Here is a 54,821-nt window from a genome sequence, read left to right on the forward strand (position 1 = left end):
AGCCGTGGCGGCGGTGATGCGCAAGCTGCTCACAGCCGTGTGGGCCTTGGTGCGCAACCCCGCACGCTACGACGGCAGCAAGCTGTTCGCGGTTGTGCAGGGTTGACTGCGAACAGAGTGTCTACAAGGTGGGTGGGGGTCGTGGTGGGCGGGGGTTGATCGGATGCGGCGGCGCACCCACCCTCGGGATTCCTTCCGCCACGGCGCCCCGCGATGACGTCCAACCCGCTGCTCGATTTCTCCGGCCTGCCGCGCTTCGACGCGATCCGTCCCGAACACGTCGCGCCCGCGGTGGGCGCGCTGCTGGAGCAGGCCGAAGCGGCGGTGCGCGCCGCCGAGACGGTCGAGCCGCCGACCTGGGACAGTTTCGTCGTGCCGCTGGACGAGGCCACCAGCCGCCTGTCGCGGGCCTGGGGCCAGGTGGCGCACCTGGAGGCGGTGGCGAGCACGCCGGAGCTGCGCGAGGCCTACAACGCCGCGCTGCCGAAGGTCACCCGGTTCTGGACCGCGCTGGGGCAGAACCGCGCCCTGTTCGCCCAGTACCGACGCCTGGCCGACGCGCCGGAGTTCGCCGGCTACAGCCAGGCCCGCCGCAGGGCGGTGGAGAACGCGCTGCGCGATTTCCGCCTGGGCGGCGCGGAGCTGGAGGGCGCCGAGCGCGAGCGCTATGCGCAGGTCCGCGAGGAGCTCTCGGCGCTGTCGGCGAAGTTCTCGCAGAACGTGCTCGACGCCACCGACCGCTGGGCGCTGTACGTCGAGGACGAGGCGCGCCTGTCCGGCCTGCCCGCGGACGTCGTCGCCGCCTGCCGCGCCGCCGCCCGGCGCGAAGGGCGCGAGGGCTGGAAGCTCGGGCTGCAGATGCCGGTGTACCTGGCCGTGCAGCAGCTCGCAGACGACCGCGAGCTGCGCGCCACGCTCTACCGCGCCTTCGTCGTGCGCGCCTCCGGGCTCGGCGACGATCCGGCGCTCGACAACGGCCCGCTGATCGACCGCATCCTCGCCCTGCGCGCCGAGCTGGCCGCGCTGCTGGGGTTCCCCAGCTACGCCGCGTACTCGCTGGCGACCAAGATGGCCCAGACCCCGGAGCAGGTGCTGGACTTCCTGCGCGACCTCGCCGCACGGGCGCGGCCGCATGCACGGCGCGACCGGGCCGAACTCGAGGCCTTCGCCCGCGGGCAACTCGGGCTGGACACGCTCGAGGCCTGGGACCTGGCCTACGCCAGCGAGAAGCTGCGCCAGGCGCGCTACAGCTTCTCGGCCCAGGAAGTGAAGCAGTACTTCACCGAGCCGGACGTGCTTGCCGGCCTGTTCGGCCTGGTCCACGACCTGTACGGGATCACGGTCGAACCCGACGCGGGCCCGGTCTGGCACGCGGACGTGCGCCTGTACCGCCTGGTGGACGCGGACGGCGGACTGGTCGGCCAGCTCTACCTCGATCCCTACGCGCGCGAAGGCAAGCGCGGTGGCGCGTGGATGGACGACTGCCGCAACCGGCGCGACCGCGATGGCCGGGTGCAGACCCCGGTGGTGCACCTGGTGTGCAACTTCGGCAAGGGCGTGGACGGCAAGCCGGCCACGCTCACCCACGACGAGGTCACCACCCTGTTCCACGAGATGGGGCATGGCCTGCACCAGCTGCTGACCGAAGTGGGCGAGCCCGGCGTGGCCGGCATCGACGGCGTGGAGTGGGACGCGGTCGAGCTGCCCAGCCAGTTCATGGAGAACTTCTGCTGGGAATGGGAGCGGGTGCGGGCGATGAGCCGGCACGTCGACACCGGCGAGCCGCTGCCGCGCGCGCTGTTCGATCGCATGCTCGCGGCGAAGAACTTCCAGAGCGGCATGTTCACGGTGCGCCAGCTGGAGTTCGGCCTGTTCGACATGGCCCTGCACCACGGCTACGACCCGGGACGCGAGACCGTGCAGCAGGTGCTCGACCGGGTGCGCGCGGAAGTGGCGGTCAACCTGCCGCCGGAGTGGAACCGGTTCCAGCACCAGTTCAGCCACATCTTCGCCGGCGGCTACGCGGCCGGGTACTACAGCTACAAGTGGGCCGAGGTGCTCAGCGCCGACGTTTATGCAGCATTCGAGGAAGCGCCGGGACAGGAGCGCGAGGTGGGCCGGCGCTTCCTGCGCGAGGTCCTGGCCCGCGGCGGCAGCCGTCCGGCCGCGGAGAACTTCCTCGCCTTCCGTGGCCGCGCTCCCAGCATCGACGCCCTGCTGCGCCATACCGGCATGGCGGAAGACCCGGGCCATGACGCCGTCTTGACATCCGGTTAAGCCGGAATCCCCCTAACTGGCGCCGGTTCCAGACCTCCCCCGAGGTGCCATTGCGACGCCGACACCTGATCGTGGCCGGCGCGTCGCTGCCATTGCTGTGCCCGCTGCCCGGCCTGGCGCCGTGGACGCGGGCGATGGCCGGCGATGCCGTGCCCTTCGACGCCTCCACCGTGCCCGCGCTGGCGCGGGAGCTTGCCGCGCGCCCCTTCCGGCCGCCGTCGCGCGAGCTCCCCGCGGCGCTGGACGCCATCGACTACGATGCCTTTCGCGACTACCGCTTCCGCTCCGACCACGCGCTCTGGCGCGACGGCGGCCGCTTCCAGGCGCAGCTGTTCCACCGCGGCTTCATCTTCAAGGAGCGCATCGACCTGCATGAGGTCGAGGGCGGGCGGGCGCGTCCGCTGCCTTACCGCCGCGACCGGTTCGATTTCGGGCCGCAGCCGCCCCCGCCGGACGATCCCGCGCTCGGCCACGCCGGTTTCCGGCTGCACGCGCCGGTCAACCGCGAGGACTACTTCGACGAACTGTGCGTGTTCCTCGGCGCGAGCTACTTCCGCGCCGTCGCGCGCGGCCTGGCCTATGGCCTGTCGGCCCGCGGCCTGGCGCTGGGCAGCGGCGACCCGGGCCCCGAGGAGTTCCCCGTGTTCCGCGCCTTCTGGCTCGAGCGCCCGGCGCCCGACGCCGACACCGCGGTGGTCCACGCCCTGCTCGACAGCGCCAGCGTCGCCGGCGCCTACCGCTTCGCGATCCGCCCGGCCGGCGGGCAGACGCGGATGGACGTGGATGCGCGCCTGTACCCGCGCGTGGCGCTGCGCAATGCCGGCATCGCGCCGCTCACCAGCATGTTCGAGTTCGACCACGGCGACCGCGCCGGCGTCGACGACTTCCGTCCCGCGGTGCACGACTCCGACGGGTTGGCGCTGCTGACCGGCAGCGGCGAGCAGGTCTGGCGCCCGCTGCGCAACCCGCCGGAGATCTCGCACAGCGGTTTCCAGGACAATGACCCGCGCGGCTTCGGCCTGATGCAGCGCAAGCGCGACTTCGCCGACTTCCAGGATGCCGAGGCGCGGTACGAGCGACGCCCCAGTGCCTGGGTGGAGCCGCTGGACCGCTGGGGGCCGGGCGCAGTGCATCTGGTCGAGCTGCCGACCGGCAACGAGTTCGCCGACAACATCGTCGCCTTCTGGCGTCCGCGCGCGCCGCTGGCCGCGGGGCGGGAGCATCGCTTCCGCTACCGCCTGCACTGGTGCGCCGACCATGCCTGGCGGCCCGAACTGGCGCGCGCGGTCGCCACGCGCAGCGGGCTGGGCGACGCCGAGAGCGAGCGCCCGCGCCAGTACGTGGTCGATTTCCAGGGGGGGCGCCTGGACGCGCTGGGCGCCGACGCCGCGCCGCGCGTCGAGGCCAGCGCCTCGGCCGGCGAACTGCGCAACCCGGTGGCCTACCGGCTCGAGGCCAACGGGCGCTGGCGCCTGTCCTTCGAACTGTGGCCGGGCGACGCCCGGGTGGTCGAGCTGCGCGCCCGGCTGCTCGACGCCGCCGGCGCGCCCCTGAGTGAAACCTGGCTGTCGAGGTGGCCGTCGTGAACAGGATCGTCGACATCACCATCGTCCGGCCGGTCGAGGAGGCCGACCATCCGCTGCTACCCTGGATGCCGCCCGAGGCGCCGCTGGAGATGCCCGTGCAGTCGCTGGACGCCGGCCGGCTGGCGCGCGGCCGCCCGTCCAGCTCGCCGGCGACGATCGGCCGCCGCCGCGCGCTGGTGTTCGGCACCACCGCGGGGCTGACCCTGGTCGCCGCCTACCAGCTGTGGTGGCTGCTGCGCGCGGGCGGGATCGCCCTGCTCGAGGCGATCGTGCTGGCGCTGTTCGTGCCGCTGTTCGCCTGGATCGCGTTCTCGTTCGCCACCGCGGTCGCCGGCTTCGTGCAGCTGCTGCGCAGGCGTCCTTCGTCGCTCGACATCCCGGTGGACGGCCCGCTGCCCGCGCTTTCCACCCGCACCGCGCTGCTGGTGCCGGTGTACAACGAGGATCCGCGGCGCACCTTCGCCGGCGTCCAGGCGGTGCTCGAGTCGGTGGTGGCCACCGGCCGCGGCGCGCACTTCGAGTGCTTCATCCTCAGCGACACCCGCGACCCGGACATCGCGGCGGCGGAGAAGGGCGCCTTCCTGGCCCTGCGCGCCCGGCTCGGCGACCGGATCGGCGTGTACTACCGGCGGCGCCAGGACAACCGCGAGCGCAAGGCCGGCAACATCGCCGACTGGGTGCGCCGCTACGGCGGCGCGTTCGCGCACATGCTCATCCTCGACGCCGACAGCCTGATGGAGGGGGCCACCCTGGTGCGCCTGGCCGCGGCGATGGAGCGCCACCCGGACCTGGCACTGGTCCAGACCCTGCCGCTGGTGGTCAACGGCAACACCGTGTTCGCGCGCATGCAGCAGTTCTCGGGCCGCGTCTACGGCCAGGTGATCGCGCACGGCGTGGCCTGGTGGCATGGCGCGGAGGGCAACTACTGGGGCCACAACGCGATCATCCGCACCCGCGCCTTCGCCGCCTGCGCCGGACTGCCGGTGCTGCAGGGGCGGGCCCCGTTTGGCGGCAGCGTGCTCAGCCACGACTTCGTCGAGGCCGCGCTGATGCGCCGTGGTGGCTGGGCGGTGCACATGGCGCCGGCGCTGGCGGGCAGCTACGAAGAGGGCCCGCCGTCGCTGACCGACATGCTGGTGCGCGACCGCCGCTGGTGCCAGGGCAACCTGCAGCACGCGCTGGTGGTGCCCGCGCGCGGGCTGCACTGGGTCAGCCGCAGCCACCTGCTGGTGGGCATCGGCCACTACCTCACCGCGCCGATGTGGGCGATGCTGATGCTCGTGGGCCTGGCGATCCCGCTGCAGGCCAGCGGGCCGTTCGCGCCCGCCGGCGCCGCCTACGCGCCGCTGGCCTACTGGCGCGAGGCCGATCCCAGCCGCTTCCTGTGGCTGTTCGCCCTGACCATGGTGCTGCTGTTCGCCCCCAAGTTGCTGGGCCTGCTGGCGACCCTGCTCGACCGCCGGCTGCGCCGCGCCTGCGGCGGCGGCTGGCGGCTGGCGGCCGGCGCGGTGCTCGAGACCGTGCTGGCGGCACTGATGGCGCCGGTGACGATGTACCTGCAGTCGCGCGGCGTGGCCGAGGTGCTGGCCGGCCGGGACTCGGGCTGGAACCCGCAGCGCCGCGACGACGGCAGCCTGCCGATGTCCGAGCTGCTCTCGCGCTATGGCGGCATGACCCTGTTCGGGCTCGGCGCGGCGATGGCCGCGTACCTGGTCTCGCCCGGGCTGGCGGCGTGGATGTCGCCGGTGATCGCCGGCCTGGTCCTCTCGATCCCGGTGGTGGCGCTGACCTCGTCCCCGGGCGCGGGGGCCTGGCTGCGGCGCAGGGGCATCTTCGCGACCCCCGAGGAGACCGCGCCGCCGGCGATCCTGCGGCGGGCGGCGGAGTTGCGGCGGGGGGAGTGAGGCGGGCGCGCGTTGCCGGCGTGTCCCGGAATCGATCCGCCGGCTCCACCGGCGCGATTGCTCCCCGGCCCTCCCGCAGGCGTGGGAGAGGCACTTGCGCCAAACCACCCCCAGACCCCAGGTCCCGCAACCTGCTCCCTCCCCCGCCTGCGGGGGAGGGCCGGGTGGGGGTCGCGCCAGCCGCGATGTCGTCACCCGCCCCAGGCCGCCAAAAAAAACGGGAAACCGCTGGTTTCCCGTTGAATCCGGCGTCCGCCGGAGGACTGGTGTTGTGGCCCGGGCAGACTAGCCCGTGACGGAATCTGATGCAATACCTTAAATTATCGACGCTAAATGATTGATTTTACTTGTCGTCGAGGATCAGGGCCTCGCGCTTGCGCTGGCGCCTAGCCTCGCGCGGCTCGGACCAGGCATTGTTGAACAGGGCCGGCTCCCAGGAGCCGTAGGTGGGATTGGCCAGCATCCACCAGCGCTCGCCGAACCAGTCGCGGTGCCCCTCCAGCAGCGCCGCGCGCGCCTGCGGCGTATTGGCCACAACCTCGACGAAGTCGCCCAGCTGGTCGCCGAACTGCATCAGCACCCGGTACTGGCGGCCGGCCAGCAGGCGCCGGCAGCGCTTCTCCGATCCCTGCTGCTCGCAGCCGGCGACATGGGTGCCCAGGCCGAGGAAGACCCCGTCGTCCGCGGCCGGGAACCCGGCTGCGCGCAGGTTCGTCAGGGTGGCCTCGCCCAGGTGCGCGGCGCGGTTGGACAGGTAGACCAGGGTCACGCCGCGAGCGTGGGCGGCGCGCGCGAACTCCAGCGCCCCGGGCACCGGCCTGGCTTGGCGCTCCTCGACCCACTGCGCCCAGCTGGCCTCGTCGTACTCGCCGCCGTTGGCCACCAGCCGCGCCTGGTAGGGCGAGTTGTCGAGCACGGTCTCGTCGATGTCCACGATCACCGCGGGCGGCAGGCCGGTCGCGGGGCCGGCCTCCGCGCGTTCTGCCGGCGCCAGCGCATCCCACTCGGGATCGGCGAGCGCCTGGTCGAGCCGGGCGGCGGCGGCGCGGTAGATCGACACCGCGTTGGCCCGGTACTCGGCCGAGCGCTGCACCCACAACACCGCGTTGAGGTTGTCGTCCGCGGCCACGGTCGCGGCCGGCGCGGAAGTCGCGGCGCGCGGCGGGGCGGAAGCGCATCCGGCGAGGGTCAGGGCGGCCAGCAGGACCGCGGAAACGAGTGGCTTGCGCATGGGGCGTGCCTCCTGGCGGGGACGGGTGGGCGAGTGTAGCGGGGTGCCGGTGGCCGGCCGCGGGCGGACGGCTCAGTCCTCGAGCAGCGCGCGGATCGAGGCGAAGCCGGCGCTGGCCCGCTCGGCGCGGCGGGCGGCGTCGGCTTCGGGATCGGCGCCGTCGCGCTGCAGCTCGGCCGCGGGCAACTCGTCGAAGAAGCGGCTCGGGACCAGTCGCACCTTCGTGCCCCAGCGCTGCGCCTCGCGGCTGTAGGACAGCCACAGCTGCTCCTTGGCGCGGGTGATGCCGACGTAGAGCAGGCGGCGCTCCTCGTCGAGCCTGCCCTCGTCGAGGCTGGACTCGTGCGGCAGGGTCGAATCGTCCATGCCGACGATGAACACGTAGCGGAACTCCAGGCCCTTGGCCGCGTGCAGGCTCATCAGCCGCACCTGGTTGCCGGGGTCGCCCTTGTCGGCGTGCGAGAGCAGGGCCAGCTGCGCGGCCAGTTCGCCCGGCCCGGAGATGGTGGCACCCTCGAACCAGTCGGCGAGTTCGTCGAGGTTGCCGCGGCGCAGCCTGAACAGCTCCTCGCTGCGGCACTGCTCGCGCAGCGCGGCGACCAGTCCCGACTTCTCGTTGAGCCTGCGCACCAGTTCGGTCGGCGGCAGCCGCGCGGCGTCGGCGCGCAGGCCACGGACGATGTCGGTGAAGGCGCCCAGCGCGTTGGCCACGCGCGGCTGCAGCTGCTTGAGCAGCGACATCGACTCGGCCGCGCGCGCCAGCGGCAGGCCGGCGTGTTGCGCCATCTCCGCCAGCTTCGCCAGCGAGGTCGCGCCGATGCCGCGCGAAGGCGACTGCACTGCGCGCAGGAACGCCGCGTCGTCCTCGGGATTGGCGATCAGGCGCAGCCAGGCCAGCGCGTCCTTGACCTCGCCGCGGTCGAGGAACGCGGTGCCGCCGGACAGGTGGTAGGGGATGCGCAGCAGCTGCAGCGCCTTCTCCAGCGGCCGCGACTGGTGGTTGCCGCGGAACAGGATGCAGAACTCGCCCCATTCGACCTTTCGCGAGGTGGCGAGGAAGTGGATCTCGCCGGCCACGCGCTCGGCCTCGTGCGCGGCGTCGCGGCATTCCCAGACCCGGATCCGCTCGCCGTCGGGCTGCGCGCTCCACAGGGTCTTGGGATGCTCGTGCGGGTTGTGCGCGATCAGCGCGTTGGCCGCGCGCAGCACGCGGTTGGGACAGCGGTAGTTCTGCTCCAGCTTGACCACGATGAGGTCCGGGTAGTCGCGGGCGAGCTGGGCGAGGTTCTCCGGGTTGGCGCCGCGCCAGGCGTAGATGCTCTGGTCGTCGTCGCCCACGCAGGTGAAGTTGGCCCTCGGCCCGGCGATCGCCTTGAGCAGGCGGTACTGGGCGTCGTTGGTGTCCTGGCACTCGTCCACCAGCAGGTAGCCGATGCGCTCGCGCCACGCGGCCACCGCCTCCTCGCTGCCTTCCAGCAGCTGCACGGGGAGCCGGATCAGGTCGTCGAAGTCGACCGCGTTGAACGCCGCCAACCGCTGCTGGTAGCGCGCGTACAGCGCCGCGGCCTCGTGCTCGCGCGCGCTGCGCGCGGCTTCGGCCGCCTGCTCGGGAGACAGCCCGGCGTTCTTGACGCTGGACACCAGCGACTGCATCGCCTGCACCGCGTCGGGCTTGGCCCCGGGCATCAGGTCGCGCAGCTGCGCGAGCACGTCGTCGCTGTCGAAGATCGAGAAGCCGCGGCGCAGGCCGACGCGGGCGTGCTCGACCTGCAGGATCCTCAGCCCCAGCGCGTGGAAGGTGCACACGGTCAGGCCGTCGGCCGCGTCGCCCTTGATCCGCTTGGCCACGCGCTCGCGCATCTCGCGCGCCGACTTGTTGGTGAAGGTGATCGCCGCGATCCGCCTGGCCGGGTAGCGGCCGCTGCGGATCAGGTGCGCGATCTTCTCCACGATCACCCGGGTCTTGCCGCTGCCCGCGCCGGCGAGCACGAGCATGGGGCCTTCGATGTGGGCGACGGCGGCGGACTGCTGGGGGTTGAGGCCGTGCATCGGGGAACTGCGTGGAGCGGCCGTGCATTCTACCCGCCGGGCGGGGTCCGCCGGCCGCGGCCCGGTCCGAGGTCCGCCCGGCCCGCGGGCCGGCCCGCGCGGACGGTAGAATCGCCCGATGGCCAAGCTGTACTTCTACTACTCGGCGATGAACGCGGGGAAGACCACGACCCTGCTGCAGTCGGCGCACAACTACAGCGAGCGCGGGATGCGGACCCTGATCCTGGTCCCGACACTCGACCACCGCGCCGGCAGCGGCACCGTGGCCTCGCGCATCGGCCTGTCGGCCAGCGCCACGGCGTTCGACCGCGGCGCAGACCTGCACGCGCTGGTCGGGGCGGACATCGCCCGCCACGGCCCGCTGCACTGCGTGCTGATCGACGAGGCCCAGTTCCTGGCCCGCGACCAGGTCTGGCAGCTGGGCGAGGTGGTCGACGCGCTCGGCGTGCCGGTGCTGTGCTACGGCCTGCGCACGGACTTCCGCGGCGAACTGTTCGAGGGCAGCCAGTACCTGCTGGCCTGGGCCGACGAGCTGGTCGAGATCAAGACCATCTGCCACAGCGGCAGCAAGGCCACGATGACCGTGCGCGTGGACGAACACGGGCGTGCGGTCAACGAGGGGCCGCAGGTCGAAATCGGCGGCAACGAGCGCTACGTCTCGGTCAGCCGCGCCCAGTTCAAGCGCATCACCCGCGGCGAGGACCGGGTCGAGCCCGTGCGACCGCCGGGCGGCTGATCGCGCGGCCCATGCAGTCGGCGTGCAGGCCCGCGATCTCGCGCGCCAGCGCGCCGCCTTCCGGCTGCGCCTGCGCCACCAGGGTTTCCAGCGACTGGAAGCTGGCCACGGCCAGGTCGCGTTCGCCAGGCGCGCGGCAGCGCACGTCCGCGGCGTAGGCGCGCGCCAGCCAGCCGGCCTTGCGCAGTTCGACGTTGTCCGGGTCGAGTTCGGCGAGCGCGTCGAGCCGGGTCAGCGCCCCGGGATCGCCGCCCAGGGCCTCGTGCCGGGCCAGCGAGATCTCCGCGCGACGGGTGTGCGAATGGCGCGCGCCATAGGCGCTGCGGGTGAGCGACTGCGCCTGGCGCAGCGTCTCCCGGGCGTCGACATGGCCGAGCGCCGCCTCGACCTCGCCGACCAGGCGCAGGGTGTCGCCCACCAGGCCATGGCGCGGGCCGAATGCCTCGCGCCGCAGCGCCAGCGATTCGCGCAGCAGGGGCAGCGCGTCGGCGTGGCGGCCGAGGCCGTGCAGCAGCATGGCCTGGTTGAACAGGCCGGCTGCCAGCGGCGGGCCGCCGCCCTCGCGCCAGATGTCCACCGCGGCCGACATCTCGCGCAACGCGGTGTCCACGTCGCCCCGCTCCCAGGCCACGATCGCCAGGCTGTTGCGGCTGCGGGCGACGTCGGAATGGCGTTCGCCCAGGCGGGCGGTCATCCAGTCCAGGGTGTCGCGGAACTCCGCCTCGGCCTCGGTGAAGCGGCCCAGGTCGACATGCAGTGCGGCCAGCTGCCGGCGCGCGTCGATGGTGGCGTGGTGGCTGGCCCCGCGCAGCTCCAGCGCCAGGGCCAGCGCCTGGCGGCAGTCGCGCTCGGCGGCCGGCAGGTCGCCGGCCTCGCGCTGCAGCGAGCACAGGTTGCGCAGCAGGTCGATCGCGAGCGGGTGCCGTGCGCCTTCGCTGCCGCGCAGCAGGGTCAGGGCCGAACGGGTGCCGTCGAGGGCGCGCGCGGTGTCGCCGGCGGCCGCGTGCAGCGCGGCCAGGTCGCTGAGGTTCTCGACCATGCCCGGGTTGTCGCCGAGCTGATCGCGGCGCAGGCCGAGCGAACGCACGTACAGCGCGCGCGCGTCCGACAGCCGTCGCGCCGCGGCGTGGCAGCGGCCGAGCTGGGTGTAGAACGCGGACACCGGCAGCGGCAGGCGGCGTTCGTGGTCGCGGGCCAGGCCGGCGAGCGGCTGCATCCGGGCCTCGCAACCGGAGATGTCGCCCTTGAGCCGCAGCACCCGGCCCAGATCGGTGGCCGAGCGCAGGCGCAGGCTGGCGGGCGCGTCGTCGAGCGATTCGATCAGCGCGGCCTGCCGCAGCAGCACCTCCAGTGCCTCGTTGTAGTCGCCCAGGCCGGTGCGCAGCCGCGCGACCACGCCCAGCAGCTCGGCGCGCGCCTCGGGCTGGCGCGCCAGTTCGCTCTCGATCCTGCGCTCGCCGTTCTCGATCAGCTGGCGCACGTCCACCGAGGCGTCCGAGGGCACGTCGCCGGCGGTCTCGAACAGCCCGACCACGAAGTCCTGCATCGCCTGCGCGCGGGCCGACTCCTGCAGCGCCTGGCGTGCCTGCCAGGCCACGATCGCCAGCGCGCTCACCAGCACCACCGCGATCGCCGCGGCGGTGGACAGCGCCCAGCGGTGCCGGCGCACGAACTTGCCGATCCGGTAGGGCAGGCTCTGCGGGCGCGCGTGCACCGGCTTGCCGTCGATCCAGCGCTGCAGGTCCAGCGCCAGCGCCTCGACCGAGGGGTATCGCTGCTCGGGCTTCTTCGACAGCGCCTTGAGCACGATGTTCTCGAGGTCGCCCGCCACCTCGCGCGCGCGGCGCCTGGCGCGGGTGTCGGGCGTGCCGTCTTCCGCGGCCGCGCGCTGCAGCACCAGCGAGGGCCGCTGCGGATCGTGGTTGAGGATCGCGTCCTCCCACTGGGCGTCGGTCGGGCGCTTGAGCTGGTATGGCTTGCGCCCGGCCAGCAGCTCGTACAGCACCACGCCCAGCGAATACACGTCGGTCATGGTGGTGACCGGCTCGCCGCGGATCTGCTCCGGCGCGGCGTAGTGCAGGGTGAAGGTGCGCAGGCCGGTGCGGGTCTGCTCGGGCGCGTGGTCGGGGGTATCGAGCAGCTTGGCGATGCCGAAGTCCAGCAGGCGCACGTCGTCCAGCGGCGTGACCAGGATGTTGGACGGCTTCAGGTCGCGGTGCACGATCAGGTTGGTATGGGCGTGGCTCACCGCCTCGCATACCTGCAGGAACAGCTGCACGCGGGTGGCCACGCCGGGGTCGCGCGCGCGGCACCAGTTGGTGATCGGCTCGCCCTCGACGTACTCGAGCGCGAGGTAGGGCTGGTTGTCGCTGCTGATGCCGGCATCGAGCAGGCGCGCGATGTGCGGGTGTTCGAGCCGCGCCAGGATCTGCCGCTCGCGGGTGAAGCGCAGCCGCAGGCCGGGGTCGGCCAGGCCCGGGCGCAGCAGCTTGAGCGCGACCCGGCGTTCGTACAGGCCGTCTGCGCGGCGCGCCAGCCAGACCTGGCCCATGCCGCCCTCGCCGAGCATGCGCTCGAGTTCGTACGGGCCGACGCTCGCGCCCGGCTGCACGCCGAGCGGAGGCGCGATCAGCGGTTCGGAGAGGAAGTCGTCGCCCTCGGCCTCGAGCGCCAGCAGCTCCTCGAGGTCGTCGGCCAGCTGCGGGTCGTCCTCGCGCAGCGAGGCCAGGCTGCTGGCGCGCGCGGCCTGGTCGAGTTCGAGCAGGGCGTCGAGCAGCGGCGACAGGCGCTGCCAGCGATCCGGATCCATCGCGCTATCCCCCCGCGCGCGGCGCGTCCGGGGTGCCGGTCCGCGGCGGGCGGGCGGCGGCGCGTGGCCCGTGGCCCGTGGACTGGCGTTCGCGTCGGGCGTTCTCCCCCGTCACGCCGTGCGTCCCGTCATGAATCCTGCAGCGACGCCAGCAGGAACATCCTGGCCTTCTGCCAGTCGCGGCGGATGCTGCGGTCGGACCGGCCCAGCAGGGTGGCGATCTCGGCCTCGGACAGGCCGCCGAAATAGCGCAGTTCCACCACCTGCGCGAGCCTGGCGTCGACCGCCGCCAGCCGGTTGAGCGCGACGTCCAGCGCCAGCATGTCCTCGTCCAGGCGCAGGCCGCCCTCGATGTCCTGGGGCAGGTCGGTCACCCGGTGCAGGTCGCCGCCGCGCTTCTGCGCCAGGCGCTGGCGGGCGTAGTCGATCACCACGCTGCGCATCGCCGAGGCGGCATAGGCGAAGAAGTGCGCGCGGTCGTCGAACTGGATTTCCTTGCGCCCGATCAGCTTCAGGTAGGCCTCGTGCACCAGCGCGGTGGCGTCGAGCGTCTGCCCCATCTGACCGGCGAGCTGGCGCCGGGCCATGGTGTGCAGTTCCTGGTACAGGCGGGCGAGGACCTGGTCGAGCGCGCCGCGGTCGCCGCCGCGGGCGGCGTCCAGCCAGAGGGTGATGTCAGCGGGGTCGGCCATGCATTCCTGTACCCGTGCGGTCAGCGTCCGGACTATACCGCGACGGCGCGTGCGCCGTGGACGGGTCAGCGCTGGCAGCGCGCGCACCAGACCGTGGCGCGCTGCCCGATCAGGCCCTGGCGTAGCGGCCGGCCGCAGCGCGGGCAGGGTTCGCCGCCGCGGCCGTAGGCCAGCAGTTCCTGCTCGAAATAGCCCGGCGCCCCGTCGGGGGCGAGGAAGTCGCGCAGCGTGGTGCCGCCCCGGGCGATGGCGTGGGCGAGGATGGCGCGGACCGCGTCGGCCAGTACGCGGTAGCGGTCGCGCGAAACCCGGCCGGCCTGGCGCAGCGGGGAGATGCCGGCCACGTGCAGGGCCTCGGCGGCGTAGATGTTGCCCACCCCGACCACGATCCGCTGGTCCATCAGGAAAGCCTTCACCGGCGCCCGCCGGCCACGGCTGCGGGCGAACAGGTAGTCGCCGTCGAACGCGTCCGACAGCGGCTCGGGGCCGAGGCCCTGCAGCAGCGGGTGGACCTCGCCCGGCGGTTGCCACAGCAGGCAGCCGAAGCGGCGCGGGTCGTTGAAGCGCAGCACCCGCCGCGAGTCGAGCGCGAGGTCGACGTGGTCGTGCGCGCGCGCAGGGGTCGAGGCCGGCAGCACGCGCAGGCTGCCGGACATGCCCAGGTGCAGCAGCGCACTGCCGGCGGCGGTGTCGAGCAGCAGATACTTGGCGCGCCGGCGCACGGCCTGGATCCGCTGGCCGGGAAGCAAGGCGGGGACCTCGGGCGGGATCGGCCAGCGCAGGTCCGGCCGCCGCAGCACCACCGCGCGCACGCGGCGGCCTTCCAGGTGCGGCGCCAGCCCGGCGCGGGTGGTCTCGACCTCGGGCAGTTCAGGCATCGACCGCCTCTTCGGGCACGAAGCGCGGCGACGCGCCGTCCTCGAAGCGCAACGGGGCGCCGTAGGCGCGGCTGAGCAGTTCCGGCACCAGCACCTCGTGGCGCGGCCCGTCGGCCAGGACCCGGCCGCCCTGCAGCAGCACCACGTGGCCGATCTCGGGGATCAGCTCCTCGGCGTGGTGGGTGACCAGCACCAGGGTCACGCCTTCGCGCGCCAGCCGGCGCAGGATCCGCAGCAGGCGGGCGCGCGCCACCACGTCCAGCCCGGCGGCCGGCTCGTCGAGCAGCAGCGCCATCGGCGCGTTCGCCAGCGCACGTGCCAGCAGCACCCGCCGGGCCTCGCCGGTCGACAGGGTTGCGTACTCGCGGTCGGCCAGGTGGTCGGCATCGACCCGTTCCAGGGCGGCGCGGGCCTGTTCCAGCCAGGCCGCGGGCGGCGGGTCGCCGTCCGGCGGCGCCAGGCGGGCCTCGAACGCGCCCAGGACCACGTCGAGCACTCCCAGTCCGGGCAGCCCGAGCAGGTCGTCGTGCATGGCACCGGTCACGATCCCCAGGCGCGAGCGCAGGGTCGCCACGTTCCAGCGCCACTGGCCGAGGATCTTCACCGCCGGGCGCCCGTCGAGATGCGCCATGGGATACAGCTGGCGGGTGATCAGCTGGATGAAGGTGGACTTGCCGCAGCCGTTGGGCCCGAGGATGGCGGTGTGCCGGCCCTGGGGCAGGCACAGGCTCACCCGGTCCAGGGCGGGGCGGCCGCCACGCAGGACGCGGGCCTGGTCGAGTTCGATCAGCGCGGGCGCGCCGGGGTCTTCGCTCATTTCTGTGACATGGGAATGAATCGCGGCCCCCGGCGAGGGCGCGGGGGCTGGCCTTGGCGCGGCCGGGGCCCCATGATGCCCGGGTTCCTTCCCCTTCGACACCGTCATGCCCGCGTCGTTCATCGAGTTCCTCGCCGGAGGCCTGCTGCAGTGGGGCTTCTGGCCGCTTGCGCTGTACTTCCTCGTCGCCACCCAGCTGACCATCTTCTCGGTCACGCTCTACCTGCATCGCAGCCAGGCGCACCGCGGGGTCGACTTCCACCCCGTGGTCAGCCACTTCTTCCGCTTCTGGACCTGGCTGACCACCTCGATGATCACCCGCGAGTGGGTGGCCATCCACCGCAAGCACCACGCCAAGTGCGAGACCGAGGAAGACCCGCACAGCCCGATGCACAAGGGCATCGGCAAGGTGTTCTGGCAGGGCGTGGAGCTGTACCGCGAGGCGCGCCGCATGCGCGGCGACATCGAGCAGTACGGCAAGGGCACGCCCGACGACTGGATCGAGCGCCACCTCTACACCCCGTACGCGACCCTCGGCCCGACCCTGCTGCTGTTCGTCTCGTTCGCCCTGTTCGGCTTCGCCGGGGTGGCGATCTGGGCGATCCAGATGGCCTGGATCCCGTTCTGGGCCGCCGGCGTGGTCAACGGCCTGGGCCACTGGTGGGGCTACCGCAACTTCGAGACCACCGACACCGCGACCAACCTCACCCCGTGGGGCGTGTGGATCGGCGGCGAGGAGCTGCACAACAACCACCACGCCTTCCCGAGCTCGGCCAAGTTCGCCCTGCGCCGCTGGGAATTCGACATCGGCTGGGTGGTGATCCGGGCGCTGGAGAAGGTGAAGCTGGCCAGGGTGCTGCGCGTGGCCCCGGCGCTGGACGTGCGCCCGAACATCCAGGTGCCGGACACCGACACCCTGCGCGCGCTGCTGGCGCACCGCTTCCAGGCCATGACCGACTACCAGCGCAACGTGCTGATGCCGGCCCTGCGCGAGGAGGCCCAGGCGGCCGGCGCGAAGCTGCGCTCGCTGCTGCCCCGGCGCATGCGCAAGGGGCTGGTGGACGACGGCCGCTGGCTGAGCCCGGAGGCGCGCGAGCAGATGCAGCAGTGGATCGCGCAGCGGCCGCGGATCAGCACCCTGGTCGAGTACCGCCGCCGGCTGGCCGCGGTGCTCGAGGCGCGCACCAGCAACGCCGGCGAAGCGCTGCAGAACCTGCAGGCCTGGTGCCGCGAGGCCGAGGCCAGCGGCATCCGCGCGCTGCAGGAGTACTCGGCGCGGCTCAAGGGTTACACCCTGCAGACCGCGCGCGCCTGACCCGTGGCGCCGGCGCCGCGACCGTCCCGGCAAGGTGCGCGTCGCGGCCCGCGGCGGCCCGAAACGCCGGCCGGATGGTGCCGGGCGGGCGCCGCGCTGGTGCTGGCGGTGCTCGTCCCGCCCGCGGCCGCGCAGGTCGCGGCGACCGCCGACTATCTGGCGAAGATGGACACCGACGGCGACGGCCGCGTGTCGCTCGCCGAGTACCAGGCCTGGATGAGCTACGCCTTCGACGGCATGGACCGCGACGGCGACGGCGTGCTGGCGCCGTGGGAGCAGCCTGGCGGGCGGGGCCGCACGATCACCCGCGCCGAACACCTTGCCAGGCTGGCCGACCGTTTCCACCGCCAGGACGCCGACGGCGACGGCTTCCTCGACGCGCGCGAACTCGCGGCGCCCCCGCGCTAGCGCGGCCCGGCGCGCCGCCGGGTCCGCTCAGTCCCGATCCAGGCCCAGCCGCTCGCGCACCTCGCGCGCCACGCGCGCGGTCTCGCGCAGGGGCTCGGCGGGCCCCCGGCCCTCGCCCGGGGCGTGGATGCGCCCGCGCGCGCGCAGCGCGTCGAGGAACCGGCGCAGGCGGCCATCGCAACGGCGCAGGTCGAACACCTCCACCGGCACGCGCGTGGCGCAGGCCTCCGACACCATGTTCACCGAATCGGGCGAGCAGACGATGCGGTCAGCCCAGGCCAGCAGGCCGGGGTAGGGGTTGGGGCCGTCCGCGGGTCCGCGCCAGACCAGGCCCGGTGTGTCCGACAGCGCCGCGCGTACCGCTTCCGCCAGGGCCACCGGCGTGCGCCTGGACACCGTCGCCAGCACGCTGCCCGAGCCACCGGCGGCCTCGCGCGCCAGGGCCGCGCACAGCGCCCGCACGCCGGCCGCGTCGTAGCGGGCGTGGGCGTTGGGGCCCCCCAGCAGGAGCACGGTCCGGGGCCCCGGCCAGCGGCCCAGCGCCGGGAACTCGCGGCGGGCCCGCGCCAGCCAGGCGTCGTCGACGGGGTTCAGGCTGCCCAGCAGGGTGATGATGTTGCCGCCGCGCCGGCCGTCGTGCTCCGGGACCACCAGCAGGTCCCAGTGGCGCCCATCCATGCGCGGATCCAGGACCTGCACCGTGCGCGTGCCGCGGGTGCCGAGCAGCCGGGTGGCCAGCGCCGCCTGCCGGCCGCAGCCGATCGCCAGCCGTGGCGGCCGCGCCAGCAGGCGGGCGAAGCCGTCGCCGAAGCCGGCGACCGCGCCCGGCAGGGCGCGCGGCGCCAGCCAGCGCCAGGGCGCGCGGGGCTCGAGCACGAGGGCATGGAAGCCCGGCGCGAGCGCCCCGGCCAGCGCATCGGCTTGCCGCGCGTTGCCGGCCCGGCCGTCGCTGAGGGACCACGGGTGGGTCGAATCGACCGATTCGACGGCTGATTGTTCCATCAGGAAATGTAATCCGTTGCGGAGATCGAGGCTGAACGCCGCCGGTGGAACTCTACACTGGTCGCCTCCTTTCCCTTTCCCGACCGACGGAGCCATGACCGACACGCTTGCCGACGCCGCACTCGACCAGCTGTTCCGCAGCGCCCGGACCCACAACGCCTTTTCCGGCGAGATCGACGACGCCACCCTGCGCCGCCTCTACGACCTGGTGAAGCTGGGCCCGACCGAGGCCAATTCCTGCCCGGCCCGGTTCGTGTTCGTGCGTTCCCCGGAAGCCAAGGCCAAGCTGGCCCCGGCGCTGTCGGAGGGCAACCGCGACAAGACCCTGGCCGCGCCGGTGACGGTGATCGTCGGCCATGACCTGCGCTTCTACGACAAGCTGCCGGTGCTGTTCCCGCACACCGACGCCAAGTCCTGGTTCGAGGGCTCGCCGGCCGAGCGGCTGGAGCGCGTGGCGCTGCGCGGATCGAGCATGCAGACCGCCTACCTGATCCTGGCCGCGCGCGCCCTGGGCCTGGACACCGGCCCGATGACCGGGTTCGACAACGCCAAGGTCGACGAGGCGTTCTTCCAGGGCACCCCGGTGCGCTCCAACATCCTGGTCAACCTCGGCCGCGGGGACCCGGCCGCGATCTTCCCGCGCTCGCCGCGCCTGCCTTTCGACGAGGCGGCACGGATCGAGTAGTGCCCCACGCGCGGGCACGCCGCCCGCGCTGCAGTACGCTGGTCCCGCCGGGGACGCCCAGGGCGTCCCGTCCTCCAACCGTCCAGAGGCAATCCCATGCACATCCGTACCCGTCTCCTGCTTCCCGTCGTCCTGACCGCGGCCCTGGCCGCCTGCCAGCCCTCGCAGCCGCAAGCCGCGGCGGCCGCCGCGCCGGCGGCCGAACCCGCCGCCGCCGAAGCCGTCCCCGAAGCGGTCGAGGGCGTGTCGGGCACCTACGTGATCGATCCCGCGCACACCACCGTGATCGCGCAGTGGAACCACTTCGGCTTTTCCAACCCGGTGGCCAACTTCGGCGACGTCGAGGGCCGGATCGTCTACGACGCCGACGACGTGACGGCCTCCTCGGTCGAGGTGACCCTGCCGCTGTCGGGCCTGAACTCGTTCGTCGCCGACTTCGACACCCACCTGCGCAGTGCCGACTTCTTCGACGCCGAGCGCTTCCCGGTCGCGACCTTCCGCAGCACCTCGGTCCAGCAGGCCGGGCCAGGCAAGCTCACGGTCACCGGCGACCTGACCATCAAGGACAACACCCATCCGGTGGTTCTGGACGTGACCATGAACCGGTTCGCCGAGCATCCGATGCTCAAGCGTCCGGCCGCCGGCTTCGACGCCACCACCACCATCCGCCGCAGCGACTTCGGCGTGGGTGCGTTCGCGCCGAACGTGAGCGACGAGGTGCACATCCGCATCACCACCGAGGCGGTGGTGGCCGCCGACGAGGCGCCCGCCGCCGGCTGATGCCCGGCCGCCGCCCGGTCCACCGCCGGACGGCGGCCGCCGCTCGGGGGCGCGCACGGTGTGTGCGCCTTCCGGGCTAGAATGTCGTCGCTTTCCATACCCCGTGCCGACATGACCGCCACCCAGACCCAGCCCCTGCCAGCCAACGCCGAGCGCGAGTACCAGGTGCGCCGCGCGGACCTGCCGCTGAGCTGCCCGCTGCCGTCGATGGCGCTGTGGAACTCGCATCCGCGGGTGTACCTGCCGATCGAGTCCGAGGGCGGCCAGGCCGACTGCCCGTACTGCGGGGCGCACTTCGTCCTGGTCGACTGAGCCGGCCGCGGCAGCGCCCGTGCCGCCTCCGCTGACCGTCGTCCAGCTGCTGCCGGCCTTGGAGTCCGGCGGGGTCGAACGCTCCACCCTCGAGATCGCCGAAGCCCTGGTGCAGGCCGGCCACCGCGCGATCGTGGTGTCGGCCGGTGGCCGGCTCGTGCCGCGACTGCGCCACGTTGGCGCCGAACACGTCGAACTCGACATCGGCCGCAAGTCACCGCTGGTCCTGCGCCACGTGCCGGCGCTGCGGCGCCTCCTCCGGCGCGAGCGCGCCGACATCGTGCACGCGCGCTCGCGGCTGCCGGCGTGGGTCGGGTGGCGGGCGCTGCGCGGCATGCCCGCAGGCGCGCGCCCGCGCTTCGTCACCACCGTCCACGGGCTCAACTCGCCCTCGCGCTACAGCGCGATCATGGTCCGCGGCGAGCGCGTGATCTGCGTGTCGCGCACCGTGCGCGACTACGTGCTCCACCACTATCCAGACACCGACGCCGGACGCATCCGGGTGGTCCCGCGCGGCGTGGACCCGGCCCGGTTCCCGCGCGCGCCGCATCCCGACCCGCAAGCGCGCGCGCGGCTGGCCGCGCTGCATCCGGCGCTCGGCGGCACCGGTCCGCTGCTGCTGCTGCCCGGGCGCGGCACCCGGCTCAAGGGCCATGCCGATGCGATCGCCCTGCTGGCGGCGCTGCGGGCCGACGGGCCCGACGCGCGGCTGTGGATGCCGGGCGTACTGCAGGCCGGGCGCGAGGGCTACGCCGACGAGCTGCGCGCCCTGGCGCGCGCGGCCGGGGTCGAGGCGGTGCTGGAACTGGGCCCGGCGACCGACGCCATCGCCGCTGCCTACGCCGGCTGCGACCTGGTGCTGCAGCTCTCGCGCAAACCCGAGGCGTTCGGCCGTACCGTGATCGAGGCGCTGTCGGTGGGGCGCGCCGTGGCCGGATGGGACCACGGCGGCGTCGGCGAACTTCTGCGTGAACTGCAGCCTGCGGGCGCGGTGCCGCCGTTCGACATGGCGCAGCTGGTGCAGGCCGCGCGGGCATTGCTCGCGCAGCCCCCGGCGCTTCCCGATACCATGGACTACACCCTGCGGTCGATGCAGGACGCCACCCTCCATGTCTATGACGAACTCCGCGACGACCGCGACCACACCGCCCGCTGAGGCCCGCACCGGCTGGCGCTGGGCACCGCACTGGGTGCTGGCGTTCGTGGCGCTGTGGCCGGCGCCCGGCTATGCCGAAGCGGTGATGGTGCTGGGCGCGCTGGCGGCGATCACGCACCTGGTCGTCGGCCGCTTCCGCGGCGGCATGCGGTTGCTCAGCATGCAGGCCTGGGCCCTGACCACCGTGCTGTTCTGCGCCTACTGGCTGCCGCAGCTGGTGTCGGCGGTGGACGCGGTCGACCAGGGCCGTGCGCTGCGCGAATCGCTGGTCGACCTGCGCTACCTGCCGTTCCTGTGGCTGGCCGCCTCGGCGGTGGCCAACCCGGCCGGGCGCCGCATCACCTTCGCCGGCCTGGCGGTCATCGTGGCGATCTGGACGGTCGACGCGCTGGTGCAGGTGGTCTCGGGCACCAGTCCGCTGTTCTGGGGCATCGATGCGATCAAGCAGGCGATCAGCGGCCGGCCGATGTGCAGCGCCGAGCAGCACGCCATGGCCGACCGCCTGGGCGGCGTGCTGGGGCCGTGCAACCTGAAGCTGGGCGTGGTCCTGGCCAGCCTGTCTCCATTCCTGCTCTACCTCGCCGGCCGCCGGCTGGGTGCCGGCGGCTGGATCGTGGCGGCCCTGCCGGTCGGGGTGGTGGTGCTGTTCGCGGGATCGCGCGCGTCGTGGATCACCTTCGCCCTCGTGCTGCTGTTCAGCGGCTGGAGCCTGCTGGGCTGGAAGAAGCTGCTGGGAGTGTTCGCCGCCGGCGCGGTGTCGCTGCTGGTGCTCTCGTATGCCTCGCCGCAGGTGCAGCAGCGGGTGGCGCGCACCGCCCAGGCCTGGACCGCGGAAGGCGACGGCGGTGTGGACGCCGCCCTGTCGGGGCGCAAGCGGATCTGGGGCGCGGCGCTGTGCATGGCGCGCGAGCACCCGGTCAACGGGGTGGGCGCGCGCGGCTTCCGCGCCGCGTTCCCGGCCTGCGATCCCGAACCCGGCGAACCCGCGGCCTGGGGCGAGGGGCCGGCCTTCCACGCCCACCAGATCGTGCTCGAGATCCTCAGCGAGACCGGCGGCATCGGCCTGCTGCTGTGGCTGGCCGGCGCGGCCTTGGCCTGGCGCGCCTGGCGCTACGCCGACGCCCAGGCGCGCGCCCGCGCCCGCCCGGCGATGCTGGCGCTGGCGGTCACGGTGTTTCCGTTCAATACCCACCTGGCGTTCTATTCGACCTTCTGGGGCGGGGTGACGCTGCTGCTTGCCGCGCTTTACGCGGGCAGCCTGCTGGCGGGGCGGCAGCCGGCGGCTGCGCCGGCGCGGTAGAAGAGACGCGCGGCCAGGGTCGCCTCGGCGCCGCGGTGAAGGCGGTCGCGGCTGAAGCCGCTCCTATGCGGCGGGGACGTCGTAGGGCGAGGTGCCGTCAGGCTGGCGCTTGAAGCGCCGGTGGATCCACAGGTACTGCTCGGGCGCGGCGCGGACCATGGCCTCGATGCCGGCGATCACGCGCGCGGTGTCGGCGGCGGGGTCCTTCGACGGGAAGTCGTCCAGCGCCGGCCGCAGGGTGAGCGTGTAGCCGCCGTCGGGCCGGCGCCGGTGCTGGTACAGGACCACGGCCGCGCCCGAGAGCCGCACCAGCGAATGGGTCGAGGTCAGGCTGTGCGCGGGCTGGCCGAAGAACGGCACGTACACCGCGTCGCCGCGGCTCGGGTCCTGGTCGGGGGCGTACCACAGCAGCCCGCCCCGCTTGAGGTGCCGCACCGCCCCGCGTACGTCCTGCTTGGGGAACATGGCCGCGGCATAGCGGGCGCGGCCGCGCCGCACCGCCCATTCCATCGCCGGCGAGGCATGTGGACGGTACATGCCGGCCAGCGGCAGGTAGTCGCACATCAGCCGGCCGCAGACTTCCAGGGTGGTGAAGTGGCCGGAGACCACGATCACCCCGCGCCCGTTGGCGCGCGCGGCCTCGATATGTTCCAGGCCCTGGACCTCCAGCCCGCGGCGCAGCGGTTCGATCGGTCCCCACCAGGCACGCGCGAATTCGAACAGGCCGATGCCCAGCGCGGCGAAGTGGTCGCGCAGCAGCGCCTCGCGCGCCGCCGCGTCGAGCTCCGGGAAGCACAGCGCGAGGTTGCGCGCGGCGACCTCGCGCCGCTCGCGCAGGGCCACGCGCAGCAGCGTGCCGACGCCGCGGCCGATCGCGCGCTGCCAGGTCCAGGGCAGGTGCGCGGCCAGCGCCATCAGGCCGATGCCCAGCCACGCGGGCCAGTGGCGCGGTGACAGGGGCGGCGGCGGAAGCTTGGGGTCGGCGGACATGCGCCGATTGTAGTCGCCGCGTGCCGGCCGGCCGGTGCGCGGCCGGCGCGGCGTTGCCGGTATCCTGTCGCCATGTCGAGCGCCGATCCGACCGAACGCCTGCTGCGTGGCCTGTATTCGACGGCGCTGTACCTGCTGGTGCCGGTGACGGTCTACCACCTGATCTGGCGTGGCTTCCGCCAGGAGGCCTACTTCGAGCGCTGGGGCGAACGCTACGCCCGCTACGGCGCGCCGGCCGCGCGCACGCCGATCTGGGTGCACGCCGTGTCGGTGGGCGAGGTCAACGCGGTGGCGCCGCTGGTCGATGCGCTGCTCGCCGCCTACCCGGGCCAGCGGCTGCTGGTCACCACCATCACCCCGACCGGGTCGGCGCGGGTGCGCGCACTGTGGGGCGATCGGGTCAGCCACGTCTACCTGCCCTACGACCTGTCGGGCGCAGTGCGCCGCTTCCTGGCGCATTTCAACCCCCAGGTGGCGCTGGTGGTCGAGACCGAGCTCTGGCCGAACCTGCTGCTGTGCTGCCGCGACGCGGGCATCCCCGCCTACCTGGTCAACGCGCGGCTGTCGGAGAAGTCGCTGCGCGGCTACCGCGTGCTGCGGCCGCTGCTGGCCCGGGTGCTGGCCACGCTGCGCCGGGTGGCGGCGCAGTCGGAGGAGGACGCGCAGCGGTTCCGGGCGCTGGGCGCGCCGGAGCCGGCGGTGGTGGTGACCGGCAACCTCAAGTACGACATCGCGATCGACCGGGAGGCGGTGGGGCGCATGGCCACCGCGTTCGGCGCCCGCGCCGGCCGCCGGCCGGCCTGGATCGCGGCCAGCACCCACTCCGAGGAGGAGGCGGCGGTGCTCGCCATCCACCGCCGGCTGCGCGCGCGCTGGCCCGACCTGCTGCTGCTGTGGGCGCCGCGCCATCCCGAGCGCTTCGTCGGCGTGGCGCAGCAGGCGCTCGACGCCGGCTGGCGGGTAGCCACGCGCCGGCTCACCCGCCTGCCCGACGCGGATGACGCGGTGTTCGTGATCGACACCCTGGGCGAGCTGCAGCAGTTCTACGCCTGCGCCGACGTGGCCTTCGTCGGCGGCAGCCTGCAGGAGGTCGGCGGCCACAACCTGCTGGAACCGGCCGCGGTGGGGGTGCCGGTGGTGACCGGCCCGCACCTGCACAACTTCACCGACATCGCCAACCGCATGCAGGCGGCCGGCGCGCTGGAGGTGGGCGCCGACGCCGACGCGGTGGGCGCGGCGATCGAGGCACTGCTGGAAGACGACGGCCGGCGCGCGGCGATGCGCGACGCCGGCCTGGCCCTGGTGCGCGACGGCCGCGGCGCGGTCCAGCGCACCCTGGCGCTGGTGGCCGCGGACCTGCCGCGGCGTGGCCAGGGAGCCTGAGCGGCGCGTTACTGCCGGACGTCGGCCGGCGCGGTCACGTCCTGGGTGAGCAGGCGGTTGAGGTCCTGCACCGTGCCCGCGTCGAGCGTGCCCGCGGCCTGCTCGAGCAGCAGCCGGTTACGCAGGTAGTTGTAGCGGGCCTCGGCGTACTCCTGGCGCGCGCTGAACAGGTTCTGCTGGTTGATCAGCACGTCGATCACGGTGCGGGTGCCCACTTCCAGGCCCACCTGCGAGGCATCGTACGCGCTCTGCGCCGAGACCAGCGCCAGGCGCCGGGCCTCGACCTCGCTGATGCCCGCCACCAGTGCCTGGTAGGCGTAGCGGGTGTTGCGCTCGACCGCGCGCCGCCCCTGTTCCAGGCGGTCCAGGGCGATGTCGCGGCCGGCGATGGCCTGGCGCACGCGCGACTGGGTCGCGCCGCCGGCGAAGATCGGCACGTTCAGGGTCAGGCCGATGCCGTGGCCCTCGCTGGACACCGCCACCTCGCCCGGCTGCGGCGAGTACCAGCGCGCGCCGTTGCTGTAGGTCACGCCCAGCCCCAGGGTCGGCAGGTGCGCGGCGCGCGCGCCCTGCACGCCGTGCTCGGCGCCCCGCACCGCGTACTGCGAGGCCACCAGGCTGGGATTGGACTCGAGCGCGCGCTGCACCCACGCATCGGCGTCGCCGCCCGGCGGCAACTCGGGCTTGAAGTCCTCCGGCAGCGCGCGCAGCGCGTAGATCGGGGTGCCGGTGATCTCGGCCAGCGCCTGGTAGGCGTCCTGCAGCGCGTTGCGGGCGAGGATGGTGCGGGCACGGGCGGCGTCGTACTGAGCGCGCGCCTCGTGCACGTCGGTGATCGGCGCCAGGCCCACTTCCAGCCGCTTGTCGGCGTAGTCGAACTGCTTCTGGAACGCCGCCTCGGCCGCTTCGGCGGCATTGAGGGTCTCCAGCGCGACCAGCACGTCGAAGTAGGCGTTGGCGGTGCGCGAGATCAGCTCGTCCGATGCCGCTTCCAGGTCGTAGTCCGCGGCGCGGCTGTAGTCGCGCTCGGCCCGCAGGTTGGAGATCGCGCTCAGGTCGATCAGCGACTGGTTGAGCTGTGCGTTGTAGCTGCGCCTGCGGGTGGAGCCGGTAACGCCCGCGGAATGGTCGCGGTCGAGGCTGGCCGAGCCCGAGATCTGCGGCAGCAGCTGCGCGCGCGCCTGCACCGCGCGTTCGCGGGTGCTCAGGCGCTCAGACTCGGCGATCGAGATCTGGGGATCGTTGGCCCGCGCCAGCTCGTAGGTCTGCATCAGGTCTTCGGCGAACGCCGGCGCGCTGGCCAGGGCGAGGGCGAGGGAAAGAACCAGGGGGCGGCGGAGCATCGGGAATCCTTGGCGTATGGGGGCTTGACGGATCAGAACCGGAACTCGGGCGGCGGCGCGGCGCCGAACAGGTACGGCAGTTCGGTTTCGAACAACGACTCGATGCGGTGGTCGTCGACGTCGCTGTGCAGCAGCACCGCTTCCATCGCGGGCACGCGGCCGCGGACCACGAACATCCGGCCACCGGGACGCAGCCAGCCGCTGAAACGTGACGGGATGGCGTCGACCGCGCCGGTGACGCAGATCGCGTCGAAGCTGCGGCCGGGGTCCCAGGCGAACACGTCGCCCACCACCACGTCGACGTTCGCCAGGCCCTGCGCCTGCAGGCGGCCGTGCGCGGCCTCGGCCAGGTCGGCGTGGCGTTCGATGCTGACCACTTCGCGCGCGAGTTCGGCCAGGCACGCGGTCAGGTAGCCGCTGCCGGTGCCGACCTCGAGCACCGATTCGGTGCCTTCCAGCGCCAGCGCCTGCAGCGCGCGCGCCTCGACCACCGGCTTGAGCATCGTCTCGCCGTGGCCCAGCGGCAGTTCCAGGTCAGCGTAGGCCAGCGCGCGGTGGCGGTCGGCGACGAAGGCCTCGCGCGGCATGCGGCCGAGCACCTCGAGCACCCTCGGGTCGAGGACCTCCCAGGGGCGGATCTGTTGCTCGACCATCAGCTCGCGAGCCTTGGCGAAATCGAACGTCATCGTGCTGTCCGGTAAGAAAATGGCAGGGAAGGCGATTCTACTGGCCGGATCGGGTGATTTGTGGCCATGATCGCCACACCGGCCCTCCCGGCTGAGTGCCGGAAGTCACCGCGACCGATGGCGCGGCCCGGCTCACCGGCCGGCCGCGGCCGGCCGGGTGGCGTAGGCGCGCAGGAACATGTCCACGGTGGCCTGGATATGCGCCTCCACGCCGGCAGGGTCGGGACGCTCGCACAGGCCGCAGGCCATGCGCGTATGCAGGTCGCCCTTGAGCAGGGCGAAGAACTGCCGCGCGGCGCGCTGCACGTCGGGCAGGTCCAGTTCTCCGCGTGCGGCCCGGGCCGCCAGGAAGGTGGCGAAGGCGCGCTGGGTGCGTTCGGGCCCGGCCTGCCAGAACATCCGGCACAACCGCTCGCCGCTGCCGGGGCTCATCATCAGCCGGTGGGTGGCCAGCGCCTCGTCGCTGGTGATCAGGGTGAAGAACGCGCGCGCGATCCCGGCCAGCTGGGCCCGCAGCGGCGCCTCGGGGTCGGGCACGAACAGGTCGTCGGGCATCAGCGAGGCGCAGACCACGCGCACCGTTTCCCCGAACAGCGCCTCCTTGTCGCCGAAGTGGCTGTAGACGGTCAGCTTCGACACCCCGGCCTCGGCCGCGATCTGGTCCATGCTCGCGCCCTCGAAGCCGAGGCGGGTGAACATGCGCACCGCAGCGTCGAGGATCGCGGCGCGCTTGGCGAGGTCCTTGGGGCGGCCCGGCCCGGGAGCGGGGCGTTGCGGTTCGGCCGGCTTGGACGGCTTGGCGGACATGGGGTAATAGTAGACTAGGCGGTTCGCTATTTATACTATACGCGCCGGTACACTAATTGGTTGGGCGCACGCCATGGACGCATCCCGCCGCTTCGGCCCGCTGCTGTTCGCCGTCGCCTCGTTCGGCCTGCTGGCCGCCTGCGGCGGCCACGACGCAGCGCCCCCCGGGCCGCGTCCGGTGCTGGTCGAGCGCGCGGGTGCCGCGGACGGCGCCTCGGTCGCCAGCTATCCCGGCGAGGTCCGGGCACGCGAGGAAAGCCCGTTGGCGTTCCGCATCGGCGGCAACCTGGTGCGGCGCCACGTCGATGCCGGCGAGGCCGTGAAGCGCGGCCAGCTGCTGGCCGAACTCGATCCGGGCGACCAGCGCCTCGCCGTGCAAGCCGCACAGGCGCAGCTGTCGGCGGCCAGTGCCGAACTTGAACGGGTGCGCGCCGACCGCGAGCGCTACGCCGCGCTGGTCCGCGACCAGCTGGTGAGCCAGTCGGCGATGGATGCGCAGGAGGCGGCGTGGAAGGCCGCCGAGGAGCGCGTGCGCGCGGCCCGCGCCGAGCTCGAGGTCGCCCGCAACCAGGCCGGCTATTCGCAGCTGCTAGCGCCGCGCGACGGCGTGATCGCCAGCCGCCAGGCCGAGGCCGGCCAGGTCCTGGCCGCGGGCCAGACCGTGTTCACGCTGGCCGCCGACAGCGGGCGCGAGGTGGCGATCGCGCTGCCCGAGTCGCGCGTGGGTGACGTCGCGATCGGCCAGCAGGCCGAAGTCGAGCTGTGGAGCGCGCCGGGCCGCCGGCTGCGCGGCAGCGTGCGCGAGATCGCCGCCGCCGCCGATCCGCAGGCGCGCACCTACGCTGCGCGCGTGGCGCTGCGGCCGGAGGACGCGCAGACGGTGCAGTTGGGCCAGAGTGCGCGCGTGTACCTGGGCAACGGCAACCGCGGCGCGGCCAGCGTGCCGCTGTCGGCGCTGCAGCCGGGCGAAGGCGGTGGCCACGCGGTCTGGGTGGTGGATCCCGCGGGGCCGACCGTCCGCCTCAAGCCGATCGAGGCCGGCCCCCCGGGCGAGGCGCGGGTGCCGGTGCTGTCCGGGCTGGACGCCGACGACTGGGTGGTGGTGGCCGGTGGCCACCTGTTGCGCGAAGGCCAGCCGGTCTCGCCGGTGGACCGCGACAACCGGCCGGTGGCCATGCCGCATCCGGCGGGGCGCTGACCCATGCGCTTCAACCTGTCGGAGTGGGCGCTGCGCAACCGCGGGCTGGTGCTGTACGCGATGATCGTGGTGGCGATCGGCGGCGTGCTGTCCTACCTCGACCTGGCCCGTTCCGAGGATCCGCCGTTCACCTTCAAGGCGATGGTGGTGCGCACGCTGTGGCCGGGCGCCACCGCCGAAGAGGTCTCGCGCCAGGTCACCGAGCGGATCGAGAAGAAGCTGATGGAGACCGGCGAGTACGAGTTCATCCGCTCGTACTCGCGGCCGGGCGAGTCGCAGGTGATCTTCATGGCCCGCGACTCGATGCGCTCGCGCGACGTGCCCGAGCTCTGGTACCAGGTGCGCAAGAAGGTCGGCGACATCCGCGCGACCCTGCCCGAGGGCGTGATCGGCCCGTTCTTCAACGACGAGTTCGGCGACACGTTCGGGAACATCTACGCGCTCACCGGCGAGGGTTTTGACTACGCCGTGCTCAAGGACTACGCCGACCGCCTGCAGCTCGAGCTTCAGCGCATCGACGATGTCGGCAAGGTGGAGCTGATCGGGCTGCAGGACGAGCGGATCTGGATCGAGGTCAGCAACACCCGCCTGGCCACGCTCGGGATCCCGGTCGAGGCCGTGCAGCAGGCGCTGGCGCAGCAGAACGCGGTGGTGCCGGCGGGCTTCTTCGAGACCCCGACCGACCGCGTCCAGCTGCGCGTGGACGGCGCGTTCCGCTCGGTGGAGGACATCCGTGCGTTCCCGATCCACGCCGGTGATCGCACCATCCGCCTGGGCGACATCGCCACCGTCACCCGCGGTTTCTCCGATCCGCCCGCACCGCGCATGCGCTACATGGGCCAGGACGCGATCGGCCTGGGCGTATCGATGCGCGAGGGCGGCGACATCCTGCGCCTGGGCAAGGCCCTGGACGCGGTGTTCGCGCGCCTGCAGCAGACCCTGCCGGTGGGGATGGCGCTGCACCGGGTGAGCGACCAGCCGGCCGCCGTGCGCGACTCGGTGGGCGAGTTTGTGAAGGTGCTGGCCGAGGCGGTGGCGATCGTGCTGCTGGTGAGCTTCTTCTCGCTGGGCTTCCGCACCGGCCTGGTGGTGGCGGTGTCGATCCCGCTGGTGCTGGCGATGACCTTCACGGTCATGGAATGGTTCGACGTCGGCCTGCACAAGATCTCGCTCGGCGCGCTGGTGCTGGCGCTGGGCCTGCTGGTCGACGACGCGATCATCGCGGTCGAGATGATGGCGATCAAGATGGAGCAGGGCTTCGACCGCTTCCGCGCCGCCGGCTTCGCCTGGTCCAACACCGCCTTCCCGATGCTCACCGGCACCCTGGTGACGGCCGCCGGCTTCCTGCCGATCGCGACCGCGGCCTCGGGCGTGGGCGAGTACACGCGCTCGCTGTTCGAGGTGGTGACGATCGCGCTGGTGGTCTCGTGGATCGCGGCGGTGCTGTTCATCCCGTACCTGGGCGAGAAGATGCTGCCCGACCTGTATCCGCCCGGGCGCACGCCGCCGCTGCGCGAGCGGCTGTCCCGGCTGCGCCCGGGCGCCCGGGCGCGCGTGTCACCAGCCCGACCCTCCCCCGCGGACGCGGCAGGGGACCACCCGGGATCCGGCGCGGAGATGGCGCACGATCCCTACCAGACCCGTTTCTACCGGCGGTTCCGGCGCCTGCTGGACTGGTCGCTGCGCCACCGCTGGGTGGTGATCGGCGCCACGGCGGCCGCGTTCGCGCTGTCGCTGGCACTGTTCCGGTTCGTGCCGCAGCAGTTCTTCCCGGAGTCGACCCGGCTCGAACTGATGGTGGACATGGAACTGGCCGAGGGCAGTTCGCTGCGCGCAACCGAGGCCCAGGCACGGCGGCTGGAGCGGATGCTCGACGGCCACGAGGGCGTGGACAACTACGTGGCCTACGTCGGCACCGGCTCGCCGCGCTTCTACCTGCCGCTGGACCAGCAGCTGCCGCAAGCCAATTTCGCCCAGTTCGTGGTCCGTGCCCGCGACCTCGAGGCGCGTGAGGCGCTACGCCGCTGGCTGCTCGACGAGGTGGTGCCGCGCTTCCCCGAGCTGCAGCTGCGCGTGACCCGGCTGGAGAACGGCCCGCCGGTGGGCTACCCGGTGCAGTTCCGTGTGTCCGGCGAGCACATCGGGCGCGTGCGCGAACTCGCCACCCGGGTCGCCGATCGGCTGCGCGACAACCCGAACCTGGCCAACATCCACCTGGACTGGAGTGAGCCGAGCAAGGTCGTGCGCCTGCGCATCGACCAGGACCGTGCACGCGCGCTGGGCATCAGCTCGCAGCGGGTGGCGCAGTTCCTCTCCGGCTCACTGAGCGGGCTGCAGGTGAGCACCTACCGCGAGGACAACGAGCTGATCGGGGTGCTGCTGCGCGGCAGCGGGGACGAGCGCTCGCAGCTGGACCTGGTCGGCAGCCTGGCGATCCCGGGCGGCGCCGGCGGGCCGGTGCCGCTGTCGCAGGTGGCCACGCTCGAATACGGCTACGAGGACGGCATCATCTGGCACCGCGACCGCCTGCCGACGATCACCGTGCGCGCCGACGTGCGCACCGCGCTGACGCCGCCGACGGTGGTAGCGCAGCTGCTGCCGACGCTGGAGGACATCCGCGCATCGCTGCCGCCGGGCTACCTGCTCGAGACCGGCGGCACCGTGGAGGATTCGGCGCGCGGCCAGGATTCGATCAAGGCCGGCCTGCCGCTGTTCCTGCTGGTAGTGGTGACGCTGCTGATGCTGCAGCTGCGCAGCCTCTCGCGCTCGATGCTGGTGCTGCTGACCGCGCCGCTGGGGCTGATCGGGGTAACCCTGTTCCTGCTCGCGTTCCGGGTGCCGTTCGGCTTCGTGGCGATGCTGGGCACGATCGCCCTTGCGGGGATGATCATGCGCAACTCGGTGATCCTGGTCGACCAGATCGAGCGCGACATCGCCGCCGGCCACGCGCGCTGGGACGCGGTGATCGACGCCACCGTGCGCCGCTTCCGCCCGATCGTGCTCACTGCGCTGGCGGCGATCCTGGCGATGATCCCGCTCTCGCGCAGCGCGTTCTTCGGCCCGATGGCGGTGGCGATCATGGGCGGCCTGACGGTGGCGACGGTGCTGACCCTGGTGTTCCTGCCAGCGCTGTACGCGGCCTGGTTCCGCGTCCGTCGCGACGAACCGGCGCCGGTTCCCGCGCGGTAGCCGCCGCGGCCCCCCCCGGGCCCGGCCGGTCCCGCTCCTTCGGCGAACGGGGGAGGGCGCACGGGCGCATCGCCCGGACGCGGCCGGGAACCGCCTCAGGGGCGGCAATGACCGTCGACGCAGGTGCGCGGGTGGGCGCGCCTGGCCGCGGTGCGCCGCGCGTCAGGACGTGCCCGGCTTCGCCGCCGCATCCAGCAGGGCCATGAACGCCCGCGCCGCGTTCGACAGCGTGCGGCCGCCATGGGTGACATAGCCGAGGCGGCGCCGCAGTCGCACGCCCGGCACGCGCAGCACCACGGTTGAATCGTCGAGCATGGTGTGCGGCAGCACGCTCCAGGCCAGGCCCACGCCGGCCAGCATCTTCAGCGTCTCCATCGCGTTGGTGGTCATGTGCAGGCGCACCGACAGCCCGTCGGCGGCGAAACGTTCGGCCACGATCCGATGGGTGAAAGTGCTCGGATCGGGCAGCACCGCCGGATGCGCGGCCAGGTCGCGCAGGCTGGCGCGGCGGCGCGCGGCCAGCGGGTGGTCCGGCGCGACCACGAACTCCAGCGGGTCGTCCCACACCGGCACCGCGTGCAGCGGCGGCGCGGCCGGGCCCAGGGTGGTGATCGCCAGTTCCAGCCGCCCGTGCAGCACTTCCGACCAGGCATGCTCGGAATCGAGGAAGCGGATGTCGACCGCGGCCTGGGGGTGGCTGCGGATGAAGCCGCGCAGCAGCGGAGGCAGCCGATGCAGGCCGATGTGGTGGCTGGTGGCGAGGGTGAGCCGGCCGCCGACCGCCTGGTCGAGGTTGCCCAGCGCGCGGCGGGTGTCGTCCATCTCGGCCAGGATCCGCCGCGCCCGCGGCAGCAGCGCGCGCCCGGCCTCGGTCAGCGCCACTTCGCGCCCGACCCGGTCGAACAGGCGCCGTCCCAGGTGCTGCTCGAGCGCGGCGATGCGCTTGCTCACCGCGGGCTGGGTCAGGCGCAGCCGTTCCCCGGCGGCGGAGAAGCCGTTGCTCTCGGCCACCGCGACGAACGCCTCCAGTCCGGCCAGCTCCATGAAGTCGCCCTGGTTATGGGAGGGATGAAAAATATGAATTTGAGTTATTCATGGCAAGTGCCTAGCATCGGCCTTCGATCCACCGGTGTGCCGCGGAGCGGGTGATGGCAGGCAAGACGCTGTACGACAAACTGTGGGAGATGCACGAGGTCACGCGCCGCGACGACGGGTCCTCGCTGATCTACATCGACCGCCACATCCTCCACGAGGTCACCTCGCCGCAGGCCTTCGAGGGCCTGCGCCTGGCTGGCCGAAAGCCGTGGCGGGTGGACGCCAACATCGCCACGCCCGACCACAATGTCCCCACCACCCGCGCCGAGCGCGCCGGCGGGCTGATGGCGATCGCCGACCCGGTGTCGCGCCTGCAGGTGCAGACGCTGGACCGGAATTGCGAGGACTTCGGCATCCTCCAGTTCCGGATGGACGACGCGCGCCAGGGCATCGTCCACGTGATCGGTCCCGAGCAGGGCGCGACCCTGCCCGGCATGACCGTGGTCTGCGGCGACTCGCACACCTCCACCCACGGCGCATTCGGCGCCCTGGCCCACGGCATCGGCACCTCCGAGGTCGAGCACGTGCTCGCCACCCAGTGCCTGGTGGCCAAGAAAATGAAGAACATGCAGGTCCGGGTCGAGGGGACCCTGGGCCCGGGCGTGACCGCGAAGGACATCGTGCTGGCCATCATCGGCAGGATCGGCACCGCCGGCGGCAACGGCCATGCGCTCGAGTTCGCCGGCAGCGCGATCCGCGACCTGTCCATGGAAGGGCGGATGACGATCTGCAACATGGCCATCGAGGCCGGCGCCCGCGTGGGCCTGGTGGCGGTGGACGAAAAGACCATCGAGTACGTAAAGGGGCGCCCGTTCGCGCCCAGGGGCGAGCAGTGGGACGCGGCGGTGGCGCTCTGGCGCACCCTGGTCTCCGACCCGGACGCGCATTTCGACGCCGTGGTCGAGCTGCGCGCCGAGGACATCAAGCCGCAGGTCAGCTGGGGCACCTCGCCGGAGATGGTGGTCGCGGTGGACGAGGCCGTGCCCGACCCGGCGCGCGAACCCGACCCGGTGAAGAAGGATTCGATCGAGCGCGCCCTCAGGTACATGGGCCTCCAGCCCAACCAGCCCATCACCTCGATCCGCCTGGATCGCGTGTTCATCGGTTCGTGCACCAATTCGCGCATCGAGGACCTGCGCGCGGCCGCCGCGGTGGCGCGCGGGCGCAAGGTGGCGCCCAGCGTCAAGCAGGCCCTGGTCGTGCCGGGCTCGGGCCTGGTCAAGGCCCAGGCCGAGGCCGAGGGCCTGGACAAGGTGTTCATCGAGGCCGGCTTCGAGTGGCGCGAGCCGGGCTGTTCGATGTGCCTGGCCATGAACCCGGACAAGCTGGGCAGCGGCGAGCACTGCGCCTCCACTTCCAACCGCAACTTCGAGGGGCGCCAGGGCGCCGGTGGCCGCACCCACCTGGTCAGCCCGGCGATGGCCGCCGCCGCCGCGGTGGCCGGCCACTTCGTCGACGTGCGCGAACTGGTCCAGGCCTGAGGAGACCGCATCGATGAAAGCCTTCACCACCCATACCGGCCTGGTCGCCCCGCTGGACCGCGCCAACGTCGACACCGACCAGATCATCCCCAAGCAGTTCCTCAAGTCGATCAAGCGCACCGGCTTCGGCCCGAACCTGTTCGACGAATGGCGCTACCTGGACGTCGGCGAACCGGGACAGGACTGCAGCAAGCGGCCGTTGAACCCGGATTTCGTGCTCAACCTCCCGCGCTACCAGGGCGCCAGCGTGCTGCTGGCGCGCGAGAACTTCGGCTGCGGCTCCTCGCGCGAGCACGCGCCGTGGGCACTGGACGAGTACGGCTTCCGCGCGATCATCGCCCCCAGCTTCGCCGACATCTTCTACAACAACAGCTTCAAGAACGGCCTGCTGCCGATCGTGCTCGAGGCGGCGGAGGTCGACGAGCTGTTCGCGCAGTGCGAGGCCAACGAGGGCTATGCGCTGACGGTGGACCTGGAGGCGCAGACGGTGACGCGCCCGGACGGGGCGCAGCACCGTTTCGAGGTCGACGCCTTCCGCAAGCACTGCCTGCTCAACGGCCTGGACGACATCGGCCTGACGCTGCAGGAGCGCGACAGGATCCTCGCGTTCGAGGCCCGCCACCGCACGGCCCAGCCCTGGCTGTTCGCGGCGGGCCGCTGACCGTCCCTGGCGATGCCCGGCCCGGGCATCGCCGCGGCCGTTTCCCGGTGCGCAGGACGGTCTCGCCGCTCGCCGGTTTCAGCTACGGCTACCCGGACCTGCTGTTCACCCCGCGGCCGGCGAACCAGCACGCCGCTGCCCATGCCGCCCGCACGAAACGGACGCCGCCGGGGCTGGCGTCCGGGCGCTTGGGCGCGGTCAGTACACGCCCTGGGCCAGGATCGCGTCGGCCACCTTGACGAAGCCGGCGATGTTGGCGCCGTCGACGTAGTTGACGCTGCCGTCCTTGCGCCGGCCATGGCGCACGCAGTTGCCGTGGATGTCCTTCATGATCGCATGCAGCCGCTCGTCCACCTCGGCGTGGTGCCAGGACAGGCGCAGCGCGTTCTGGCTCATCTCCAGGCCGGAGGTGGCCACGCCGCCGGCGTTGGACGCCTTGCCGGGCGCGTACAGCGTGCCCGATTCGAGGAACACGTCCACCGCCTCCAGGGTGGAGGGCATGTTCGCGCCCTCGGCCACGCAGATCACGCCGTTGCGCACCAGGGTGCGGGCGTCGTCGCCGTCGAGTTCGTTCTGGGTGGCGCAGGGCAGCGCGATCTCCGCCGGGATGTGCCACGGGCGCTTGCCGGGGAGGTACTCGAAGCGCGGATCGTCGCCGAGTTCGGCCAGCCGGCCGCGGCGTTCGTTCTTGAGCCGGACCACCTCGTCGATGGCTTCCATGTCGAAGCCGTCGCGCGCATACAGGGTGCCGCCCGAGTCGCTGAAGGTCAGCACCTTGCCGCCCAGGTCGGTGGCCTTGATCGCCGCGTACTGGGCGACGTTGCCCGCACCCGAGATCAGCACGCGCGCGCCCTGGGTCCCCCGCCGGGCATGGTTGAGCATCTGCTCGACGAAGTAGACCGTGCCGTAGCCGGTGGCCTCCGGGCGCATCAGGCTGCCGCCGTAGGCCAGCGCCTTGCCGGTGAACACGCAGCCCGCCCGGTTCGACAGCTTCTTCATCATCCCGGCCATGTAGCCGACCTCGCGCGCGCCCACGCCGATGTCGCCGGCCGGCACGTCGGTGTCGGGGCCGAGGTGGCGGTGCAGTTCGAGCATCAGCGCCTGGCAGAAGCGCATGACCTCGCCCTCGCTCTTGCCCTTGGGGTCGAAGTCGGCGCCGCCCTTGCCGCCGCCCATCGGCAGCGTGGTGAGCGCGTTCTTGAAGGTCTGCTCGAAGGCCAGGAACTTGAGGATCGACAGGTTCACCGTCGGGTGAAAGCGCATGCCGCCCTTGTACGGGCCGATCGCGGAACTGTGCTGCACGCGCCAGGCGCGGTTGACCTGGACCTGGCCGCGGTCGTCCACCCAGCACACCCGGAACTGGATCACCCGCTCGGGCTCGACCAGGCGCTCCATCAGTCCGTCGCGGGCGTAGTCGGGATGGCGCTCCAGGAACGGCCACAGGCTGGCCGTGACCTCCTTGACCGCCTGCAGGAACTCCGGCTGCCCGGGATCGCGTTGCTCGACGCGGGCGAGAAACTCTTGCCTCGAAAGCGGCATCTTGCTCCCCTGGTTGTCTCGTCGGCGCCCGGCGCGGCCGCGCGCCGGGCGGGTGGGTCAGGCCAGGCGTTCGATCACCGCGGCGGCGGCGCGCGCGGTGTCGACGGCCGCCCCCTGCGCGGCCAGGTCGGCGGTGAACACCTTCGCGTCCAGCGCGCCGTGGACCGCCGCCTCCACCGCGGCGGCCTCCGTCTCCAGGCCCAGCGAATGGCGCAGCATCATCGCCGCGCTCAAGATCGTGGCGTAGGGATTGGCGACGCCCTGGCCGGCGATGTCGGGCGCCGAGCCGTGGATCGGCTCGTAGATCCCGACCCTGGCGGCGCCCAGCGAGGCCGAGGCGAGCAGGCCCAGCGACCCGGCCAGCATCGAGGCCTCGTCGGTGAGGATGTCGCCGAACATGTTCTCGGTGACGATCACATCGTACGCGCGCGGCTTCGACAGCAGGTGCATGGCCATCGAGTCGACCAGCTGGTGCTCGAGGGCCACGTCCGGGAACTCGTCGCGCACCACGCGCGTGGCCACGTCGCGCCACAGGCGCGAGGTCTCGAGCACGTTGGCCTTGTCGACCGAGGTCAGGTGGCCGCGGCGCTGGCGGGCCAGTTCCGCCGCCACCCGCACCACGCGCTCGATCTCCGCGACCGTGTAGCGGCACAGGTCGGTAGCGTCGGCGTCGCTGCGGGTCTTGTCGCCGAAGTAGATGCCGCCGGTGAGTTCGCGCACGACCACGATGTCCACGCCTGCGAGCAGCTCGGACTTGATCGGCGAGGCGCCCAGCGCGGCCGGGTGCGGACGCACCGGACGCAGGTTGGCGAACAGCCCCAGCGCCTTGCGGATCGCCAGCAGGCCCTGCTCGGGACGCACCGTGGCGTTGGGGTCGGACCACTTCGGCCCGCCCACGGCGCCGAGCAGGATCGCGTCGGCCTTGCGCGCGGCCTCGAGGGTGGCGGCCGGGAGCGGCTCGCCGTGGCGGTCGATGGCGATGCCGCCGATGTCGTGCTCGGCGAACCGGAACTGGTGGCCGAAACGCCGGGCCACCGCCTCGAGGACGGGCACGGTGGCGGAAACGATCTCGGGGCCGATGCCGTCCCCGGGCAGTACGACGATGTCAGCTTGCATGGAGTCGAAGGTTGGCGTGGAGGGAAGTCGGGTACTGCCGGCCGACGCGCATGCGCCGGCGGACGCGCGGCGCGCATCCGCCGGATGCGTGGGATCCGCCGCTCAGGCGGTCGCGCGGGCGTCGGCCGTCGGGGTGCGGCCGGGGTTGCGGCGCAGGATGCGGTTGGCGACGTCCAGCCAGGCCAGCGCGCTGGCCTCGATGATGTCGCGGCTGATGCCGCTGCCCTGGTACTCCACCCCGTCGTGGTGCACGCTCAGCGTAGCCTCGCCCTGGGCGTCGGCGCCCAGGCCCACGCTGTGGACGCTGTAGCTTTCCAGGGACAGCTTCACCCCGGTCGCGTTGGCCAGCGCCGCGAACAGCGCGTCGACCGGGCCGTCGCCCAGCGCGCTCTCGCTCACCTTGCGCCCTTCCGGGTCGGACAGCTCGACCTGGGCGCTGGCGCGCTGGCCGCGGTCGCTGATGGTCATCGAGGACAGGCGGAAGCCCTGGCCGGTCACGCCGCCGTTGATCAGGCGCTCCAGGTCGTCGTCCTCGACCACGCGCTGCTGCTCGCACAGCGCCTTGAACTGGGCGAACACCTGGTCGAGCTGTTCGTCTTCCATGGTGTAGCCCAGCGCGCGCAGGCGGTGCTCGAGCGCGGCGCGGCCGCTGTGGCGGCCGAGCACCATCTTGGTGTCGGGCCAGCCGACGTCGGAGGGGTTCATGATCTCGTAGGTGTTGCGGTTGCGCAGCATGCCGTGCTGGTGGATGCCGGACTCGTGCGCGAACGCGTTCTCGCCCACGATCGCCTTGTTGCGCTGCACCGGCATGCCGATCAGGCGCTGCAGCAGCTGCGAGGTGGGGACCAGGCGGCGGGTGTCGACGCGGCTGTCGATGTTGTAGAAGGCGTTGCGCACCTTCAGCGCCATCACCAGCTCCTCGAGCGCGGCATTGCCGGCGCGCTCGCCGATGCCGTTGATCGTGCATTCGATCTGGCGCGCGCCGCCCTCCATCGCCGCCAGCGAGTTGGCGACCGCCAGGCCGAGGTCGTTGTGGCAGTGGGCGCTGAAGACCACGTCCTTCGCGCCCGGGATGTTGGCGATCATGCGCTCGAACAGGCCGCGGATCTCTTCGGGCGTGGTATAGCCGAGGGTGTCGGGCACGTTGATCGTGGTGGCGCCGGCGGCGATCGCCACGCCCACCGCCTCGTGCAGGAAGTCCTCCTCGGTGCGGGTGCCGTCCTCGGGCGAGAACTCGACGTCGTCGACGTAGCGCCGGGCGAGCGCGACGTGGGTGGCGATCGAGTCGATCACCTGCTGCTTGCTCATCCGCAGCTTGTGCTCGCGGTGCAGCGGGCTGGTGGACAGGAACACGTGGATGCGCGGCTTCGCGGCGCCCTCGAGCGCGCGCGCGGAGGCCTCGATGTCAGCCGGCAGGCAGCGCGAGAGCACCGCCAGGGTGGTCCCGCGCAGCTCGCGCGCGATCTGCGCGGTAGCGTCGCGGTCGGACTGCGAACTGGCGGGGAAGCCGGTTTCGATCACGTCGACGCCCAGCTCGGCCAGCGCACGCGCCATCACTACCTTCTGCTGCGGGGTCATGCTGCAGCCCGGGGACTGCTCGCCGTCGCGCAGGGTGGTGTCGAAGATGCGTACGAACTCGGGATTGGTGTTCATGCGAGGAGTTCCTCGGGAAGTGCTTTTGCGATGTTACCCGTCGCGGCTGAAGTCCGCGGCCGGGGCGTTGCGTCGTCGGGGAGCAGGCCGGCGGGAAGCGGGGACTGCTTCGCCGCCGGCATGGGAAGTCGCTCGCGCACGCGCCGGCGCGGCTTGCGCGGCGGCCGCGGGCGGACCTCCGAGAGCAGGGTGGCCAGGACCGCCGCGTCGAGGTTGCCGCCGGAGACCACCGCGCACTTGCGTCGCCCGGCCACGCGCTTGCCGGCGGCCAGCGCCAGCGCGCCGGCGCCCTCGGCGATCACGTGTTCCTCCAGCGCCAGCCGCACCAGGGTCTCGCGCAGCTCGGCCTCGCGCACGATCACCACGTCGTCGAGCAGTTCGCGCAGCAGGCGTTCGGTCAGGTAGCCCGGCTCCTTGACCCGCACGCCGTCGGCCAGGGTGGGGCGCGGCTCGACCGGAGCGCGGTCGCCGCGCAGGGCCCGGGCCATGGCATCCACGCCCTCGACCTGGGCACCGACGATGCGCACGCCCTGCGACTTCAGCGCCAGGGCCACGCCGGACGCCAGGCCGCCGCCGCCGATCGGCACCAGCACCACGTCCGGGTTCATCGCCGCGATCTCCAGGCCCACCGTGCCCTGGCCGGCGATCACGTCGGGGTCATCGAAGGCCGAGAGCAGGCGAAAGCCGTTCTGCTGCGCCAGTTCCCTGGCGAAGGCCTTGGCCTCGTCGTAGGTGTCGCCGTGCAGGCGCACCGTCGCGCCCCAGTGGGCGACGCCGGCGACCTTGGTGTCGGGCGCGGTGCGCGGCATCACCGTGATCGCCGGGATGCCGAGGCGGTACGCGGCCCAGGCCATGCCCTGGGCGTGGTTGCCGGCCGAGGCGGTGATGACGTAGCGGTCGTCGCCGCGTTCGCGCGCGGCCAGCAGCGCGTTGAGCGCGCCGCGGACCTTGTACGACCCCGTGCGCTGCAGGTTCTCGAGCTTGAGCCAGGTGCCGAAGCGTTCGGCGTAGTGGGTCGGGGTGACGTCGAGGTACCTGCGCAGCCGGGCCTGGGCCGCCAGCACGTCGCTGGCGGTCACCTGGGTGGCGGCGGCTACGGCGGGATCCATCAGACTTCCGTCAGCCAGTGGCGCCAGGCGTGCTCGCGCCCGCGGACCACGCGGCCGTAGAGTTCGGCGAGCTCGCGCGTGACCGGGTTGTCGCCGTAGCGCCGGTCCTCGATCTGCGCCACCGGCGCGACCTCGGCGGCGGTGCCGCAGGCGAACACCTCGTCGGCCTCCAGCAGCTCGGCCAGCGGCACCGGGCGGGCCTGCGCGCCGGACAGGCGCAGCAGGGTGTCGCGGGTGATGCCGTCCAGCGCGTCGTCGTGGGCGACCGCAGTGACGCGGCCGTCCTTGACCATGAACACGTTGGCGCCGGTGCATTCGACCACCAGGCCGCCACGGTCGGTGAACAGGGCCTCGTCGAAGCCGCGCGCCTTGGCCTCGCGCTTGGCCAGGATCGAGTTGACGTAGGCGCCGCACAGCTTCAGCGGCGGCAGCGAGTCGGACGGGTTGCGGCGCCAGCTCGAGACTCCCAGCCGCGCGCGGGTGCCGTTGAGGTGCACCTGGGTGGCGGTGGTGGCGACCATCATGTGCGGCACGTGGCCCTCGACGTCGAGCCCGAACCCGCCTTCGCCGAACCAGGCCAGCGGACGGATGTAGGCATCGCGGTGGCCGTTGGCGCGCAGGGTCGCGAGCACCGCGCCGGTGGCCTGGGCCGGGTCGAACGGCAGGCCGAACGCCTCGGCGCCGCGGCGCATGCGCTCCAGGTGCTCGGGCAGGCGGAACACGGCCGCGCCGCCGTCGTCGGTGGCGTAGGCGCGGATGCCTTCGAACACGCCGCTGCCGTAGTGCATGGCATGGGTGGTCAGCCCGGCCTGGAGGCCGTCGGCAGGGACGAGTTCGCCGTCGAACCAGGCCAGCGCCACGGCGGTGGCGGCCTGCGGGTGGGACGGGGCTTCGGCGATGGAGGTGACGGTAGCGCTCATGGTCGGTATCCGGTGGTGGGGCAGCGGTCTGGCCTGGTGCGGGGCGTCCGCGTTACGGGCAGGGCTGTACCGATACCGAGACGCAGTCGTAGAGCTTGGCCAGCTGCTGCTGCAGCGAACTGTCGGAGCGTTCGCCCTCGACCGTCATCCGCAACGTCCAGTGGCCATCGGGGTCGGCGGCGCCGTCGACCGCCAGCGGGCGGAAGCCGCGGCGTTCGGTGGTGCCGAGCACGCGCGCCAGCACGCCTTCGGCACGGCGCAGGGTCAGTTCAAGCTGATAGCGCATTGTTGGGCTCCTGGGAGGCGGACGGCGTCGACGCGGACGGGGTCGTGGCCGGTGCGCCGGTGTCCAGCGTGCCGGCGTCGTCGGGGTCCATCATCTGCGCGTTGTTGTGGTTGGGCGGCACCAGCGGCCAGACGTTGGCGGCGGTGTCGATGGCCACGTGCAGCAGCGCCGGGCCTTCCGCGGCCAGCAGCGCCTTGAGCGCGTCCTCGACGTGCGCGGCCTTGTCCACGTGCAGGGCCTGGATGCCGAAAGCACGCGCCACCTCGGCGAAGTCCGGGTTGTCGGACAGGTCGATCTCGGAATAGCGCTTCTCGAAGAACAGCTCCTGCCACTGGCGGACCATGCCCAGCGCGGAGTTGTCCAGCAGCACGATCTTCACCGGCAGGCGGTAGCGGCGGATCGTCGCCAGCTCCTGGATGTTCATCATGAACGAGCCGTCGCCGCTCACGCACACCACCAGCGCGTCGGGGTTCTCCGCCTGCGCGCCCATCGCCGCCGGCAGGCCGAAGCCCATCGCGCCCAGCGAGCCGCTGGTCAGGTGCTGGCGCGGATGCTGGAAGCGCCAGTGTTGGGCCACCCACATCTGGTGCTGGCCGACGTCGCACGACACGATCGCGTGTGGCGCCAGTTCGCTCAGGCGCTTGAGCAGGGCGGGCGCGTACACCGCCTCGCCGGGCGCGTCGTAGCGTGCCGCGTGGCGCGCCTTGCGCTCCATGCAGGTGTCGCGCCAGGCCTTGCGCGCGGCCGAGTGCCGGCCCTCCATCTGCGCCGCCAGCGGCGCCGCCAGGCGCGACAGGCTTTCGTTCAGGTCGCCGGGCACCGACACGTCGGCGTGGCGCAGCTTGCCGATCTCGCAGCCGTCGCCGTCCAGGTGGACCACGCGCGCGTTCGGGGCGAACTCCGCGAGCTTGCCTGTGGCACGGTCGTCGAAACGGGCGCCAACCACGAACAGCAGGTCGCATTCCTGCACCGCCATGTTGGCGGCGCGGCTGCCGTGCATGCCGAGCATGCCCAGGTTGCTCGGATGTCCGGCGGGCAGTGCGCCCAGGCCGCGCAGGGTCAGCACGGTGGGCAGGCCGGTGAGGTCGACGAACTCGCGGAACGCCTCGACCGCGTCGCCCAGGACCACGCCGCCGCCGGCGTACACCACCGGCTTCTTGCACTGGGACACCAGCGCGGCGGCCTCGTGCAGCGCGGCGTCGGGCGGACCGGGGACCGGCTCGACCGGCACCGGCGAGTGCACCGGCAGGTGCGAGGCGTCGGCCTGCTGGATGTCCTTGGGCAGGTCGATCAGCACCGGCCCGGGGCGCCCGCTGCGGGCGATCCGGAACGCCTCGGCGAACATCCGCGGCAGGTCGTCGACGCTGCGCGGCAGGAAGCTGTGCTTGACGATCGGCATGGTCATGCCGAACACGTCCAGCTCCTGGAACGCGTCGGTGCCCATCAGGAAGGTCGGCACCTGGCCGGTGAGGACCACCATCGGCACCGAGTCGAACATGGCGTCGGCGATGCCGGTCACCAGGTTCGACGCGCCCGGGCCGGACGTCGCGACGCAGACGCCGACCCGCCCGCTGGCGCGCGCGTAGCCGTTGGCGGCGAACGCCGCCCCCTGCTCGTGGCGCACCAGCACATGCTTCAGCGACGCGCCGTGGAGCGCGTCGTAGAACGGCATGATCGTGCCGCCGGGGTAGCCGAAGAGCGTATCGACGCCCTCGGCCTCGAGTGCCTGCACCAGCCAGTGCGCACCGTTCATCACGCGGCCTCTTTCTGGTCCCTGGAGTTGTCCAGCCACACCATCTTCTCGCGCAGCTTCCTGCCGACCTGCTCGATCTGGTGCTCGAGGTCGGCCTGCTTGTACTTCCTGTAGTTCGGCAGGCCGGCTTCGTACTCGGCCACCCAGTTCCTGGTGAAGGTGCCGTCCTGGATGTCCTTGAGCACCTCGCGCATGCGCTGCTTGACCGACTCGTCGATCACGCGCGGGCCGCTGACGTAGTCGCCGTACTGCGCGGTCTCGGACACGAACTCGAGCATGCGGGTGATGCCTCCCTCGTAGAACAGGTCGACGATCAGCTTCAGCTCGTGCAGCACTTCGTAGTAGGCGATCTCCGGCTGGTAGCCGGCCTCGACCAGCACCTCGAAGCCGGCCTGGACCAGCGACGAGGCGCCGCCGCACAGCACGGCCTGCTCGCCGAACAGGTCGGTCTCGGTCTCTTCCTTGAAGGTGGTCTCGATCAGGTTGGCGCGGGCGCCGCCCAGGCCGTCGGCGTAGGCCAGGGCCAGTTGCTTGGCGTTGCCACTCTTGTCCTGGTGGATGGCGTAGATGCAGGGCACGCCGCGCCCGATCTCGTACTCGCGGCGCACCAGCGCGCCCGGGCCCTTGGGCGCGACCAGGATGACATCGAGGTCCTCGCGCGGAGCGATCATCCCGTAGTGCACGTTCAGGCCGTGCGCGAACAGCAGGCACGCGCCCTGCTTCATGTTCGGCGCCAGCGCCTCCTCGTACACCTTCCGCTGCACCATGTCGGGGGTCAGCACGGCCACGAGGTCGGCGTCCTTCACCGCCTCGGCGGGCGTCTTGACGGTGAAGCCGTCGGCCTGGGCCTTGGCCTCGGTCGGGCCGCCCGGACGCAGCCCGACGGTCACGTCGAAGCCCGAGTCGCGCAGGTTCAGCGCATGCGCGCGGCCCTGGCTGCCGTAACCGACGATGGCGATGCTGGGCTTGGGAAGGGTGGACTGGGTCATTTGGGTTCTCTTGCGGTGACGGTGTGTTGGTTGAAGGCTGGCTGGGCAACAAAAAACCCCGCCCTTGCGGTGCGGGGTTCTGCGATTCGGCGCCTTTTTCTTACGCGCCCGATCGACCCGCACCTGTCGGCGAGGTAATAAGGGCGAGTACGAGAATGGACGACGCGGCGGCGGCGTCGAGGGCATTCACGGCGGTGGTGTGGCGATGCAGCATTGGCGCAAGCTAAACCGCCGTTTCAGCGCTTGTCAAGCGCGCGCTGCGCGGGGCTGTGCGGCGATTCGGTTGCCCCGGAAATCGTTGCAACCGTAACGGAGAAAACTGCCGACAATGCGGCTTTGACGCGGCGCGTCATTCCCCCACCTGGTTCCATGCCCGAATACCGCTCGAAAACCTCCACCCACGGACGCAACATGGCCGGCGCCCGCGCCCTCTGGCGCGCCACCGGCATGCGCGACGCGGATTTCCAGAAGCCGATCGTCGCGATCGCCAACTCCTTCACCCAGTTCGTGCCCGGCCACGTGCACCTCAAGGACCTGGGCCAGCTGGTCGCGCGCGAGATCGAACGCGTCGGCGGGGTGGCGAAGGAGTTCCACACCATCGCCGTCGACGACGGCATCGCGATGGGCCACGACGGCATGCTGTATTCGCTGCCCAGCCGCGAGATCATCGCCGACTCGGTCGAGTACATGGCCAACGCGCACTGCGCCGACGCGCTGGTGTGCATCTCCAACTGCGACAAGATCACCCCGGGGATGCTGATGGCCGCGCTGCGGCTCAACATTCCGACGGTGTTCGTCTCCGGCGGGCCGATGGAGGCGGGCAAGACCCGGCTGGCCGGTCAGAAGCTCGACCTGATCGATGCCATGGTGATGGCCGCGAACCCGGACGCGAGCGATGAACAGGTCGCGGCGGTGGAGCGCAGCGCGTGCCCGACCTGCGGCTCGTGCTCGGGCATGTTCACCGCCAACTCGATGAACTGCCTGACCGAGGCCCTGGGCCTGGCGCTGCCGGGCAACGGTACCCTGCTGGCGACCCACGCCGACCGCGAGCAGCTGTTCCTGCGCGCCGGCCGCACCGTGGTCGAGCTGGTGCACCGCTGGTACGGCGCCGGCGACGCGACCGCGCTGCCGCGCGGCATCGCCACGTTCGAGGCGTTCGAGAACGCGATGGCGCTGGACATCGCGATGGGCGGCTCCACCAACACCATCCTGCACCTGCTGGCCGCGGCCCGGGAAGCGGAGGTGGCGTTCACCCTGGACGACATCGACCGGCTGTCGCGGCGCGTGCCGCAGCTGTGCAAGGTGGCGCCGAACACGCCCGACTACCACGTCGAGGACGTGCACCGGGCGGGCGGGATCATGGCGATCCTGGGCGAACTCGCCCGCGGCGGCCTGCTCCATACCGGCGTGCCGACCGTGCACACGCCGACCCTGGCCGAGGCGATCGAACGCTGGGACGTGGCCCGCAACCGCGACGAGGCGGTGGCCAGGTTCTTCCGCGCCGGGCCGGCCGGCATCCCGAGCCAGGTCGCCTTCAGCCAGGACACCCGCTGGCCCAGCCTCGACACCGACCGCGCGTCGGGCTGCATCCGCAGCGTCGAGCATGCCTATTCGGGCGATGGCGGGCTGGCGGTGCTGCGCGGCAACGTCGCGGTCGACGGCTGCGTGGTCAAGACCGCCGGCGTGGACGAGTCGATCCACGTGTTCGAGGGCCCCGCGCGGGTGTACGAGAGCCAGGACGCGGCGGTGCAGGGCATCCTCGGCGACGAGGTGCAGCCGGGCGAGGTGGTGGTGATCCGCTACGAGGGCCCGCGTGGGGGCCCGGGCATGCAGGAGATGCTGTACCCGACCAGCTACCTGAAGTCGAAGGGGCTGGGGAAGCAGTGCGCGCTGCTGACCGACGGCCGCTTTTCCGGCGGCACCTCGGGGCTGTCGATCGGCCACGTCTCGCCGGAGGCGGCGGCCGGCGGCACGATCGGCCTGGTCCGCGACGGCGACCGGATCCGGATCGACATCCCGGGGCGCAGGATCGAGCTGCTGGTCGCCGAGGACGAGCTCGCGCGGCGCCGCGCCGCCCAGGACGCGGCCGGCTGGAAGCCCGCCCAACCCCGGCAGCGGCGGGTCAGCGCGGCGCTCAAGGCCTATGCGCTGCTGGCGACCAGCGCCGACAAGGGCGCGGTCCGCAACCTGGCGATGCTCCAGGACTGAGCGGAAGGAGGGCCGGCGGGCCGCCGGCGACGGCGGGGCCGCGCTGGTGGCGACGGCCCGGCCGGGTCCGACGGGTCGCGCAGCGCGGCCCGTCGCCCGGCGCGCGTCGCGGCTAGCCTTCCCAGGCCGGCAGCTTCTTCTTCACCGGCACGTTTTTCAGGGTGACGTAGGTGGGAATCCCGTCCTTGCCGTAGGGCGGCGGCGCCTCGCCCCGGATCAGCGGCTCCAGGTAGGTGCGCGCCTTGTCGCTGATGCCGTAGCCGTCGCGGCGGATGAAGGACTTCGGGAAGGTCTTCTCGTGGTTGGCGACCTTGTGCAGCGGGGCGCTGCCGATCTTCCAGCGGTACGGCCGGTCGGAGGTGCGCACGATCACCGGCATGGTCGCGTTGCGGCCCTCGAGTGCGAACCTCACCGCCGCGCGGCCCACCGCGATGGCCTGGTCGACGTCGGTCCTGGAGGCCAGGTGGCGGGCGCTGCGCTGCAGGTAGTCGGGCAGGGTCCAGTGCACCTTCAGTCCAAGCTGGTCCTTGACCCGGCCGGCCAGGTACGAGGCCACGCCGCCGAGCTGGGTATGGCCGAAGGAATCCTTGCCGCCGCCCGAGTCGGCCACGAAGCGCCCGTCGGCGGTGCGGATGCCCTCGCTGGCGACCACCACGCACCAGCCCACCCGGTCGACCACCTGGCGCACCCTGGCCAGGAAATCGGCCTCGTCGTAGGGGCGCTCGGGGAACAGGATCAGGTGCGGCGCCTCGTCCGGGCCCTTGCCGGCCAGCCCGGCGGCCGCGGCGAGCCAGCCGGCGTGGCGGCCCATGGCCTCGTAGATGAAGACCCGGGTCGAGGTCTCGGCCATCGCCGCCACGTCCAGCGCCGCCTCGCGCACCGAGACCGCGGTGTACTTTGCCGCCGAGCCGAAGCCCGGGCAGCAGTCGGTGACCGCCAGGTCGTTGTCGATGGTCTTGGGCACGCCGATGCAGGTCAGCGGATAGCCGAACCGGGCGGCCAGCTTCGAGACCTTGTTGGCGGTGTCGGCCGAATCGTTGCCGCCGTTGTAGAGGAACCAGCGCACGTCGTGTGCCCGGAACACGTCCAGCAACCGTTCGTACTTCGCCGCGTCCTCCTCCACCGACTTGAGCTTGTAGCGGCAGGAGCCGAACGCCCCGCCGGGGGTGTGGGCCAGGCCGCGGATGGCGGTCGCGGTCTCCTTCGAGGTGTCGACCAGGTCCTCGCGCAGCGCGCCGAGGATGCCGTTGCGCGCGGCCAGCACCTTGATCCCGCGGGACCGGGCCTCGGTGATGACGCCGGAGGCGGTGGCGTTGATGACGGCGGTGACGCCGCCGGACTGGGAGTAGAGCAGGGTTCCTTGGGCCATGGGCACCTTCCCGGAAGAAGTCGGTGGATGGGGTGAGATGGTTTAAAGTGGCGGCTGATCCGCGGCGCCGGCCGAGTGTAGCAATGCCGGGCGGCCGCTTCCGGCCTTCGTTCTGTGGGGATTCGTCGATGCGATTGGTACTGTTGGGAGCGCCCGGCACGGGCAAGGGAACCCAGGCGGCGCGGTTGAAGGAATACCTGCGGGTACCGCACATCTCCACCGGCGACCTGCTGCGGGCCGAAGTGGCGGCGGGAAGCCCGCTGGGGCTGCAGGCGAAGGAAGTCATGGAGCGCGGGGAGCTGGTCAGCGACGACATCCTGCTGGGCATGCTGCGCGAGCGCTTCTCGCGCGAGGACACGAAGGCCGGCTTCATTCTCGATGGTTACCCGCGCAACCTTGCCCAGGCCGCGGCGCTCGACGAACTGCTGGGCAACCTCGGGCAGAAGTTCGACGCGGCGGTGCAGCTGGCGGTGGACAACGAGCAGATCATCGAGCGCCTGGCCGGCCGGGCCAAGGCCGAAGGCCGGGCCGACGACAACCCCGAGTCGGTACGCAAGCGCCTGGAGGTGTACGACGCCCAGACCGCGCCGGTGATCGAGTTCTACCGCCAGCAGGGCCAACTGACCGTGGTCGATGGCGTGGGCACGCTGGACGAGGTGTTCGGGCGGATCATCGAGGCGATCTCCCCCGGGAAGGCGGTCGGCTGAGCCGTTCCTTCGGGCCGGGCCGCCGTGCGCACGGCCGCTCAGTCCCCCGGATGGCGGCTGAAGATGCGGTCGCGGCCGTCGGCCGGCACCAGGTGCACCGCGTAGGGCTGGACGATCCCGTCGGGGTGCTCCATCCCGGGCGATCCCAGTGGCATCCCCGGCACGGCCAGGCCGCGGGCACGCGGGCGTTCGCGCAACAGCCGGGTGATGTCGCCGGCCGGCACGTGGCCTTCGATGAAGTAGCCGTCGACCCGGGCGGTGTGGCACGAGGCCAGGGCGGGCGGCACCCCGGCGGCCTGCTTGACCGCGGCCATGTCCTCGACGTCGCGGGACTCGACGGCGAAGCCGGCCGCGCGCAGGTGCTCGATCCAGACGCCGCAGCAGCCGCAGCTGGCGTGCTTGTACACGACGACCGCCGGCGAGGCGGCCGCGTCCGCCGGGCCGGCGGGGGATCCGGCGGCGGTGCAGCCGCCCAGCAGCAGGGCCAGCGCGGCCAGGGCGTGTCGGAGACGGGGCATGCGGGGAGCGTCCGGGGGCTTTGCGATGGCACGAGTCTGGCGGGCAGTCCCGGCGGGCGCCTTGATCCCCGTCAGCCGCGCGTCGCTCCGCATTGGGTAAAGTGCGCGGCTGTCATGCCGCACGCAGGTCCGCATTGAAACTCCACATCCTCGGCATCGCCGGCACCTTCATGGGCGGCGTGGCCGCCCTGGCGCGCGAACTCGGCCACGAGGTCGAAGGCAGCGACCAGGCCGTGTATCCGCCGATGTCCACCCAGCTCGAGCGCCTGGGCATCGGCCTGAAGCAGGGGTACCTGCCGGACCACATCTGCGCCGACTGCGACACCGTGGTGATCGGCAACGCGCTCTCGCGCGGCAACCCGGCGGTGGAGGCGGTGCTCGACAGCGGCCGGGCCTACACCTCGGGCGCGGAATGGCTGCGCGAGCAGGTCCTGCCCGGGCGCGAGGTGCTGGCGGTGGCGGGCACCCACGGCAAGACCACCACCTCGACCCTGCTGGCCTTCCTGCTGCAGGCCGCGGGACGCGAGCCGGGCTTCCTGATCGGTGGCGTGGCCGAGGACTTCGGCGTGTCCGCGCGCCTGGGCGCGGCGGGGGACGGCGCCGGGCGCCCGCTGTTCGTGGTCGAGGCGGACGAATACGACACCGCGTTCTTCGACAAGCGCAGCAAGTTCGTGCACTACCGGCCGCGGATCGCGATCCTGAACAACCTCGAGTACGACCATGCCGACATCTTCCCCGACGTGGCCGCGATCCAGCGCCAGTTCCACCATCTGGTGCGGACCGTGCCAGGCAGCGGGCGGCTGGTGGTGAACGGCCACGACGCGCGCCTGCGCGAAGTGCTGGAGATGGGCTGCTGGACCCCGGTGGAGCGGTTCGGCTTCGACGCCGGCTTCGAGTGGCAGGCGCGCCGGGTCCAGGCGGACGGCAGCGCGTTCGAGGTCCGGCACCGCGGTCGCGCGCTGGGCACCGTGGAGTGGGCGCTGCTGGGCGACCACAACGTGCTCAACGGCCTGGCCGCGATCGCCGCCTGCGCGGCGGCGGGCGTGGACGTCGCCCCGGTGCTGCCCGCGTTGGCGCGGTTTCGCGGCGTGAAGCGGCGCATGGAGCTGCTCGGGCAGGCGCGCGGGATCACCGTGTACGACGATTTCGCCCACCACCCGACCGCGATCGCCACCACCCTGGCCGGCTTGCGGGCCAAGGTGGGCGCGGCGCGGATCGTGGTGGCGATGGAGCCGCGCAGCAATTCCATGCGCCTGGGCGCGCACGCCGACGCGCTGGCGCCGTCGCTGGACGATGCCGACGCCGTGGTGTTCCTGGCCCGTCCGGAACTCCCCTGGGACGCGCAGAAGGTGGTGTCGCGGGTGCGCGGCCGGGCGCGCGCCGTCGCCGACGCCGATGCGCTGCTCGCGGTGCTGCGCGAGACCGCCGGCGAAGGCGACCATGTGGTGTTCATGTCCAACGGCGGCTTCGACGGCGCGCCGCACCGCTTCCTGGGACTGCTGCAGGGGGACTGACCGCGCACGCAGGCCGCGGCACGGAAACGGGCGAGCCGGGAATGGGCGAGAATCGGCCCGAGGCCCCCGGATCCGAGCCATGCCCGAGACCCTGCCGCTGTTTCCCCTGCACGCCGTGCTGGTCCCGGGCGGTGCGCTGGACCTGCGTGTGTTCGAACCGCGCTACCTCGACCTGGTGCGCGAATGCGGCCGCACCGGTCGCGGGTTCGGGGTGTGCCTGATCGCGCAGGGCCGCGAGGCCGGGGCCCCGGCGATGCCGGTCGACTGCGGGACCGAGGCGGTGATCGAGGACTTCGGCGGCGGCCCGGACGGACTGCTGCAGCTGCGGCTGCGCGGCCAGCGGCGGTTCGGCGTGCTTTCCACCCGCGTGCGCGACAACGGACTGGTGGAGGCGCAGGTGGCGTGGCGCGCCCCCGACCCGGCCGACCGGCTGCGCCCGGAACACGCCCTGCTCGGCGAAGTGCTGCGCAGGATCCTCGAGCAGGTGGGCGACGGTGGCACGCGGGCGCCCGAAGAGCGCTTCGACGAGGCGGCCTGGGTCGGATGGCGGCTGGCCGAACTGCTGCCGCTGCAGCCACGGCAGCGCCAGCGCCTGCTGGAGGAGGACGATCCGGCGCGGCGCCTGGACGAACTGCTACGGCTGCTGTCCTGATCCGCCCTGGCCGGTGCGCAGCCGCAGCACCGGCACCTCGCCCTGCGGGTGCGGGGCCTCGCGGACGTCCAGTCCCGACAGCGCCTGGCGCAGCGCCAGGTAGGCCGCGTCGTCGTCCACCGCCGGCAGCCAGATCCCGAACAGGCCCGACAGCGGGCGCTGGTATTCGAGCGTCTGGGTGACGCCGATCCACAGCGCGGTGCCGTCGGCCAGCCGCGCCGGGGCCCGCCACAGGCGCAGGGCCAGCAGGCGGCCCTCGCCGGCCGGCCGCCGCAGCAGCATCGCCTCGGCCTCGGTGCCGAGCGTCGCCGGCAGCACCGGCTGCTGCCCTGGCGAGAGGTCGTCGTCGAGCAGGCCCAGGGTGGCGGTCCAGTCCGCCTGCGGCTGGACCTCCCAGCCCTGCGCCAGGAGGTGGTCGCGCAGCGGCTCCAGCGGCCCGGCGACCTGCAGTTCCAGGCTCCAGCGCCGGCTGGCGTCGCGCTCGCGCCGCTGCGCCGGCAGCCGTGCCCAGTCGCGTTCCCACCACGCGGCGGCGTCGAGCACCAGGGCCGGCAGCGGCGCGTGGAAGCGTTCGAGCAGCGGGTCGACCGCGCGCGGCGCATGCCACAGCGCGGCCGCGGCGAAGCTCAGGTAGAACACCGCCGCCAGCGGCCGCATCCAGAACGAGCGTTCCACCCGCCGCCGGTAGGCGATGCCCAGGCCGAGCAGCCACACGATCCCCAGCAGCATTCCGCCGACCACGTCGCTGAGCCAGTGCGCGCCCAGGTACAGGCGGGCGAACCCGAGCAGCGCCGCGACCAGGCCCGAGACCATGTACGGCCACACCCGGGTGCGGCCGGGCAGCTCGCGTGCGATCAGCACCGCGAAGAAGCCGAAGGTGATCGTGGTCATCGTCACCGACACCGAGGGGAAGCCGAAGCCGCTGGGCGCGGTCGGCGGCAGCGGCATCTCCACCAGGTGCGACAGCCCCGCGGTCAGCACCAGGCCGAACGCCAGCGCGGTCATCCAGTGCGCGGCCGCGCTCCAGCGCCGGCGCCACAGCAGCCAGGCCAGCGCCAGTCCGGCGGCCGGCAACAGCACCTCCCAGTCGCCGATCGAGGCCAGGCCGGCCATCAGCCGGTCGGCCAGCGGGTTGCGCAGTTCGTACATCAGCCCGAACACCGTCAGGTCCAGGGCCAGCGGCTCGTCGCGCATCCACACCGTCACCAGCAGCGCGAACCAGGCCCAGCCGATCGCCAGCAGGCAGGCGGCCAGGATCGCGAGCGAAGCCGACTCCGGGCGCTTGGGGTCGATCAGGGCCGCGGCGTAGCGGCCCATGCGCGGATGGGCCCGGGTCCAGGCCAGTGCCCGCGCCAGCAGCTGGTTGGCGTGGCGGTCGAACCAGCGGTAGGTGTAGAGCACGCCCGCCCAGGCCAGGCCCAGCACCAGCGCCAGCACCCCGAGCACCATCACCAGCCGGTCGGCGACCGCCGCCACGGCGTCGTAGGAGGCGCCGAAGATCCAGCCGGGGGCAAGGAACAGGCCGGCCCACAGGTAGCAGGCCAGCAGGCTCATCGGCACGTAGCGCCGCAGAGGCATCCGCAGCATGCCGGCGATGGCGGGCACGAAGGCGCGGATCGCGCCCACGAAGCGCGCGATCAGGATGCCCTTGGCCCCGTGCCGCCGGAATACCTGCTCGCCGCGGTCGAGCAGCTGCGGATAGCGCCGGAACGGCCAGTGGTCGCGCAGCTGCGGCCCCCAGCGGTGGCCGACCCAGTAGCCGATGCCGTCGCCCAGGAACGCGCCGATGGCCGCGCAGGTGATCGCGTAGGTGCCGTCGATGTGGCCCAGGCCGATCAGCGCGCCGATCCCGAACAGCAGCGGCAGCGCCGGCACCAGGATGCCGAGCACGACGACCGAATCGCAGAACGCGATCAGGAAGATGAGGCCGCCGGCCGCGATCGGGTGCGCGCTGATCCAGGCGAGCGTGGCGTCGAACCAGCCGGAGTCCATCGGCGGATTATGACAGCCGCGCCGTGGCCCTCGCCTACACTGTCGCCATGCAACGCGACGCCGCCACCGAGCTCCGCGCCCTCAAGGCCGACAGCTTCGGCCGCATCTCCCTGATGCAGGGGCCGGAGGACACCTTCGTGCGCCGCGACCTGGCCCACGTGCCCTGGTGGCTGCGGTTGCCGGCCTGGTGGCTGGCCCGGCGCGAGGCGCTGGCGCTGGAGCGCATCCGCGGCATGGCCGACGTGCCGCAGCTGCTGGGCTGGGACGGGCGGCGGCTCGACCGCAGCTTCATGGCGGGCGCGGCGATGTACCAGCGCCCGCCGCGCGGCGACGTGGCCTGGTTCCATGCCGCCCGGCGGCTGCTGCTGGAACTGCACCGGCGCGGCGTGGCCCACAACGACCTGGCCAAGGAGGCGAACTGGCTCGTGCTCGAGGACGGGCGCCCGGCGCTGATCGACTTCCAGCTCGCCAGCCGCGGCGATCCGCGCTCGCGCTGGATGCGGCTGCTGTTCCGCGAAGACCTGCGCCACCTGCTCAAGCACAAACGGATGTACTGCCGCGAGGCGCTCACCCCCGTGGAGAAGCGCATGTTGCGGCGCAATTCCTGGGTGCGCGACCTGTGGTTCCGCACCGGCAAGCCGGTCTACCGCTTCGTCACCCGGCGGATCCTGAAATGGGAAGACAATGAGGGCCAGGGGCCCAAGCCCTGAGGCCGCCCGCATCCAGGTGGAGCATCCATGAGCACGCTCTCCGGCAAGACCCTGTTCATCACCGGCGCCTCGCGCGGCATCGGCCTGGCGATCGCGCTGCGCGCCGCGCGCGACGGCGCCAACGTCGCCATCGCCGCCAAGTCCGCGGTGCCCAACCCCAAGCTGCCCGGCACCATCCACACCGCGGCCGAGGCGGTGGAGGCCGCGGGCGGACGCGCGCTGGCGCTGCGGTGCGACATCCGGGAGGAGGAACAGGTCCGGGCCGCGGTGGCGAAGACGGTCGAAACCTTCGGCGGCATCGACATCCTGGTCAACAACGCCAGCGCGATCTGGCTGCGTGGCACCCTCGACACGCCGATCAGGCGCTTCGACCTGATGCAGCAGGTCAACGCCCGCGGCACCTTCCTGTGCGCCCAGGCCTGCCTGCCGCACCTGCTGCAGGCGCCCAACCCGCACATCCTCACCCTCGCGCCGCCGCCCTCGCTGGATCCGAAATGGTGGGCGCCGCACACCGGCTACACCCTGGCCAAGATGGGCATGAGCTTCGTCACCCTCGGCCTCGCCGCCGAGTTCGCCGACCGCGGCATCGCGATCAACGCGCTGTGGCCGCGCACGCTCATCGCCACCGACGCGCTGAACATGATCCCGGGCGTGAGCCCCGACAACGGCCGCCGGCCGGAGATCGTGGCCGACGCCGCGCATGCGGTGCTGGTGCGCCCGGCAGCCGGCTTCACCGGCCGCTTCCTGGTCGACGACGAGGTTCTGGCCGAGGCCGGGATCACCGACCTGTCGCGCTACGCGGTCGATCCCGCCGGGCCGCTGCTGCCCGACCTGTTCCTGGACTGAGGCGACGCTGCGTTGCGCGCGCCGGCCGCCGCGACGCCGCGCGCGCTCCTTGTACGTTACTGGTGTCCGGCATTTGGCCGGACAGGATCGGTTTCCGGGGAAGCCGTTTGCTCCTTGGGGCAGCATTGACTGACCCCGTTTGTAGAGCGGCTCCCCGCCCCATTCGCGAG

45 protein-coding genes are annotated in these 54,821 nt (G+C 72.6%); 22 read left to right on the top strand and 23 right to left on the bottom strand.

All coding sequences use genetic code 11. The annotated features are described in order from the left end of the window. The first annotated feature begins 213 nt into the window (after window positions 1-213). The 3 genes from FQY79_RS14455 to mdoH all read left to right on the top strand — a co-directional run bounded on the left by FQY79_RS14455 (window position 214) and on the right by mdoH (window position 5,767). Entirely contained in the window at window positions 214-2,277 is a 2,064-nt protein-coding gene (locus FQY79_RS14455; RefSeq protein ID WP_146313595.1) for a M3 family metallopeptidase, read from the top strand. A 50-nt stretch (window positions 2,278-2,327) separates the two neighbouring features. Next, a complete protein-coding gene (locus tag FQY79_RS14460) occupies window positions 2,328-3,863 on the top strand; it encodes an OpgD/OpgG family glucan biosynthesis protein (protein WP_146313596.1) in 1,536 nt (511 codons plus the stop codon). Window positions 3,864-3,928: 65 nt separating this feature from the next. Next, window positions 3,929-5,767, top strand: coding sequence for a glucans biosynthesis glucosyltransferase MdoH (gene mdoH, locus FQY79_RS14465; protein ID WP_084524676.1), 1,839 nt, complete (start codon window positions 3,929-3,931; stop codon window positions 5,765-5,767). A 343-nt stretch (window positions 5,768-6,110) separates the two neighbouring features. Here the strand turns inward: mdoH and FQY79_RS14470 are convergent, their stop codons facing one another. Together FQY79_RS14470 and FQY79_RS14475 are read right to left on the bottom strand one after the other, a co-directional pair. Then, window positions 6,111-6,998 (bottom strand): 5'-nucleotidase, lipoprotein e(P4) family, encoded by an 888-nt coding sequence (locus tag FQY79_RS14470; RefSeq protein ID WP_146313597.1) that lies wholly within the window; start codon window positions 6,996-6,998, stop codon window positions 6,111-6,113. 72 nt (window positions 6,999-7,070) lie between these two features. Continuing rightward, a complete protein-coding gene (locus FQY79_RS14475) occupies window positions 7,071-9,047 on the bottom strand; it encodes a UvrD-helicase domain-containing protein (RefSeq protein ID WP_146313598.1) in 1,977 nt (658 codons plus the stop codon). Between the two features lie 118 nt (window positions 9,048-9,165). On the opposite strand from FQY79_RS14475, the gene FQY79_RS14480 reads away from it, so the two are divergent. Next, entirely contained in the window at window positions 9,166-9,783 is a 618-nt protein-coding gene (locus FQY79_RS14480; RefSeq protein WP_146313599.1) for a thymidine kinase, read from the top strand. Here FQY79_RS14480 and FQY79_RS14485 read toward each other — a convergent pair. From FQY79_RS14485 to FQY79_RS14500, 4 genes are all read right to left on the bottom strand, one after another. Next, a complete protein-coding gene (locus FQY79_RS14485; protein WP_146313600.1) occupies window positions 9,734-12,592 on the bottom strand; it encodes a serine/threonine-protein kinase in 2,859 nt (952 codons plus the stop codon). The two genes, FQY79_RS14480 and FQY79_RS14485, sit on opposite strands and share 50 nt — an antisense overlap. 128 nt (window positions 12,593-12,720) lie before the next feature. Beyond that, entirely contained in the window at window positions 12,721-13,284 is a 564-nt protein-coding gene (locus FQY79_RS14490) for an ECF-type sigma factor (protein ID WP_146313601.1), read from the bottom strand. 65 nt (window positions 13,285-13,349) lie between these two features. Then, entirely contained in the window at window positions 13,350-14,162 is an 813-nt protein-coding gene (gene mutM, locus FQY79_RS14495) for a bifunctional DNA-formamidopyrimidine glycosylase/DNA-(apurinic or apyrimidinic site) lyase (RefSeq protein WP_146313602.1), read from the bottom strand. Further along, window positions 14,155-14,979: an ABC transporter ATP-binding protein gene (locus FQY79_RS14500; protein WP_146313603.1), complete on the bottom strand. Its 825-nt coding sequence runs from the start codon at window positions 14,977-14,979 to the stop codon at window positions 14,155-14,157. Before FQY79_RS14500 ends, mutM begins: the two co-directional genes overlap by 8 nt. Before the next feature lie 106 nt (window positions 14,980-15,085). On the opposite strand from FQY79_RS14500, the gene FQY79_RS14505 reads away from it, so the two are divergent. Further along, window positions 15,086-16,294 carry a DesA family fatty acid desaturase gene (locus FQY79_RS14505; RefSeq protein WP_146313604.1) on the top strand — a complete coding sequence of 403 codons (1,209 nt, stop codon included), beginning with the start codon at window positions 15,086-15,088 and terminating at the stop codon, window positions 16,292-16,294. A gap of 96 nt (window positions 16,295-16,390) precedes the next feature. Further along, window positions 16,391-16,702, top strand: coding sequence for an EF-hand domain-containing protein (locus FQY79_RS14510; RefSeq protein ID WP_246123147.1), 312 nt, complete (start codon window positions 16,391-16,393; stop codon window positions 16,700-16,702). A gap of 27 nt (window positions 16,703-16,729) precedes the next feature. On the opposite strand, the gene FQY79_RS14515 is transcribed toward FQY79_RS14510, so the two are convergent. Further along, window positions 16,730-17,704 (bottom strand): mitochondrial fission ELM1 family protein, encoded by a 975-nt coding sequence (locus FQY79_RS14515; protein ID WP_146313605.1) that lies wholly within the window; start codon window positions 17,702-17,704, stop codon window positions 16,730-16,732. Window positions 17,705-17,798: 94 nt separating this feature from the next. Between FQY79_RS14515 and FQY79_RS14520 the strand changes: the two genes are divergently transcribed. The 5 genes from FQY79_RS14520 to FQY79_RS14540 all read left to right on the top strand — a co-directional run bounded on the left by FQY79_RS14520 (window position 17,799) and on the right by FQY79_RS14540 (window position 21,937). Then, a complete protein-coding gene (locus tag FQY79_RS14520; protein WP_146313606.1) occupies window positions 17,799-18,389 on the top strand; it encodes a malonic semialdehyde reductase in 591 nt (196 codons plus the stop codon). 96 nt (window positions 18,390-18,485) lie between these two features. After that, window positions 18,486-19,169, top strand: a complete 684-nt coding sequence (locus tag FQY79_RS14525) for a YceI family protein (RefSeq protein WP_146313607.1) — start codon at window positions 18,486-18,488, stop codon at window positions 19,167-19,169. Window positions 19,170-19,280: 111 nt separating this feature from the next. After that, window positions 19,281-19,481 carry a zinc-finger domain-containing protein gene (locus FQY79_RS14530; RefSeq protein WP_146313608.1) on the top strand — a complete coding sequence of 67 codons (201 nt, stop codon included), beginning with the start codon at window positions 19,281-19,283 and terminating at the stop codon, window positions 19,479-19,481. A 19-nt stretch (window positions 19,482-19,500) separates the two neighbouring features. Then, entirely contained in the window at window positions 19,501-20,637 is a 1,137-nt protein-coding gene (locus FQY79_RS14535; protein WP_146313609.1) for a glycosyltransferase, read from the top strand. Continuing rightward, window positions 20,597-21,937, top strand: coding sequence for an O-antigen ligase family protein (locus FQY79_RS14540; RefSeq protein ID WP_146313637.1), 1,341 nt, complete (start codon window positions 20,597-20,599; stop codon window positions 21,935-21,937). The genes FQY79_RS14535 and FQY79_RS14540 overlap by 41 nt, the downstream gene beginning before the upstream one ends. Window positions 21,938-22,000: 63 nt before the next feature. Here FQY79_RS14540 and lpxL read toward each other — a convergent pair whose 3' ends face one another. Continuing rightward, entirely contained in the window at window positions 22,001-22,927 is a 927-nt protein-coding gene (lpxL, locus tag FQY79_RS14545; protein WP_146313610.1) for an LpxL/LpxP family Kdo(2)-lipid IV(A) lauroyl/palmitoleoyl acyltransferase, read from the bottom strand. A gap of 72 nt (window positions 22,928-22,999) precedes the next feature. Between lpxL and waaA the strand changes: the two genes are divergently transcribed. Beyond that, on the top strand, window positions 23,000-24,310 hold the full coding sequence (gene waaA / locus FQY79_RS14550) for a lipid IV(A) 3-deoxy-D-manno-octulosonic acid transferase (protein ID WP_146313611.1): 1,311 nt from the start codon (window positions 23,000-23,002) through the stop codon (window positions 24,308-24,310). Window positions 24,311-24,318: 8 nt separating this feature from the next. On the opposite strand, the gene FQY79_RS14555 is transcribed toward waaA, so the two are convergent. From FQY79_RS14555 to FQY79_RS14565, 3 genes are all read right to left on the bottom strand, one after another. After that, the gene (locus FQY79_RS14555; RefSeq protein ID WP_146313612.1) at window positions 24,319-25,653 is read right to left on the bottom strand and encodes a TolC family outer membrane protein; all 1,335 of its coding nucleotides are present in this window, start codon (window positions 25,651-25,653) and stop codon (window positions 24,319-24,321) included. Between the two features lie 32 nt (window positions 25,654-25,685). Next, a complete protein-coding gene (locus FQY79_RS14560; protein WP_146313613.1) occupies window positions 25,686-26,339 on the bottom strand; it encodes a protein-L-isoaspartate O-methyltransferase family protein in 654 nt (217 codons plus the stop codon). A gap of 132 nt (window positions 26,340-26,471) precedes the next feature. Then, window positions 26,472-27,146: a TetR/AcrR family transcriptional regulator gene (locus tag FQY79_RS14565; RefSeq protein WP_146313614.1), complete on the bottom strand. Its 675-nt coding sequence runs from the start codon at window positions 27,144-27,146 to the stop codon at window positions 26,472-26,474. A gap of 73 nt (window positions 27,147-27,219) precedes the next feature. Between FQY79_RS14565 and FQY79_RS14570 the strand changes: the two genes are divergently transcribed. Both FQY79_RS14570 and FQY79_RS14575 read left to right on the top strand, forming a co-directional pair. Further along, window positions 27,220-28,344 (top strand): efflux RND transporter periplasmic adaptor subunit, encoded by a 1,125-nt coding sequence (locus tag FQY79_RS14570; protein ID WP_146313615.1) that lies wholly within the window; start codon window positions 27,220-27,222, stop codon window positions 28,342-28,344. A 3-nt stretch (window positions 28,345-28,347) separates the two neighbouring features. After that, a complete protein-coding gene (locus FQY79_RS14575; RefSeq protein WP_146313616.1) occupies window positions 28,348-31,533 on the top strand; it encodes an efflux RND transporter permease subunit in 3,186 nt (1,061 codons plus the stop codon). A gap of 162 nt (window positions 31,534-31,695) precedes the next feature. Here FQY79_RS14575 and FQY79_RS14580 read toward each other — a convergent pair whose 3' ends face one another. Beyond that, window positions 31,696-32,577, bottom strand: a complete 882-nt coding sequence (locus tag FQY79_RS14580) for a LysR family transcriptional regulator (protein ID WP_146313617.1) — start codon at window positions 32,575-32,577, stop codon at window positions 31,696-31,698. Between the two features lie 104 nt (window positions 32,578-32,681). On the opposite strand from FQY79_RS14580, the gene leuC reads away from it, so the two are divergent. Further along, the gene (gene leuC / locus FQY79_RS14585; RefSeq protein WP_146313618.1) at window positions 32,682-34,109 is read left to right on the top strand and encodes a 3-isopropylmalate dehydratase large subunit; all 1,428 of its coding nucleotides are present in this window, start codon (window positions 32,682-32,684) and stop codon (window positions 34,107-34,109) included. 13 nt (window positions 34,110-34,122) lie between these two features. After that, window positions 34,123-34,770, top strand: a complete 648-nt coding sequence (gene leuD / locus FQY79_RS14590) for a 3-isopropylmalate dehydratase small subunit (protein WP_146313619.1) — start codon at window positions 34,123-34,125, stop codon at window positions 34,768-34,770. A 198-nt stretch (window positions 34,771-34,968) separates the two neighbouring features. On the opposite strand, the gene gdhA is transcribed toward leuD, so the two are convergent. From gdhA to ilvC, 8 genes are all read right to left on the bottom strand, one after another. Next, the gene (gdhA, locus tag FQY79_RS14595) at window positions 34,969-36,309 is read right to left on the bottom strand and encodes an NADP-specific glutamate dehydrogenase (RefSeq protein ID WP_146313620.1); all 1,341 of its coding nucleotides are present in this window, start codon (window positions 36,307-36,309) and stop codon (window positions 34,969-34,971) included. Between the two features lie 57 nt (window positions 36,310-36,366). After that, window positions 36,367-37,425: a 3-isopropylmalate dehydrogenase gene (gene leuB, locus FQY79_RS14600; protein ID WP_146313621.1), complete on the bottom strand. Its 1,059-nt coding sequence runs from the start codon at window positions 37,423-37,425 to the stop codon at window positions 36,367-36,369. 102 nt (window positions 37,426-37,527) lie between these two features. Further along, a complete protein-coding gene (locus FQY79_RS14605; RefSeq protein WP_146313622.1) occupies window positions 37,528-39,078 on the bottom strand; it encodes a 2-isopropylmalate synthase in 1,551 nt (516 codons plus the stop codon). Beyond that, on the bottom strand, window positions 39,075-40,187 hold the full coding sequence (locus FQY79_RS14610; RefSeq protein ID WP_146313623.1) for a threonine dehydratase: 1,113 nt from the start codon (window positions 40,185-40,187) through the stop codon (window positions 39,075-39,077). Before FQY79_RS14610 ends, FQY79_RS14605 begins: the two co-directional genes overlap by 4 nt. After that, the gene (locus tag FQY79_RS14615; RefSeq protein ID WP_146313624.1) at window positions 40,187-41,107 is read right to left on the bottom strand and encodes an aminotransferase class IV; all 921 of its coding nucleotides are present in this window, start codon (window positions 41,105-41,107) and stop codon (window positions 40,187-40,189) included. Before FQY79_RS14615 ends, FQY79_RS14610 begins: the two co-directional genes overlap by 1 nt. A gap of 52 nt (window positions 41,108-41,159) precedes the next feature. Continuing rightward, a complete protein-coding gene (locus tag FQY79_RS14620) occupies window positions 41,160-41,393 on the bottom strand; it encodes an ACT domain-containing protein (protein WP_146313625.1) in 234 nt (77 codons plus the stop codon). Then, window positions 41,377-43,146: an acetolactate synthase 2 catalytic subunit gene (gene ilvG / locus FQY79_RS14625; RefSeq protein ID WP_146313626.1), complete on the bottom strand. Its 1,770-nt coding sequence runs from the start codon at window positions 43,144-43,146 to the stop codon at window positions 41,377-41,379. Before ilvG ends, FQY79_RS14620 begins: the two co-directional genes overlap by 17 nt. Continuing rightward, window positions 43,146-44,321: a ketol-acid reductoisomerase gene (gene ilvC / locus FQY79_RS14630; RefSeq protein WP_281289335.1), complete on the bottom strand. Its 1,176-nt coding sequence runs from the start codon at window positions 44,319-44,321 to the stop codon at window positions 43,146-43,148. Before ilvC ends, ilvG begins: the two co-directional genes overlap by 1 nt. Window positions 44,322-44,504: 183 nt before the next feature. Here ilvC and ilvD point away from each other — a divergent pair, with 183 nt between their 5' ends. Further along, the gene (ilvD, locus tag FQY79_RS14635; RefSeq protein ID WP_146313628.1) at window positions 44,505-46,343 is read left to right on the top strand and encodes a dihydroxy-acid dehydratase; all 1,839 of its coding nucleotides are present in this window, start codon (window positions 44,505-44,507) and stop codon (window positions 46,341-46,343) included. A gap of 112 nt (window positions 46,344-46,455) precedes the next feature. Here ilvD and FQY79_RS14640 read toward each other — a convergent pair whose 3' ends face one another. Continuing rightward, window positions 46,456-47,712 (bottom strand): 6-phosphofructokinase, encoded by a 1,257-nt coding sequence (locus FQY79_RS14640; protein ID WP_146313629.1) that lies wholly within the window; start codon window positions 47,710-47,712, stop codon window positions 46,456-46,458. A 128-nt stretch (window positions 47,713-47,840) separates the two neighbouring features. On the opposite strand from FQY79_RS14640, the gene FQY79_RS14645 reads away from it, so the two are divergent. After that, window positions 47,841-48,419: an adenylate kinase gene (locus FQY79_RS14645; RefSeq protein WP_146313630.1), complete on the top strand. Its 579-nt coding sequence runs from the start codon at window positions 47,841-47,843 to the stop codon at window positions 48,417-48,419. Between the two features lie 38 nt (window positions 48,420-48,457). Here the strand turns inward: FQY79_RS14645 and FQY79_RS14650 are convergent, their stop codons facing one another. Beyond that, window positions 48,458-48,937: a DUF411 domain-containing protein gene (locus FQY79_RS14650; RefSeq protein ID WP_146313631.1), complete on the bottom strand. Its 480-nt coding sequence runs from the start codon at window positions 48,935-48,937 to the stop codon at window positions 48,458-48,460. Window positions 48,938-49,071: 134 nt separating this feature from the next. On the opposite strand from FQY79_RS14650, the gene mpl reads away from it, so the two are divergent. Then, a complete protein-coding gene (gene mpl / locus FQY79_RS14655; RefSeq protein ID WP_281289336.1) occupies window positions 49,072-50,451 on the top strand; it encodes a UDP-N-acetylmuramate:L-alanyl-gamma-D-glutamyl-meso-diaminopimelate ligase in 1,380 nt (459 codons plus the stop codon). Window positions 50,452-50,530: 79 nt separating this feature from the next. Continuing rightward, window positions 50,531-51,103 (top strand): LON peptidase substrate-binding domain-containing protein, encoded by a 573-nt coding sequence (locus tag FQY79_RS14660; protein WP_146313632.1) that lies wholly within the window; start codon window positions 50,531-50,533, stop codon window positions 51,101-51,103. On the opposite strand, the gene FQY79_RS14665 is transcribed toward FQY79_RS14660, so the two are convergent. Further along, complete coding sequence (locus tag FQY79_RS14665) at window positions 51,086-53,095, bottom strand: bifunctional DedA family/phosphatase PAP2 family protein (RefSeq protein WP_146313633.1); 2,010 nt, start codon at window positions 53,093-53,095, stop codon at window positions 51,086-51,088. The two genes, FQY79_RS14660 and FQY79_RS14665, sit on opposite strands and share 18 nt — an antisense overlap. A gap of 47 nt (window positions 53,096-53,142) precedes the next feature. Here FQY79_RS14665 and FQY79_RS14670 point away from each other — a divergent pair, with 47 nt between their 5' ends. Together FQY79_RS14670 and FQY79_RS14675 are read left to right on the top strand one after the other, a co-directional pair. After that, window positions 53,143-53,805, top strand: coding sequence for a protein kinase family protein (locus tag FQY79_RS14670; RefSeq protein WP_146313634.1), 663 nt, complete (start codon window positions 53,143-53,145; stop codon window positions 53,803-53,805). A 27-nt stretch (window positions 53,806-53,832) separates the two neighbouring features. After that, window positions 53,833-54,651 carry an SDR family oxidoreductase gene (locus tag FQY79_RS14675; protein WP_146313635.1) on the top strand — a complete coding sequence of 273 codons (819 nt, stop codon included), beginning with the start codon at window positions 53,833-53,835 and terminating at the stop codon, window positions 54,649-54,651. Window positions 54,652-54,821 lie beyond the last annotated feature (170 nt).

It is taken from the genome of Luteimonas wenzhouensis (assembly GCF_007859305.1).
Taxonomy (GTDB): domain Bacteria; phylum Pseudomonadota; class Gammaproteobacteria; order Xanthomonadales; family Xanthomonadaceae; genus Luteimonas; species Luteimonas wenzhouensis.

Excerpts from the sequence above, each read along its gene's own strand:
- FQY79_RS14640 (WP_146313629.1), bottom strand. The coding sequence starts at position 47,712 with ATGGCCCAAGGAACCCTGCTCTACTCCCAGTCCGGCGGCGTCACCGCC.
- FQY79_RS14660 (WP_146313632.1), top strand. The coding sequence starts at position 50,531 with ATGCCCGAGACCCTGCCGCTGTTTCCCCTGCACGCCGTGCTGGTCCCG.
- ilvC (WP_281289335.1), bottom strand. The coding sequence starts at position 44,321 with ATGCCCTCGACGCCGCCGCCGCGTCGTCCATTCTCGTACTCGCCCTTA.
- FQY79_RS14650 (WP_146313631.1), bottom strand. The coding sequence starts at position 48,937 with ATGCCCCGTCTCCGACACGCCCTGGCCGCGCTGGCCCTGCTGCTGGGC.
- FQY79_RS14605 (WP_146313622.1), bottom strand. The coding sequence starts at position 39,078 with ATGAACACCAATCCCGAGTTCGTACGCATCTTCGACACCACCCTGCGC.
- FQY79_RS14645 (WP_146313630.1), top strand. The coding sequence starts at position 47,841 with ATGCGATTGGTACTGTTGGGAGCGCCCGGCACGGGCAAGGGAACCCAG.
- leuC (WP_146313618.1), top strand. The coding sequence starts at position 32,682 with ATGGCAGGCAAGACGCTGTACGACAAACTGTGGGAGATGCACGAGGTC.
- mutM (WP_146313602.1), bottom strand. The coding sequence starts at position 14,162 with ATGCCTGAACTGCCCGAGGTCGAGACCACCCGCGCCGGGCTGGCGCCG.
- ilvG (WP_146313626.1), bottom strand. The coding sequence starts at position 43,146 with ATGAACGGTGCGCACTGGCTGGTGCAGGCACTCGAGGCCGAGGGCGTC.
- leuB (WP_146313621.1), bottom strand. The coding sequence starts at position 37,425 with ATGCAAGCTGACATCGTCGTACTGCCCGGGGACGGCATCGGCCCCGAG.
- FQY79_RS14530 (WP_146313608.1), top strand. The coding sequence starts at position 19,281 with ATGACCGCCACCCAGACCCAGCCCCTGCCAGCCAACGCCGAGCGCGAG.
- FQY79_RS14480 (WP_146313599.1), top strand. The coding sequence starts at position 9,166 with ATGGCCAAGCTGTACTTCTACTACTCGGCGATGAACGCGGGGAAGACC.
- FQY79_RS14620 (WP_146313625.1), bottom strand. The coding sequence starts at position 41,393 with ATGCGCTATCAGCTTGAACTGACCCTGCGCCGTGCCGAAGGCGTGCTG.
- waaA (WP_146313611.1), top strand. The coding sequence starts at position 23,000 with ATGTCGAGCGCCGATCCGACCGAACGCCTGCTGCGTGGCCTGTATTCG.
- FQY79_RS14565 (WP_146313614.1), bottom strand. The coding sequence starts at position 27,146 with ATGTCCGCCAAGCCGTCCAAGCCGGCCGAACCGCAACGCCCCGCTCCC.
- FQY79_RS14475 (WP_146313598.1), bottom strand. The coding sequence starts at position 9,047 with ATGCACGGCCTCAACCCCCAGCAGTCCGCCGCCGTCGCCCACATCGAA.
- lpxL (WP_146313610.1), bottom strand. The coding sequence starts at position 22,927 with ATGTCCGCCGACCCCAAGCTTCCGCCGCCGCCCCTGTCACCGCGCCAC.
- gdhA (WP_146313620.1), bottom strand. The coding sequence starts at position 36,309 with ATGCCGCTTTCGAGGCAAGAGTTTCTCGCCCGCGTCGAGCAACGCGAT.
- FQY79_RS14500 (WP_146313603.1), bottom strand. The coding sequence starts at position 14,979 with ATGAGCGAAGACCCCGGCGCGCCCGCGCTGATCGAACTCGACCAGGCC.
- ilvD (WP_146313628.1), top strand. The coding sequence starts at position 44,505 with ATGCCCGAATACCGCTCGAAAACCTCCACCCACGGACGCAACATGGCC.
- mdoH (WP_084524676.1), top strand. The coding sequence starts at position 3,929 with ATGCCGCCCGAGGCGCCGCTGGAGATGCCCGTGCAGTCGCTGGACGCC.
- FQY79_RS14515 (WP_146313605.1), bottom strand. The coding sequence starts at position 17,704 with ATGGAACAATCAGCCGTCGAATCGGTCGATTCGACCCACCCGTGGTCC.
- FQY79_RS14455 (WP_146313595.1), top strand. The coding sequence starts at position 214 with ATGACGTCCAACCCGCTGCTCGATTTCTCCGGCCTGCCGCGCTTCGAC.
- FQY79_RS14540 (WP_146313637.1), top strand. The coding sequence starts at position 20,597 with ATGACGAACTCCGCGACGACCGCGACCACACCGCCCGCTGAGGCCCGC.
- FQY79_RS14615 (WP_146313624.1), bottom strand. The coding sequence starts at position 41,107 with ATGAGCGCTACCGTCACCTCCATCGCCGAAGCCCCGTCCCACCCGCAG.
- FQY79_RS14610 (WP_146313623.1), bottom strand. The coding sequence starts at position 40,187 with ATGGATCCCGCCGTAGCCGCCGCCACCCAGGTGACCGCCAGCGACGTG.
- FQY79_RS14665 (WP_146313633.1), bottom strand. The coding sequence starts at position 53,095 with ATGGACTCCGGCTGGTTCGACGCCACGCTCGCCTGGATCAGCGCGCAC.
- FQY79_RS14575 (WP_146313616.1), top strand. The coding sequence starts at position 28,348 with ATGCGCTTCAACCTGTCGGAGTGGGCGCTGCGCAACCGCGGGCTGGTG.
- FQY79_RS14525 (WP_146313607.1), top strand. The coding sequence starts at position 18,486 with ATGCACATCCGTACCCGTCTCCTGCTTCCCGTCGTCCTGACCGCGGCC.
- FQY79_RS14560 (WP_146313613.1), bottom strand. The coding sequence starts at position 26,339 with ATGACGTTCGATTTCGCCAAGGCTCGCGAGCTGATGGTCGAGCAACAG.
- leuD (WP_146313619.1), top strand. The coding sequence starts at position 34,123 with ATGAAAGCCTTCACCACCCATACCGGCCTGGTCGCCCCGCTGGACCGC.
- FQY79_RS14485 (WP_146313600.1), bottom strand. The coding sequence starts at position 12,592 with ATGGATCCGGATCGCTGGCAGCGCCTGTCGCCGCTGCTCGACGCCCTG.
- FQY79_RS14570 (WP_146313615.1), top strand. The coding sequence starts at position 27,220 with ATGGACGCATCCCGCCGCTTCGGCCCGCTGCTGTTCGCCGTCGCCTCG.
- FQY79_RS14675 (WP_146313635.1), top strand. The coding sequence starts at position 53,833 with ATGAGCACGCTCTCCGGCAAGACCCTGTTCATCACCGGCGCCTCGCGC.
- FQY79_RS14520 (WP_146313606.1), top strand. The coding sequence starts at position 17,799 with ATGACCGACACGCTTGCCGACGCCGCACTCGACCAGCTGTTCCGCAGC.
- FQY79_RS14555 (WP_146313612.1), bottom strand. The coding sequence starts at position 25,653 with ATGCTCCGCCGCCCCCTGGTTCTTTCCCTCGCCCTCGCCCTGGCCAGC.
- FQY79_RS14490 (WP_146313601.1), bottom strand. The coding sequence starts at position 13,284 with ATGGCCGACCCCGCTGACATCACCCTCTGGCTGGACGCCGCCCGCGGC.
- FQY79_RS14470 (WP_146313597.1), bottom strand. The coding sequence starts at position 6,998 with ATGCGCAAGCCACTCGTTTCCGCGGTCCTGCTGGCCGCCCTGACCCTC.
- FQY79_RS14580 (WP_146313617.1), bottom strand. The coding sequence starts at position 32,577 with ATGGAGCTGGCCGGACTGGAGGCGTTCGTCGCGGTGGCCGAGAGCAAC.
- FQY79_RS14505 (WP_146313604.1), top strand. The coding sequence starts at position 15,086 with ATGCCCGCGTCGTTCATCGAGTTCCTCGCCGGAGGCCTGCTGCAGTGG.
- FQY79_RS14670 (WP_146313634.1), top strand. The coding sequence starts at position 53,143 with ATGCAACGCGACGCCGCCACCGAGCTCCGCGCCCTCAAGGCCGACAGC.